The organism is Peribacillus sp. NPDC097675, from assembly GCF_050277655.1.
Classification (GTDB): Bacteria; Bacillota; Bacilli; order Bacillales; family DSM-1321; genus Peribacillus.
On the sequence record NZ_JBNNSK010000005.1, the window covers coordinates 36,333 to 94,003 of the forward strand.

Sequence of the window (57,671 nt, forward strand, 5' to 3'; positions counted from 1 at the left end):
CCTGCGGGAAATGCGTGTCTACGGGAGACCCCGCTGGCGGAAGCCGAGGAGGCTCACGGACCGCCCGCGGAAAGCGAGTGCCTGGAGTGGAAATCATCGTCCTCCTATTCAACACTCAACATTTTAGGAAAAGGGTTCAATCTGGGAGTTAACACATAATTGATTGGAACGGAAAGTACCAGACTCCTGCGGGAAATGCGTGTCTACGGGAGACCCCGCTGGCGGAAGCCGAGGAGGCTCACGGACCGCCCGCGGAAAGCGAGTGCCTGGAGTGGAAATCACCGTCCTCCTATTCAACACTCAACACTTTTGGAAAAGGGTTCAATCTGGGAGTTAAACCATAGGTGATTGAAACGGAAGGGACGAGACTCCTGCGGGAAATGCGTGTCTACGTGAGACCCCACAGGCCTAAGCCGAGGAGGCTCATGGACCGCCCGCGGAAAGCGAGTGCCCGGAGTGGAAATCATCGTCCTCCTATTCAACACTCAACATTTTAGGAAAAGGGTTCAATCTAGGAGTTAAACCATAGGTGATTGAAACGGAAGGGACGAGACTCCTGCGGGAAATGCGTGTCTACGCGAGACCCCGCAGGTGGAAGCCGAGGAGGCTCACGGACCGCCCGCGGAAAGCGAGTGCCTGGAGTGGAAATCACCGTCCTATAGCACAAGCCAAAAAAAAGTAGACAAACCGATTTTCAAGTTTGTCTACTTTCTGCATACCAAAGCTATGAGATGTGGTTTGCATTCTTTTCTTCTTTTTTCAAATGGATGAACATTCCTTTCGATACAATCAAGCCGAATACCGAAAATACAATTAGAATGTACATAGTCACTGAGTAATGAATTTGTAGGCTGATAATGACCGATGCGGCTATTGAACCGAAATAACGAAACATGGAATAAATGCCGGAAGCTACCCCTGTTAATTCCTTTGCCACGGATTCAAGAGATGCCGCTTGCATAGAAGGGACGCCCAATCCCGACCCTATCCCACCTAGAAATAAAATCAAACCGGCAAAGACCAGTGCATCAATCGTTGGAATGATAACATATAATCCCAATGCCAGAACTAATAGGCCAAAAGAGAGTCTAACCGTCCTACCTTTTCCCATCTTGCCTTCTACATATCCACCTAACCATGATGCAATCGAAATAGCTAACGAGAAAATGAACAAAAGAAGTCCAATCGAACCGATAGAGTACCCGGCGTCTCTTTCAAACATCATCGGCATTATTAAAATGGTACAATACATGATTGCATTATTCAGTAGAATTGATAGATTTGCACTTGTAAAACTCGCGTCTTTAAAGAGTGAAAAATCAATGATAGGATGCCCACATCGCTTCTCTCTATATATGAATAGAACAAAAGAAAATAGGAAGACCAACCAAAGCCACCCATTCGTGTACCATTCATTTGTCACGATCAGGACAAGAACCGTTAAGAATGTACCTAAAAGAAATGACCCTTGAATATCTAATCGAGTATGGCTTTTCGGTTCGATATTCGGCAGGAATTTATAGGCAATAAGGAAGGACAAAACCGTAAAGGGAATGTTTATCCAAAAGGTGGACTGCCAACCCCAAGTACCAATCAGGAAAGCTCCAAGAAGTGGTCCGAGTGCGGCCCCAATGGACATCGCAAAACCAAACACACCGAATGCCTTGGTTAACTTTGACTTAGGTGTGATGAAACGAATAATTGCCGTCCCATTAGGGGTAATAAAAGCCCCACCCAAAGCTTGAATGGCTCTACCAATGATCAATACAGGTAAATTTGGCGCAAAGACACATACTAAAGAAGCTCCTAAAAATAAAAGCAAGCCAAGTAAGAACAACTTGCGTGTTCCATACATATCCCCGAGTTTCCCCGCTATTGGTTGGGCTACGACCATGATAATGAGATACACCGTCACAATCCAGGAGACATTGGCTACATTCGTCTGAAAGTAGTCCATGATGGTAGATAAACCAATGGTAATCATGGTTGAATTCAACGGGACTAGAAAAGCCCCCGTTAAAATCGCCAGCAAAGAAATAGTATTATTCTGCTTTAACAATGTACACGACTCCGTTTGTTCCATCCACACGTACCGTATCACCATCTTGTAACATTTGCGTTGCCACTCTTGTACCTAAAACAGCTGGTAGTTTGTATTCACGTGCAACGGTTCCGGCATGAGACAGGATTCCTCCTGCGTCAGTAATCACAGCTCCCGATATTGAAAATAGTACGGTCCATGGTGGAAGTGTTGTTTTACATACGAGTACGTCACCCTTCTGAACTTTAGAGAAATCATTCTGATCACGAACGATTCTTACCGTACCAGTATGTACTCCTTTTGAGGCTGCATATCCTTTAAAGCTTTGTTCTTGTTCATCCACTTCCGCGGTTCTTGTTCCAAAGATTCTTTCGATAACAGGTGCTGTTTCCTCTTGTGGTGCCACGCCATATGTTTGAGGAACATTTTTCTTCGAATCTCGCTCATGTACAATCTTACGTTCCACAATTTTGGTGGTTATATCTATTGGATTACTCACTAATTCGACTAATTCATCAAGGTATAAAAAGAAGATATCACTATTCTCTTTGATTGCTTTTGCTTCAACTAAGCGTGTTCCTATTTCCAGTAGTACCATTCGAGCTTTTGCAGGAAGCATGGCATCGATATAGAAATGATGGTCTTCATCCACACCCCAATACGCTAACGCCCATTCGTGGATTTGCTTGAATCTTGCTTTTGCATCACTCTCCGGATACTTCTCTAAAAGAGCTGTTACCTTATGTTCACGTTCCTCTACAACCTGTGCATATTCTTTGTCGAAATTAAAGTCTTTCTTAATATATTCCGCAATAACAGCTAAGGCATATTCAGGATTCTCAACCCATGTTTCTTCAGAAAATTCATGAGAATTTGCGATACGCCAACCATAAGTTTCTAGAATATCTTGTATTAATAAAAGGAAGGATTGACCATCGGGAGATGATTGAAGCTCTGATACTAACCCTTCATTAGGGACTGAAGCGAAACAGTTCGATAAAACCGTAGATTCATTAGCGACCTTCGAAAGCATCCATAAAGCTCGATCCGTTTCTAATGATTTGTTCATCACTCCTTCAAGGAGATCATACACGTAGGTTGTATTCTTATCACCCGTTAAATTCTTATAGGCATCTTCCAAAACTAAACCGACAGAGCCTCTAGGCATCACGACTTCGAAATGAATTTCCCACGCACGTTTGAAAAATTCAAATAGCTCTATAAGAATTCCCTTGGCCTCTGTCAAAGCAATGCCATCTTTACGATATTGATCGAGTGTATGGAAGTACGGCATTAATTCTTGATTCATATAATTCCAGAATATATCACTTAAGTTCGGCAACAACGCTTCTATCTTTTCGGCGTTTTCTTCCAACCGTTTCGCGATATCCCCTTTATATGAAACGTTATTCTGATAATAGTGAGACTCAGAAATTTTAATATGGAATTGATGGATAGGGAGTTTTAACGTTTCATAAGCCTTTTTTGACCCTTCTGTTACAGCGGGTGCCATATAAGACGCAAACAGGGGGGTTAAAGCACCGGGTAGATGCAATTCATCTAGAAACCAAAATCCATTTTGTTTATCTTCTTCGTTTAGCAATAATTCATTTTGAAATTTTTCAACATTCAACATATAGCTGTACCTCTTCCTTGTTTCTAAGATGTAATGGGTCTGGATTGAAGAACAAAAATTGTGTCATCTTTAATGGCAAATTCTATATCAACGGGAAATTCGTAAAATTCCTCTAAATTACTTGTTACAGACTCCAAAGCTAAAATGCCGTCTTCATTAAGACAGAAGGAGTCACTTTCTTCTGGTGTCGTTTCCACTTCAATGATTTGATTATTAAGAGGCAATATCTTCACCTCTTTTAAACCTAAGTCTTTCATAATGGACTTTGTTTCTTTATTCACAATGAAAGTATCGGGGGTCACAATCCCTGAAACGATCGATTCACCCAAGCCGTAACTTGCGTTAATGATGATTTCATTCGGATCTTGAGTAATCGGATTCAAACTAAAGATCACTCCGGACACATCCGGGAACACCATCTGCTGAATTAAAATCCCCATGGGAAATGCATCTAAAGAAATATCCTTTTGTGCTGCATATTCACGAACACGATCAGAGAACAGGGATGCCCAGCATTGTTTGACTGCATAAAGCAATTGTTCTTCATCACAAACGTTCAAGATTGTCTCATATTGACCGGCGAAGGAAGCATCTTCTAAATCTTCAGCAGAAGACGAAGACCTAACAGCGACCGACAAATCAACGGATCCTGTCAGTTCCTTCAATTTTTCATAAGATGCTAAAACTTCCTTTTCTAAATCTTTTGGAAGAGGAGCTTCCATGAACACGTCAATAAATTCCTCTTTATGTACTTGGGCATGTAAAGAATGCTCGTTCATGAAAGTCTTCAAAGCATTTGCTTTAAGAACAAATCCATTGGGGATATTAACTCCCTCGTTTATTACATTTGCCAAGTGTAATGCTTTAGACCCAACTTCTAGTAGTGATTCTTGGTTAGCATCTTTTAGGAACACTGTAAACACTGAAAAACAAACCCCTTTTCTTTATTAACACTGTAATGATAGTTCAAAATACACAGTAATATATAACCACTTTTCTATTAAACTCTAATATAGTATACTTTGCAATCCGCAAAAGAATAAATGCTCATAAAATACTATCTTTACCAATATAACCATTTAATTAAAAAAATCGCTACAAATACTTTATTTTCTAATAGTGATATATCTAGACACATCGTTTTTCAATATCCGCTTTCTTTTTTCATCACAACCGCAGGAATCGGTATTATAGGGATCTAGTCATTTACCTGCTGTCCATTTTCCAACCAGTGCGTGAACAAAACAACTAAAGCACGAAAAAGCCAACCTAATGTGGTTCAGACTGTAGACAAATTCGATGAAAATCGACTTTGCCTACAGTTTTTTTGTTTTAAAATAGAAGTATTAAAACTTGAGGTGATGACAATGCTTACGAAACATAATTCTATTCAGCGAGATCAACTTGAAATGATTACTTTGGATCAATTGGTGCCAGCGAACCATTTGGTTCGTAAAATTGAGTCCGCCATTGATTTCTCCTTCATTTATGATTTGGTGAAAGATATGTATTCTGAGGTAGGTCGCCCAAGTATCGATCCAGTTATTTTGGTTAAACTTGCATTCATTCAATATACCTTCGGTATTCGTTCCATGCGTAAAACAATTGAGGAAGTTGAAACAAATATGGCTTACCGTTGGTTCTTAGGGTACGGTTTCCACGATAAAGTACCTCACTTCTCTACCTTCGGAAAAAATTATGAGCGACGCTTTAAAGATAGTGACCTGTTTGAACAGATTTTCTATCGCATTTTAATGACAGCTGCCCAAAGAAAGTTAATAAGTGCAGAGCATGTATTCGTTGATTCCACTCATGTGAAAGCCAGTGCAAATAAACGAAAGTTTGCAAAGAAAGTCGTTCGCAAGGAAACACGAGCATATCAAGAACGCCTCCAAGAAGAAATAAATCAGGATCGTGAAGATCACGGAAAGAAACCTTTTCCGCCAGATAAGTTTGATAAGGAAGAAACTAAAGAGATTAAAGAAAGTACAACAGATCCTGAAAGTGGTTACTACGTGAAAGATGAACGGACAAAACAGTTTGCCTATTCATTTCACACGGCTGCAGACCGTAATGGTTTTGTATTAGGGACAATTGTAACACCTGGAAATACACATGATAGCCATATGTTAGAGCCACTAGTTGAACAAGTGATTGAGAAAGTTGGAAAACCTGAAGCCGTTGCTGCAGATGCAGCTTACAAAACCCCAGCCATTACAAGCTATCTTTTTGGCAAAGAAATCACGCCAGCTTTACCCTATACACGACCACGGACAAAAGAAGAATTCTTCCGCAAACATGAGTATGTTTACGATGAACATTTTGACTGGTACCTTTGCCCATCGGGCGAGGTTTTAAAGTACTCAACAACAAATAAAGAGGGATATCGCGAGTATAAATCGCCTAAACACAAGTATAAGACATGCTCATTTTTATCACAGTGTACAGAAAGCAAAGACCATCAAAAAGTTTTGACGCGACATATCTGGCAAGAAAATATGGAAGAAGCAGATCACCTGCGTCATCATCAAGATGTAAAACCTATCTATACGAAACGCAAGGAAACGATTGAGCGTGTATTCGCATATGCAAAAGAAAAGCATGGTATGCGTTGGACTACTTTAAGGGGACTTAAAAAATTGTCCATGCAGGAGATGCTTACTTTCGCTGCCATGAATTTAAAGAAGATGGCCAATTGGACATGGCAAGGTCCAAAAATGGCCTAACAAAGTGGGCTCGTAGAGACCCTATACTTAAATCTCGAGCAAAATTTCAAGAAAATATCAAAAGGGGCCCGGAATGAAACCATTCCGGACCCCTTTTGTCGACAAACTGACAGAGAGCAATAATTCTGCTCTCTGTTTCTTTAACTACTTTAAAAATTAACTAAATTCTCATCACCAATTTAGTAACTTATTTAAAAAACTCATTCAATGCTTTTCGGTTTGCCTCTTCATCAATTTCTAGAACATCTTTAAAGACTGGTACCCTTGCATTTGTATAGGATCCTTTAATTGGAAGGGATAATGTTTGATTAATTTTTGGTCGGTTTAAAATGATATCTTTAATATAACCAAGAGCATCTGTTTCACTCAAATTCGTCGTTACATAAGGTTGTATAGTTCCTAAAAGTTTAGGAGCCTTTAATATACCGTTAGCACTCAGTACCTCATCCGCTACAATTTCTATTACCTTTTGTTGCCGTTTAACACGACCAAAATCTGATTCACTATCATGCCTAAAGCGTGAATATCCTAATAACTCTTTACCATTAAGTTTTTGCACACCAGGTTGCAGTGAAACACCAATATTTTGACTCATTGATTTTTCCACATTTACCTCGATCCCTTTAGGCGCTAAGGCATCTATTACTTTTTCAAATCCCTTAAAGTCAATCATGACATAATATTCAACATCAATACCAAAATCTTGTTTAATTGTTTGTCTAACTAATTCTGGCCCGCCAAGTAAAAAAGAAGAATTCATTTTTTTCTTCCCACTATAACCAGGTATGTTGACATACATATCCCTCATGAATGAAACTATTTTAATGTTATTATTACTAGAATCATATTGCGCAACTATCATAGTATCAGAATTAGAATCCTTTATATTACCACGTGCGTCAACACCCAGCAGAAGTACATTTGTTTTACCGGTTTTTGATTCATGCCCATTAAAATCGATTTCTTCCTGCTTAATATGATTATCCTTCGCAGCTGTTTGCTTTGCTTTTTGATAACTATACGTCTCAATACCAATTACAATCATTAACATAATTAACAGGGTAAAACAAAGTGAGAGGAGCCTTCTTCTCAATTTTAATTTTTTTGTTTTCTTTAATCTGCCCGCCATAAAATCCCTCATTTTCTCATAATTTCCCAATAACTCCATTTTATCTATTATTTACTTTAAATCTATATTTGTCATTAAAATTTTCGCTAATATTTGCTATTTATCACCAAGCATTTAAACCCTTTTATAAACTCTTATTCCAAATTAATACATATATTTTTTAATATTAGGATTTATGATTTTTAAGTAAATAAAAGGAGGAAATAAAATGAAAAAAATTTTAAAAAAATTGTGTTAAGCGCACTTGTAACTGGTGGAATAGCTGCAGGAGCATTTGCAACAGAGTCCTCTGCAGCTAACACCTCAAACACTACATTTAGATACGACTTTGCCGGTAGTGGAACTTATGATTATTACGGAATACTTCTCCGTATTTGTCTAAATAATGTTATGGAAGCACTCGTAATCAAACTACTTTAACTAAACTTACTTTACTCTTGTTTCCAGACTTATCCTTAGCGAATACTGTTAAGGTAACGCCTTTCTTTTGCTTCGCAATTGTGATATTAATATTGCCCTTTGTATCAACAATACCTTTTTTTACATACTTGTCGCCATTGTAAATATAGACAGTTGCTCCTTTTTCGGCTTTCCCTGTCAGGACTTTTGTATTCGCTGTAACTTTATTGATCTTTGGTGTCGTTGGTGCCGTTTTATCAATGACTGTAACCGTCTTTGTTTTACTTATATTGTTTAAGGGATCTTTTGCGTATACCGTAATTTTTGTACCCGCTTTTTGTTTTGGAATTTTAATACTATAGTTCCCTTTACTGGAATCCTTCGCCGAGTTAATGATCGTTTGGCCCTTTTTGACATAAACTGTCGTATTCGGTGTCGCTTTTCCCTTCACTACTTCATGCGAATCCGAGACAATATTAACTGTTGATATCTCTGGATTGCCTTTAAATATATTATTGATAGTAATAGATTTTGTCGTCAAATTACCAGCAGTATCTTCTACTGTGAATTTGTATTCACCTGATTTACTCACGACATAGATTGCACTTGAGCCATTTATACGCTTGCCATCAGGTAATTGGATGCTTTTCACGTGCATGTTATCGGCTGTATTCGCTACGATCGTGACATCTTTCTTCGTAGGTTCCGTTGTACTCGTAGATAATACGATGGTTGGTTTTACTTGATCAATATTGCTGATTTGGATTGATTTTTTACTAGTATTCCCCATTAAATCTTCAATCTCAAATGTATACGTTCCGTTTCGACCGACTGTATACAGCGCTTTGTCGTTATAAACAATATCGTTATTCGGCAGTGTAATGGAGCGAATTCCCAAATTATCGTGCCCGTGGATGGAAATATCGACAGGTTTACTCGTTGGTGAGGTGGTACTTGGCATGAATGTCATAGTTGGCAACTCTTCATCTACCACCGCCACCTCCATCCTATATACTTTATCTAATACCGTTGCGGATTCTTTGCTCTTCGCCGATACCTTCACCGTATACGTTCCTTGATGGCTTGGACGCCACAAAAAATCTGGCGACGGACTGTAGGTCTGTAGGACTCGACCTTGACTGGAGTATCCTTCAAACACTTCGAATTGATACAGTGGATCACGGCCACCCGAGGCATTCGCTGTGAACGTATAGGCTAATGGCGCTTTATTGCTATTCATGGCCATTGTTAGCTCTGCTACTGGGGCGACGGCTGTGGTAAATTGAATCGTATGGTCTTTCGGCAGTGACTTTCCTGCATAATCAGCCAAAGCCCCTTTCCCAATCGTCAACGTATAGGTTGTATAATCGACTAAATATTCTGGGGTAATCGTCAATTGATTCTTATTTACCGCAACCATCACATTCATATTCCCAGTAGGGCTTTTAAGCGTTATTTTCCCTTTATCTTGTAGGGTCATTTTATGGTTAAACAACAGCTTGAATTCGCTCGATGTCGGGATATTTTTTGTTTGATTGACTAAGTCTTTCCCTCGTAATGTATCGCTTTTATCATAGGCCGTAAAAGATTGCTCATCCACAGAAAACTGACCGGCACTATAGTCTTTCATATACTCTAGGAAATGGTTCCCCTTACCATCTGAATAAAAAGCTAATAAACCATTTTTAAACAATAATTTATCTACCGTGACGTTACGCTTTAGCGTATATACATATTCATTCGTATCATATGTATACACATGAATCCCGCCATCCCGACTTGCGGCAAATGTGAGATTATCTTTCAAGCTAAACTCAAAATCTTTATATACTTCATCAAATGTATATTGAATGATTAAGTCCTGTTCTTCCTCTTTCGCCAAACTGAACACCGACGAAGCACTATATATTCGCTTATCATCCGGAGAGATCTTCGCCACCTTACTCATTTGGAAATCTCCATGATAAGGCGAGTCGTGAACACTCGATATCACCCCTTGATTGACATCGTAAGCGTCAATGTCTCTTGGCGATATGGTCGTATCCGTCGTATAGAGTCTAGAAAGAGTCTGATTATACGTAATGGTTGAACTATCATAGATGCGCGCAAGAGAACTATTTTTCACCTCTGTTTTATCCGCTAGTGAGTAGACCCTTATATCCGAATGCTGGCCCGATCCCGGTGTAATATATAAATAACCGTCCTTATCCACAATCAGGTCATACGGGTCAATCGACACCGGCAACATCTCTTGAAACGAGAAGTCACGCGTCGAAACCATGGCCACACTGCCATTATACGGACCGAATTTTGTCATACTATGCTTAAACTTAAGCTGTGTCACATAAAGCGTGCCATCATATATCGCTAACCTTTCCGCAATATAAGGCAATTCCAATGTCTTGATGACACCCGTTTCATAATTGACACCATAGATCACCCTACTACCACTTTGAGTCATGTACACAACAGGCTCATGCGGATCTAATACTGTATCAAATGGCTCAAAGCCAAGATTAATAGATTTACTGGCTGCGTTTGCACGGTCACTAAAATCCCCAGTAATTAAAAAGCAAAAAACTAAAAACGAGAATACTATTATACGTCTGCTATTCTTCAAAAAAACCCTCCTCATGTTGTACCTCGAATATTATAACATCTACCAAATTTAATAATCATTCTCAAAAAAATTTTGCGTTCATTTTATGCAAAAGAAAAAAACTGCACCTATTTATGGTACAGTTCTCCCTAGAGCATCTAAATGAGGTTTCCTATATGAACAATTAGCCATTCCCCTCAAGTGTTTACATTCTTGCTGGACCTGTTTTTGTTTCGCTTGCCCCAACCTTTGCTCTCGATAGTCCTGATCTGCTGTCATCTCAATGCAACAGAGCCATTCCTGAGTTATCTGCGGGTGAATAAGTGCAAAAGGCTTGTAAGTGGGCAACCTGTTTCTTTCCCTATATATAACTAACGAAAGTAAAACAAAAGGACAGTTCTCGATTCAAGAAATGAGAACGTCTCCCTGTTTGCCAACATAGCTTATCATTTTATGGTCTTAATAAAATTTTCCCCATGCTTTTGCGGCTTTCCAAAAAAACATGCGCTTTGCTGCCATCTCGCAGTGCAAATACCGTAGGCTCAGATACCGTTACTTTTCCCTCTTCTATCCATTGGAATAACTCGGATGAACGGGCTACGCGTTCTTCTGGGGAAGTAAGAACATTCCAAAGATCCCCACCAGTCAAAGTCTTTGACGTATCCATCAACATTCTTGGGTCAACCGGAGTAGGGTCTCCACCTGCCATCCCATAAAATACGACCGTTCCCCCAATACGAGTTGACGCAAAACTATCTTCGAGCGTGGAGCCTACTGAATCATAGACTACATCCACGCCTTTTGCATTCGTTGCCTCTAAGACTTTTTCTATCCAACCATCTGAGTATAAGAAAACCTGATCTGCCCCAGCTTTCTTAGCTGCGGAAGCCTTCTCCACAGAGGAAGTTAAACCAATAACCCTTGCACCAAGTAGTTTTGCAATTTGGACGAGCATCTGTCCAACGCCCCCTGCCGCTGCATGAACTAGAATTACATCATTTTCCTTAACCGCATAACTATCTTTTGTTAAATAGTGAGCAGTCAAACCTTGTAGCAAAACGGAAGCCGCATCTTCAAAGGAAATGGTCTCTGGAAGTGGAATTGCCTTGTCCATCGGAACGGCCACTTGTTCCGCGTTAGAATGTGGGACATCAGCAAATGCAACATGGTCGCCGACACTTATTCCTTGGACATTAGCTCCCGTCTTTTCAACGACTCCCGCCCCTTCATAACCTAAAATAAACGGGGAATTTCCAGTAAGATGATAATTCCCTTTTCTTCTATAAATATCTGCAAAATTCAATCCAATTGCTTTCATCCTTACTAATATTTCATCAGGCCCCATAACCGGTTCTGCAATTTCAAGATATTCTAGTACTTCCGGTCCTCCGAATTCATTAAATACAAGTGCTTTCAAATGAACGACTCCCTCTTATATATTTTTCGATACAATTAAATTAAATTAAATTATGATTGGAAATGCAAATCAGTTTTTCTTCTTTTTGAATGATAGGGTGATTAATATAAACCGCACTTACTTGTGATAAGGTTCACCGTGATTTGTAAATGAGGTTTCATAGCATTCTCAAGGTATACGCACTAGCTATTTTCTTGCTTTTTCCCATGCATTCACAAGCTCTCGTTTACCATCGGATACTAGTAACGTACCCTCAGCTTTTGGAAAGGATAAGATTTTACTAAAAGTTATGCATAATATCGAATTGGCTCTCTTTGTTCCCCAGTTAGTCCCTCGTATATCTCAGAAAACATCCAATTTATCGAATATGCTAAAATAATAGAAAAAACCTGTTTCAGCTTACGATGAGAAAGGAACCTCTTGATGGAAACTTCTTTAGATATGTTATTGCAACTGTATGAACGTGCGGCCTTACTTTTAATTTGTTTGTTTTTTATTATTAGAATACCTCGATTTAAGGAAACACTTCAAAGTGACAAACATTCCCCATCGGAGCTTACACTTCTTACAATTATTTTTAGCCTGTTCGCTATTTTTGGAACATACTCTGGGATTGAAGTAAATGGCTCTCTCGTAAATATTCGAATTATTGCCGTCGCTTCTGGAGGGATATTGTTTGGTCCTTGGGTAGGTATAATTACTGGGATTATCTCAGGTTTACATAGATATCTAATTGATATGGATGGAATCACCGCTATCCCCTGTCTCATTACAAGTATCATAGCGGGTATTATTTCAGGATATATTAATAGAAAGGTTAAAAAGTCATTGCATTGGATTTATGGCATCATTGCTGGAATGCTATGTGAGGTGTTAACGATGTTATTAATTCTTGTAATGGCTGAACCTTTGGAGCTTGGATTAAACATCGTTTCGAAAATTGCCTTTCCTATGATTGCAGGGGAAATCAGTATTGGCTTCATCGTATTACTTGTTATGAGTGTGGAGAGCGAAAAAGAAAAGATTGCTGCGCAACAAGCGCAAATGGCACTGGAAATTGCTAATAAAACCTTACCTTATTTTCGTTCTATTAATAATGAATCGTTAAAAATCATCTGTACCATCATTAAAGATGAAATTAAAGCAGATGCTGTTGCCATAACGGACACCGAAAATGTACTCGCCTATGTAGGGTTTGGGGAAGAACAATATATAATTGGCGAGGGGATTATGAATAACTTAACAAAATCAGCAATTGAGAGTGGGGAAATTATCATCTCTGATCATGTGGCTGAGCATAATATCCCTCAATTTCAGTACTACCTTATTATGCCGCTAAAAGAGGGTGGTATTGTTACGGGGACCCTCAAAGTGTACTTTTTGAAATCATATAAGATAACTTACCCTATTCAGACAATGGCAATTGGTTTGTCTCAAATTATTTCCACTTTAATGGAAGTTTCAAGGGTTGAACAAATTAGAGAAGCTGCAAATAAAGCAGAATTAAAGGCATTGCAAACGAAAATCAATCCCCACTTTCTATTTAATGCCTTAAATGCCATCGCTTCTACCTCTCGGAAAAACCCCGAGAAGTCTCGTGAATTGATTATTAATCTAGCCAGCTATATGCGCTTCAATTTAGAATTAAGTGGCGAATTGATAGATATTCAAAAGGAACTTCAACAAGTGAAAGATTATGTTGAAATTGAAAAGGCTCGTTTTGGCTCTCGTCTCCAAATAGAGTATATTATTGATGATGTTTCCTTAATGATACCCAGTCTACTCATTCAGCCGCTTGTAGAGAATGCCATAAACCATGGGATATTAAAAACAAAGGGCCCCGGAGTCGTTACCATCTCAGTGAAGGATTTCGATGAAAAAGTAAGAATCAGCGTGAAAGATACTGGTCCAGGGATTGAGGAAGAGGTCATTCGAAACCTCTCAAGTGATAATGTTTCAGCCAAAAAAATTGGTTTATATAACGTACATCAGAGGGTTAAACTCATTTATGGCAAGGGACTTGTTATTCAACATCTATCTCCTGGAACAGAAATTTACTTTGATATAGAGAAGGTGACCTAATGAAGGCTATCATTGTCGAAGATGAAATACCTGCACGTGAAGAACTAGAATATTTAATTGAAACCTACAGTGAAATCGAAGTTACCGAATGCTTTGAAGACGGTTTAGATGTATTGAAGTTTCTGCAGGAACATGAAACAGATGCGATTTTTCTGGATATTAATATCCCTTCATTAGATGGAATGTTATTAGCAGGTAACATCAATAAATTTAAGAAAAAACCTTATATCATTTTTACGACAGCTTATAAAGAACATGCTGCGCATGCCTTTGAATTAGAAGCATTTGATTATATCCTAAAACCATATGATGAAAAACGGATTGCAGCGATGTTAAATAAGCTCGAAAATTCAATTATACGCGAGCAATCAAACAAGGATAAAACCGTTAACCCTCCCATATCAATGAATCAAGGAGAAGGATCAATAGGAACGAACAACCGCATCAATCTACGTAAGAATAATTCTATTATCGTAACTGATGTGAATGATATTTTTTATGCTGTAGCAAATGAAAAGGTTACGTTAGTGTATACACTCGATGAAGAATATACAATGCCAATGAGTATATCCGAATTCTATTCGCGTCTTCCTCAAAACTTATTTTTCCATTGTCACCGGTCATATACAGTTAACTTATCCAAAATCTCTGAAATCGTTCCCTGGTTTAACCAGACCTATATCCTGCGCTTAAAGAATCTTAAAACGGAGATTCCAGTTAGTCGAAGTAAAGTAAAGGCATTCCGAAAAATAATGGATCTATAATAGCACTTTTATCCACGTCCTTAATAGTAAATAGCTATATTTAACTCTGATTTTTTTATTGAAAAAGTCAGAGTTTCTCTCTATATTCCATGATGTGAATCCCCCTTCAATACCCTATGCTGAAAACGCTTGCAACAGATCATGTATCTACCGCAACCGTTCATTCCCTATTCACGTCATTTCATTCCAAAAATGATCTATTCTCTTTTTCTGGTGGTATTATTCTTTTAAAGACAGCATCAGAACAGATAGCTAACATCGTTTAACCATCGAGAGAAAAGAGGAGAACATTATGAAAGAAAATAAAAATAACCGAATTTCTATAATAGTGGGAACCATCCTCGTCATGCTCGGACTAGGAACTATCTATACTTGGAGTTTATATAATCAGCCTTTAGCAGATCTTTACGGGTGGGATGTAAGCGCTGTATCCACAACCTTCTCTATCATGAGTTTTGCGCTTGCGTTCTCAACATTATTTTCCGGTAAGATTCAAGAAAAAATAGGATTACGTCGTTTAATCGCTACTTCAGGGATTACGCTAGGGGCCGGATTGATGATTAGCTCCCAAGCTACATCGATCGCATTACTGTATATATTCGCTGGTGTTGTGGTAGGAGCCGCAAATGGCGTTGCCTATATGACAACCCTGTCCAATATCATCAAATGGTTCCCCGAAAAGAAAGGACTCATATCAGGTATTGCGGTTGGTGCATACGGTAGTGGGAGTTTAGTATTTAAATATATTAATAGTTTCATAATTGAATCAGCAGGTGTTAAAGCGGGATTTTTCTATTGGGGTTTGATTGCTCTAATCATGATTGTCGCTGGATCCTTATTAGTGAAGGAAGCAAAAGTTAGTGGTAACACTAAAACAGCTACTGCAGCCTTGCAAAGGGATTACTCATTAAAAGAAATGCTGAAAACAAAAGAAGCTTACCTATTATTTGTGATTTTATTTACAGCTTGTATGAGTGGATTATATCTCATCGGAAGCGTCAAAGATATTGGTGTTAGTATGGCTGGATTGGATATTACATCTGCAGCGAACGCAGTTGCCTTAGTTGCAATCTTCAATACACTCGGCCGAATTATTCTTGGTGCCCTATCTGATAAAGTCGGTCGATTAAATGTGGTAGCTGGAGCCCTCCTGGTGACAGCTATTGCGGTCATAGTGCTTAGCACAGTTGAATTAAACTATGGCATATTCTTTGTTTGTGTAGCTGGAATTGCCTTCTGCTTTGGCGGTAATATCACAGTATTTCCAACAATTGTTGCAGAATTCTTTGGTTTAAAAAATCAAAATCAAAACTATGGAATTGTCTATCAGGGCTTCGGATTAGGGGCACTATCAGCATCCTTTATCTCGGTTATCCTGGGAGGCTTTCAACCAACTTTTAAATTTATAGCGGTCTTGTGTTTTATCTCTTTCATCATTTCCATGACACTAAAAGCTCCAGGTTTAAAAACAAAAAACAAAAAAAATTGGACAATGGAATCCTATCAAGAAAAGCATGCAAACTAATGTTTTTTCAAAAGACTGGAGCCATATAAAAGATTACTCAATGCAGAGCAACTTTTTATAGAAGCACATCTTAAAGGAGTGAAACAAACATATTCACAATATTATACCTAACACCAAGAGAAGCTGAGATATAATTATCTTTATCTTATGAATAAAGTGAAATGGATTTTCTCCATTTCGCTTTTCTCTGTTATTATCTATTTTTTAACTGGAGCACTACATCCTAACGTTGTAGCAGAGCATATTTGGGTTACAAAAAGAAACATACCAGTAAATTTTAAACAGTTCCCCGAAACTATCTAAAATCGATTATATCGATTCATTATCCCCATATCGATTTTGCTTGCCCATCCAATCGTTTGCTTCTCTCCACATAAGCTTTTTTGCTGCAACCCAATTCACGCTATTTTCCATTCCTTTTGCAGGGTGAAAATCAGAGTCATCTGCCCAATAAAAATTGCCGTTGTTTTTTAAAATAATGGCATCCAGGATAATTGAATCATAATTTTCTGGGGTAGGAATAATATGAATACCCGTTACACCTTCAAAAAGCAATTCTATTGCAGATGGATCGCTATATTGACGTTGAAATAACATTTTAACATTCGTATCTAATTCTCCCGGAACAGACATGGAAAGATCTTCATCTACATAAGTTTCTGTCCCCACATATGCATTTCCCTTAAGCATCCATCATGAAAATAACCGAACCGCTCCAGCAAATCCTTGATATCCGATTCCTCTTTCAATTCATGCCAATTCATCTCTGCTGTCCTCCGATACATTTTGTCTTCTTATTAAGAATTCGTCGCTAACGATACCACTCCTTTTCATAATACATTTAAAAGCAACCTGAAATAAAACTCTTAAATCCGACTAATAAAAAAGCGACTGCTCATCATTCAGCAATCGCTCTCTCGTTGAATTCTTTATCATGGTTTAATTTTCATTTCTTTCGGTAACTGAGATGGAGCCTTGGGAACTTTTTTCTGTTCATTATTAATCACATCAGAGGAGTAAAGTGTAACGATCATACTTCCTCCGTATCGTTTAGCCCGAATCAATACCGGTTGGTTATATTTGTTTTGAAAGCGAAAGTCAGGTCCGTACCAGCTTACCGTAGCGTCACGCCCGGGTGGAACATAAGGTACGCGCCTACTATGGGAATAGCGCTGGTCAATTCGGAGTCCGGCACGATCGACAGCATTAAACAAGGTGGATGACACCTGACAAATCCCTCCACCAACCCCTTCCGACAATTCACCTCTTACGATGACGGGAGCACTCATATACCCCTTGTCCTTTGTTCTCTTCCCAACAACTTGGTTAAATGAGAAAGTCTCATTAGGAAAGACAACGTGATTATCAATGGCTTTTGCCGCAAGTGAGATATTATGTGAACGACTTTTATTGTTAGAATTAAAATAAGTCACGTATTGACCAATCTTCTGGTGCCGAATGTGAGCAAGTATTTCACTATCCACTTTAGGGTATACGTCCATTTCTGGCACCTCTATCTTGGAAGGTCCTTTACCAAAGAAATAGGCATAAAACTGTTCCTTGAACGCCTGTCGGTACAGTTTATAGCCTACCTGTCCTGGAACGATTCCTCCCTGATCGTTAAGCCTCGCATTTATAGGAGCTCTGTATACTTGCTGATCAAGTTTATCAATGAATGTACGCAATTTTTCATCATCAATCATCGGAGTACCGGGAAGGGGCAGTGAAAAGTTTTCACGGTCAAGACTAGCTATGGGTTGCCCTTGTTGGGTCACCGTTAAGCTGTCAGAAAGCTCGACGGGTTGAGCAAATAATAAAAGACCAGTTATCCAGATATGTATCATATGTCGGTATACCTCCCTACATTAGTATGAACGGGAGGTTGCCTTTTAATGTAATTCTTCCTTTTATATTGTCGTACGTATATAAAAAGCTATACACAAAAAGGCTCGAGCATAAGGATTTCTCCTTATCACTCAAGCCTTCATCCACAGCTTATGCACAATTTGAAGCAATTGGGTGCATTTTACTAATTTTCAGATTTCAAAGTTAACCCTTTTATGAACTTTATTTCAACGATTTAGGTGGTTATATTATAAACCCCATTCACTTATAATATGGTTCACCGTGATGGCTAAATTCGTTGCTCTTCTTAGTCTACATATATTGAAGAAATACTATATTGATTACTAATTAGTAATCTACTAACGTTGAATAGAATATCACAAAAGAATTACGTTCCATATTAAATCCATAACCATGCCGAGTCTTACCGAATAATTATCATCAACTAAATTATCTCTATACTGAGAATTTTCTTCATTATAAATATATAGTTTTCACCTACATGAAAAACTATATCAAATTTTTTATTTTCTAGTCCATTTAAGTACTTTAATGTATCAACAGTTGATTGGGCTGATCGCAATTTTCACACTTTTGTGCTGATCTTAATGGACTTGGACGCGTAACTCGGAACGATATGGCTTGCTTTCATTTCATACGTTTTGTCTTCAACTACCTGCTAAAATGCCCTTTCCGCTTTTTCCCTATTCACATCTTTTACGCCGCTCGCCTTCAACACACGTTCAATCTCTTTAGTATCCAAAGTAGGCGTCCTCTCTTCTTCCACCATTATTTTCAGTAAATCGTTATCCAACTTAAACTGTTTTCGAATCTCTGCTATATCTTTGTTATTCATCTCTAATTTTAACTCCCTAGCTAGTAAGATTCGTGCTTTGGACAAAAAAAGAGCATCAAAAGCTACAGTTAGCTTTTGATACTTCTTTATTATTACAATCTTTAAGATGAAGAAGGCCTATCTATTATGGATTGCCTTTGTTCCTCTTGGGTCGTTATGCACCTCTACGTGTTTTGTATATTTTAAAATTAAATTGCTAATAATGTATGAATATGGAGTTTTCAAGTACGACTAGAAATGTTTTTTCTCAAAAAGAGGGGTGGGATGTACTTGGTTTGGAAAAAAAAACAAAGTGAAAGTAAGCTTGTTGCTCAATCAATAGCTGAATCAGAATTATCGATAGAAGCTCTGAAAAAAAGCCTCGTTCAAATGGATGATGCAGAATTTGTAGAAATTGACATTTCCGAAATTCAAAAAATTCATCTTGTTTATATACGAACTCTCATTGACCAAGAAAAATTAAATGAAAATATTATAAAACCTTTAACTAATTGTTCCAAACCGTCTATTCAAGATTGCATTGTGAATTCCTCAATTATTCCCATTACTATTTTTATAGAGGCAAAAAAACAGTTGTTTTCAGGGTCCGTTTTGTTATTTGATTCTTCGCAAAACCTTTGGTTAGCTGTGCCATTAAAAAATCCTATTGGACGTGCCATTGAAACTTCTGAAACAGAAACCATCCTGTTCGGAGCAAAAGACAGCTTTAGTGAACAAGTAGAACACAATATTACGCTTATTCGAAGACGACTCCCCATACATGAACTGAAAGCAGAGAAGTTTTCTGTCGGTTCTATGAGTGAGACAAGTGTTGTTTTAATGTACATAGAGGGGCTGACTAATCCAGATTTTGTTTCAACAGTCAAAGAGAAGATTTCTGAAATTAATTTTGATCTCTTCTTTGACTCCTCACAAGTTGCGGCATTCATGGAGGAACATCAAAACAGTATTTTTCCACAGTTTCAGCAAACTGACCGGCCTGATGTAGTTTCTTATTCTCTGGGATTAGGAAAGATCACCCTTCTGGTAGACAATACACCATTTGCTCTTGTTGCACCCATTACTTTTTTCCATTTGTTCCAATCACCCGAGGACTATATTAATCGATGGGTAGTTGCCAGTTTTTTGCGCATCATCCGATATGTCTGTTTTATTCTGTCAATCACATTGATTCCTTTCTATGTGGCATTGACAACCCATCACTATCAAATGATTCCTATACAAACACTTCTGATCTTGGTCGACTCAAGGAGCAAGCTTCCTTTCACTCCTTTTTGGGAAGCATTTATCATGTTAATTTTTATTGAAATCATAAAAGAAGCAAGTTTAAGAATGCCTACAAAAACAGGTCAAACACTTGGGGTTATAGGTGGTATTGTGATTGGTCAAGGGGCTGTTGAGGCTGGATTCGCTAGCAACGTATTAATTGTCATGGTTGGGATCTCGACGATAGCTTCCTTTCTTATTCCCAACTACCTTATGACAAAAGCAAATTCATTAATTCAATTGATGCTTCTTGTTTTTTCTTCTTTACTTGGTTTAATTGGGATTGCACTAGGATGCATTGCTATTTTAGCCCATCTTAATAGCTTGTCTTCAATCAAGCAACCCTATTTTTCACCAGTTTCCCCTTTCTTTAGAAAGGATTGGATTGACTTATTCATTCGAGGGCCATTAGTTAAAATGTTGGAGCGTCCAGAGCATCTTAAACCTCTAAAACTGAAGAGATATAAAACTAGGAGATGACTTGATGGAAACCCACCAATTATTTAAAAAGAATGAAACCTATAATGGGTTTTATGCCATGGTGTTGGTAAATCGCCTCCAAATGCTATACTTTTTTCTGATTATGCCAAATATCTTGATCAATCCATATATGATTTGGGTGCTTATAGCTGTAGGGATATTATCCCAACTAAACCTTCTTCTTTTATCGAAGTGGCTTTTAACCCGTTTATCTAGCAATGGACATAATGGATTTGTCCAATTGTTTGGAAAAAAATTGGTGCGATTTCTCTCTTTCATCGGGTTGTTCTTTATTCTACTTAAACTTTCCGTCATAACGTTAGGATTCAGCGAAATTGTTCAAATATTTATGCTTCCAGCAACAGATACAAATTTTCTTGTCTTTTTTATTTTGTTGTTCTGTTTTTATGTCGCAAGTAAGGGCGTTGAACATACCATTCGTTTTGTGTTGATTTCTTTTTTCTGTACATTTTGGATAATCACATTTTTCGTTTTTTTCTTCCTTCCTCCAATAGCTCAACTCAGTGATTTGTATCCACTTATTCCAATGGAGTGGGAAGTGAAAAATTGGAAAGCTTTTTTTTTAATTTTGTCTTCCTATTCTGGTCCGGAATTTCTGGTATTTTTGGGACCATGGCTTAAAACAAACAATAAAACCTTTCGCTATTTGTCTTATGGCAACACTCTCACCGTTGTAGAGTATGTATTCCTATTTATAGCATCCCTATTTTATTTCGGTTCCAATTATTTAGGTAAAAGTCAATATCCAATTATTAATATGGCCCGTTATTTTCAAAATCCAGTGTTTGAACGAATTGATATGATCATGCTTTCCTTTGAATTATTTAACTTAGTTTTTGCAGTTTCTCTATTTCTACTATTGTTTTATGGAGCATCTAAAATAGCTTTTGGTAAAATGAGCAAGCCTTCCAGTGGAAAAGGTTTGTTATTCAGTGTAATCCTTATTTTTATCGGAATGGTTCTTGTGAATGAATTATTTTGGAAGTCTGGAGAGAAGCAGAACTTTTTACTTAATCTTCAAATTATAGCTGGAAGCATAAGCTATTTTCTTGTTCCACTTGTTATTGTTTTAGTAATGAAAAAAAGAGGGGGTTAAAAAACATGCGTCTACATAAAAAGATATGTAAAAGATTGATACTCCTTTTTATGACTTTTTGGTTATCTGGTTGTGCCCCTCTTACCGAAAATAACCTTATTGAAGAAATTTCTCCCATTACCTTTTTGTCAATTAGTAAGGGGGGTAAAGGGAAATTAAAAGTCAGTACAATTTTGCCTCCTCTAAGTAAAGAAAATAAGATTGTTATGTCGCATGAAGTCAGCTTATTAAAGGAGGATGTACAGAAGTACAACTTAAACTTCTACCAGGAAATTAAATCCGGACAAATGCGGATGCTGGTAATTAGTGATGAACTTGGAAAAGACGGGATTATGTCCATTATAAATGCATTATTGACTGACCCGGATATTTCTTCGAGAATCTATTTAGTTATCGTAAAAGGAAATTTTGAAGAATATTTGGAAAGTCAATTGGACAAAGATGAAAACTTTGATTACTCGTTTTACCGAATGCTGAAGCATTATGAGGAAAAAAACCAAGGAGAATTAACTGTCGTTAATCTTCATCAATTTAAAAATTTGCTCTATACTCCTTATTCAGATCCTTTCTTGCCTGTATTCAAAATACAAGAGGATGGGGGCAACTATGAAGGTACAGCCTTGTTTCAAGATGACAAGCTAGTTGAAACTATTACATCTTTAGATGATCGTATCTTCCAGCTGATAAACAACGATCACTACTTAGAAGTTTTACCGATTCAAGAATTTGAAGTTGTACTGGGTCATGTTAGATCTAAAATAAAAGTAGCTATCGATAGCAGCTATTCTACAATGACCTATACCGTGAATATAGACACTAGGATTGAGGAATACCAGGGAGAGAAGCAATTATTTGACCCAAAGGAGTTAGAATATATGAAAAAAGATATCGAAACCCATCTTGAAAAGCAAACACATGAACTAGTTAAAAAGATGCAAGAATTGAAAGTGGATCCATTACAGCTTGGCATACAAACAAAAAGACCATTCTCAAAACCAATAGAAGAAAAAAAATGGATTGAAATGTTTGAGAAGATGGACATTAAAATAAAATACAATATTAATATCGATCCTTTGACGGATGAAAATTCAAAAAGGCAAAACCTTTAATTTTTTCTATCGAATAACTCATAACGTAAACAAAAGGCCCTAGAATCTATATTTTTATGAAATTTATGTAATTATTATACAATAACACAAGCGAACGTTGTGGTCGAAAACTTGGGAAATGACCATGATTTCATCACATTCGCCTGGCTTTCCTCCAAAATGTCTGCGGCTTTTCTTTTACCGTTTGTTTGCTACCAATAATCCACTCCATATGTTGTATTACTATAACAGCAGCTTCTTCTTCATTAAACTCCGCCAAATAATTTTTTTCAAAAGGAACTGTAAATCTTTCTTCAGTTAAAGAGAAATTCCAACCATTATCTTTTTGTTCTATATGGGTATCATAATATTTTTCTGACGTATATTCATAAAATACTTTTTTCCCTGTAAAATAATTTTTTTGAAGATTTGTCGAATAGTTAATATAATAATTTCTCCTGAACTTTATCTAAAAACCTCATTTACTTATGATACGGTTCCCCTTATTGAATTCCAAGCGTCCATCACTCATAAGCCTCCAGGTCCTCAGCCACACTCGTATTTCCTTCGAAAAACTCATTAGGTTGGTACTGTACTTGGATTTCTCTAAGCCGCTCTAGTAAATAGTTTTCCAAATCCTTATCTGTACAGTAAACAAAACACCCTTTTTGTCCTCTAGTTAAAAGTGTCCTATAGGTGTTCCGGATAATCTCATCAGCCAGCTGCATCGCCTTCTCCGGTTCTTCTTTCGATAGCTTTTTAATGCCTTTTAAAGAACTGTCGGTTTTGGCTCTCTTTGAAAAATCCGTTTGAATTCTTTCTTCACTGAAGTACATGTCATCTCCAATGATCACGCCTACATAATCGAATTCCAGCCCTTGAGATGTGTGGATACACCCTACTTCTTGAACGGAGTTTTCATCTATTGCCCAACTGTCTGAATTACCGAGATTCCAGCTCATGCTGAATTGATCTGACAGTTCAATATCATGGATCTGTGAATTGTTCTTGCCTTCCTTCTTCCAATCCCAGCAATAACCGGCTAATAATCGGGCTTTGTTATTCACCTTATTCATCCTGAAAATTTCATCCCTCATCTCGACTGGATCACTATATACACGAAAATCATAGTTGCTGCCGATATAGCTTTCATTTGCCGTTTTCCGTATTTGAAGCACATCATCAATCCATGCAAGATAGCCATCCGAGCCATTGCACCGGAACTGTGAATCCAATAAGGCAGTCGATACACTGGCATTATATTGGTCTGCAAATTGTTGAATCGTCTCAATGCTCCCGGCATCCTTTAGCGTTACACGCTGACGCTCGTCAATAAAAAAGATGGAGAATTTAGAAGCAGAAATGATTTCCTTCATCTGGTTCTCACCAAGATGATTAAACATCCCGGACTTTTCATTTAGACGATGCGCTTCGTCCACAATCAAGACATCAAACGTATCTTCAGGAACATCAATATAACTCCCAGACCCTTTAAAGAGGTTATCAATATGGCCCTTACGGAAATCTTTTTTTAGCTTTTTAGCGTAAATGGCCCGTGGAGCGGCATTCTTGGTCACATACTGACAAACCATATTTTGAGCCGTCAACTCCACTAACAGGTTGATGGCCAACACGGATTTTCCTGTTCCCGGTCCGCCTTTAACGATTAACACTTGCTTTTTATTCGTTCTCTGCGCTTCTTTTGCCAGCATCTTTGCTGCTTCGTACACAACCTTCTGGTCATCAATCATGACGAATTCTTGATTTCCCTTCAACATATTAAGGAGGGAATCCTGCAATGATTTAGATGGACGAATTCTGCCATTCTCAATTTTGTACAAGTTTTCCTTATTGTCCCCAAACTTAATATGAGTCTTGATGAATTCTCTAAGCTTAGCCGCATCACCTTTTCGAAAAACGGGAGCTTTCTCCACATAATATTGATAGCCCTCATCAATAATTGGATCATCATCCACTTTGATATAGTTATGCAAATAAGCACATGGGTACAACTCCATCTGATTATCCTGGACATTTTCATTGTAGTCCTCAATTAGCGCCGCATACGACCATGCCTGATAAGATGGATGAGTGGTTTCCCTCACTCCACCACCAAGGAATGTCTTAACAATCGCTTCTTTGCCATCCACTTTCTCAATATCCTGCCATTGCTTAAGCTCAACGATTACAATAGATTGATTCGTATTATTACTGCCGGATATCAAGAAATCGACCCGCTTTGATGTATAAGGAATCTTGAACTCTATTGCGACACCAGCATCATCAGGTATTTCCTTATCTAACAGAACAAGATGCATGTACTTCATTGAATTATCCCAAGATCTTAATTCACTTTTATTAATCCGGCCCACTTTCTCCGTGTAATTATTTACGATATTATCTATTAATTTATCTTCAAAAACATCTTGAAGAAATTCACTTTTAATCGCCTCATATATAATCATCCCTGGCTCACCTTTTCCATTGTAGTTCTACAATCTATTGTCTACTTTATATTATTGTACACTAAGGTTCCAATACAGAACTTATATGGAAATAAAAAAAGGCAGAGCCCTTTATTTATCGGGCTGGTTGCCTTGTTACTTGTTTAAATTTGACCTCATTATCTGTTGTTTGCACAGATAAGTTTTTATGCCTAACACATTTAATAGAGAAAAATTATACACAAAAAGACTCAAGCAATAAGAATTTCTCCTCATCACTCAAGCCTTCATCCACACGTTATACACAATTTAAAACAATCGGGCGCGTTTTGCTTATCCCCTATATTTCAAAGTTAATCCTTTTAAGAAGTTACGAGCATAGCGGTCGCCGCACTGTTTATAATTCCGGTGCCCTTCTTTTCTTAGAATGGCGCCTAATTCCCCTTTGGTTATATTGACTCCTGCGTCTCCTAGGATATCAATCATATCCTCGCTTGTTAGCGTGAGCGCGATTTTCAATTTCTTCAGCAGGACGTTGTTCACACTTTCCTTGCCAGTTGGTGCCGGGCTCTCTGGTTGTCCCGGTTTTGGCTCTTGTTTGCCTCTTTTGAAAATGATCAGGCCATTCAAGAAGGACTCCATCATCTTGTTATTGCATTTGATTGTATCATCTTCATATTCGTAAAAATCGACATCATCGTCTTCGTATTCGTCATAGTCGTCTTCTTTTGGCTTGGTCAGCATCTCCATCACTTCTTCTTGTGTCACGTTCACGCCGCCCAGTTTGAAAATCTCTACCATATCTTTATTTTTTATATCGAGAGCATATCGTACTCTGATTAAAATATCATGATTATGCATCCATAAACCTCCTATATTCGTACCTATTTCAGTAGCTTCCTCATTATCATTACCCGAGTAAATTCTTCCAATACCATAAACGAAGGCAACTGAAAATCCGGGAATCGTTTACAGATTCCCGGATGCTGTAAGTGTACTGTATGTTTTATTATACCTAAAAAAGATGGATCCGACATTAAGTTTGGGTGAATCCGCTCAAAGGCTTATGATTCCTCGCCGCCCTCTGCTTCCCATCTCGCTATTTCCTCCCGAACCATAGGGGCCACCTCTTTGCCCAGTATTTCGATGGCTTTCATCACATCTTCATGCGGCATTGATCCCACCGGTACGTGCAGCATGAAACGGGTAATGCCCACATTTTTACGAAGGTGAATGATTTTTTTCGCCACGGTCTCTGCATCACCGACATATAGGGCGCCTTCTAAACTACGCGCCGAATCAAACGTTTCACGGGTGTATTGCCCCCATCCGCGCTCTCTTCCTAACACGTTCATCGCTTGCTGGGTGGACGGGAAAAATTTCTCTGCTGCAACATCGGTACTCTCGGCAATGAATCCGTGTGAATGGGAGGCAACCGGCAACTTGCTTACATCATGCCCCGCCTCTTTGGCCGCTCTTTTATACAGTTGAACGAGCCCTGCAAATTGCCTTGGGCTTCCCCCAATAATTGCGAGAACGAGTGGCAATCCTAGCATGCCTGCCCGAACAACAGATTGGGGAGTTCCCCCGCTTGCAATCCAGACAGGTAAAGAATCCTGAACAGGAATCGGGTAAATCCCACGATTTTGAATGGCTGGACGATGCTTGCCACTCCACGTCACTTTCTCGGATTGCTGGATTTTCAATAGCAGGTCCAACTTCTCATCGAACAAATCATTATAATCGTCCAAATCATACCCGAATAACGGAAACGACTCGATGAAAGAGCCCCGGCCCGCCATGATTTCCGCACGTCCATTCGAAATCGCGTCAAGTGTCGAAAACTGCTGAAACACTCTTACCGGGTCATCGGAAGACAATACCGTAACCGCACTAGTAAGACGGATTCGTTTTGTCCGTGAAGCAGCCGCGGCCAACACGACAGCTGGTGAGGAAGCCGCATAATCCCTCCGATGATGCTCGCCTACACCATAAACATCCAGCCCCACCTCATCCGCTAATACAATCTCCTCCACTACTTCACGTATACGTTCAGCATGGCTAAGTACCTTACCCGTCTCTACATCAGGTGTCGTTTCTACAAAAGTAGTCAACCCAATTTCCATGTTCATTTCCCCCTCTATGTATGCTTTATATCATGTTTTTGATTCTATCATTCATCATACAATATCACGCTATTATTTCTCAATTTTCAAAGAAGCTTAAATAGAAGCTTAAATTCAATCCACAGTCATCCTAACAAAGAACAACACTAATAGGCAGTGTCCCGTTTAGTGGGAACTGCCATTTTAAGATACTAGTTAAATCACCTGATAAAACAAACCATGCTGCGTGCAGTACCAGAGCAACATGCCATGTTTACGCTTCGGTATGCGGGCTTGCAGCCCCCATTCTGGATACTGTTTGATGACCTGCACCTGGTCTCCGGTAGCAAAAGCAATGAATGAAATATAGTGATCCTTGCTCATAGGATGATTGCTTGATATGAACCAATCCTCTTCAACCTGTGTAACTTCCAGCTTTTCTTCGTCCGTCCCCTTTTTCGGTACAAGTGCCTCCAACTTTCTTCCACAACAAGAAACAACTGCGTTCCCTGTACTTAAGGTGATATTTCCACAAGTCGGGCACACAAAATAGTTTGATCGTTTCATATTTCCTCCTACAAAATCATTGGAAGCGAGTTCACCCTCCAGAATATGTTCAATGTTTACACCAAGGAGAGCAGACAATTCCGGTAACAGGGAAATATCCGGACACCCTTGGCCACGCTCCCATTTGGATATAGTCCGGTCGGAAATGTTCATCTTGTCGGCCAAATCCTTCTGCGTGAACCCTTTTTCCCTCCGCAACCGTAAAATCAAATGGCCCACTTTGCTACTGTCCATTGATTCACCCCCTACTACATCCATCATAAAAGGTATGACCCGATCCAGCAACAAACGCTCCGTGGAGTTTTGGAGTGCTGCCTTATAAATAAGTGCATACAAAAAACCTGTCCCAATCGGAACAGGCTTTTTGCTTATCTATTATTATTTTGTGTTAGTAAATCCGCCATCAATGCGAATCACTTCACCATTAATATATTCTGCTTTAGAAGTGAATAGGAAGGTAGCAAGTTCCGCAACCTCTTCCGGAGTTCCCAAACGTTTTTGAGGAATCCCACTCGTTGCGTTCTCTTTCATGGCCGGGTTAGCTTCGTAGAAAGCTTTGACCATAGGTGTCTCAGTTGGTCCTGGGGCAATTGCATTCACACGCAGACCTTCTTTTGCGTATTCAGCCACCATGGACTTCGTTAACCCTGCAATAGCATGTTTCGTAGCGGAATAGGTCACTACTGAATCTTGTCCAATCACACCAGCACTTGATGCCGTATTAACGATTGATCCACCGCCATTTTTCAGCATAACCTCTGCAACATAACGAACGCCATACAAAGCGCCCATTAAATTGATTTGGACAATCTTCTCAATTTCTTCAATATCTGTATCCAAGAAGTACTTACCGCTTCCAGAAATTCCTGCATTGTTAAAGAAATAATCGATCTTTCCGAATTTCTCTACTGTTTGATCCACATAGTTCTTAACTTCTTCTGCTTTGGAAACATCAGTTTTGATGAAAAAAGAATCTACTCCTAATTTTTTCACCTTTTCCACCGTTTCGTTCCCGCCCTTTTCATTAACGTCCACTACAACGATATTGACTCCTTCTTCAGCCAATCGAACTGCTGTAGCTTGTCCTAAACCACTTCCGGCTCCTGTAATTATCGCTACTTTATTCTCAGTTGTCATAATAAAACCTCCAATTAAATGAATGAGGACCGGGTAACCGGTACTATTCTAGTATATATTTTATCGTGCCAAAATACCCAAAATATGCTCAACCCCATGAGTAACCATAGTTTACTTTACCCTGTAGATATGATTCAAAACTGGATATATATGGGTTAGAAGTTCACTGAAGTTCTATTAAAACCACTTTTTTTAAAATTAAAAAACCCTGACAGCAGTACTTGTCAGGGTTGAGTGAAGGTGATACTTTGTTAAACAATGATACTCTAAATGTCATAATTTAAGTGGAGATTTCAATTTTCCTTAGCTCACTATATATAAATCAAATTGGATTTCTGCTTGAATTATGCTAGAAAACTCTACATGATAGTTCTTTTTGAGTTGATTTAATTCTTCCGTTTTCCCTTCAAGGGATTTTAGAATAGGATTCAACTGATCATTAATATCGTACGATTCTTGGTATCCAGTGCTTAAAATCCAATCGGTTTGCTTTCTTCTTTTACTAGTAGTCGATGCTAGATTAGAGTGATTGATGATATCTCCCTTATTAAAGGTTTTCGTGGGCTTAATTCCAAGGACTTCCGTTACTATCTCCAAAGGGAAATCCTCCCCGTATGCACTAAAATAAGCCTTTACTCTCGTTTTATCCAGAATGTTTCATCCTCTTTTTAGTATTGATTTAAGCATTTTAGCCATCACAAGATCGGTTTGTTTTTCATCTCCCATGTGAAAGGAATGCGTTCCAGTCTGAGTAAAACCCATTTTCCGATAAAACTGGATTGCCGCCTCATTCTTTTCCCATACACCTAACCAGATTTTCTTTTTATGCTGTTCTTTCGCCATTTCCATTCCTCTATTTATAAGGTGATGACCCAATCCCTGCCCTTGAAATTTCTTTCTTATATAAATCCTCTCAATTTCAAGTGCCTCATCACCCTCCTTTTCCGTCTGGGCTTCACTCACATTCACCTTTAAATACCCGGCGACTTCTCTATTACAATAGATAAAAAAGAATTCCGAAGAGAGATTGGATATTTCCGTTCGTAATTGGGTTAAATTAAAGGCCCCTTCCAAATAAACTTTCATATTTTCAGGGGAATTCTGATCCTTAAAGGTCTCATTAAATGTTTCGGAACCAATCATTTGGAGTAGTGGCAAATCTTCAAGGATACATTTTCGTATACGTATCGTCATTTTACGATATTGCTCCTTTAATTCAACACTAAAATATTTTTTTTAGTGAATATCTGGTCTATTTAGAAGTATTTTAGTTTAAATTCCTAAGTTTGAATACTCTCCACGAGATGTTTTAGTTTCGTATCTTCTTGAAAACGGAAGACTTGTTCTTTGAGAGTTTATCTACAGTATGAAAGTCCGATTTCTCCAATTATTTATACCGTTTCAAAATTTCAACAAAAAGGCGAATCGCTTCAGGGAACACGTCCTCATCAAGGTCGAACCTCGGATGGTGATGGGGATACTGGCTTTTTTCACCGTTCATGCCGACAAAGATGAACGCCCCTGGTTTTTTCGTCAGATAATACGAGAAATCCTCCGATACCATGATTGGTTCGACAGGCTCAAATACGTCCTCACCAAAACTATCGCAAATGAGGTCTTCCATGAAGGCCGCCTCTTTCTGATCATTGACGAGTGGAGGCGTTCCAACGATGAATCGCACATCTCCTGTGGCCCCAAAGGATTGGCTGATGCCTTTCGACAGCTGGACAATCTTATTTTGGATCAAGTCAACCGCTCCTGGAGACAGCGCACGGATCGTGCCAATGATTTTAGCTGAATCGGGAATAATGTTATAGGTGGTGCCGGCTTCGATTTTCCCTACGGTTATCACGCCAGCCTCCATCGGATTCAAGGACCGGCTGATTATGCTTTGTAGTGCCTGGATGATGTGGGTCGAGATATAAATCGGATCGACCGTCTCATGCGGCATCGATCCATGGCCTCCAGAGCCTTTGATGGTAATCTCAAAATCATCAACGGAAGCCATCATCGGCCCTCGCCGCAAGCCAATTTTCCCTTTCGCCAGCCCCTGCCACAAATGGATCCCGAAAATGGCATCAACCTCATCGAGGACACCCTGCTTGATCAGTTGATCGGCTCCGCTCGGTGAAATCTCTTCGGCCGATTGGAAAATCAGCATGATATTTGGCTCGATTTCTTCACGATGCTTCGTGATCCATTCTGCAACAGCAAGCAAAACCGCCGTATGCCCGTCATGGCCGCACATGTGGGCGACCCCGGGATTTTTTGAAAGATACGGCTTATCTCCTTCTTCTATGATTGGCAGGGCATCGATATCTGCCCTGAGAGCAATCGTTTTGGTACCTTTCGTTCCTTTGACAAATCCCACTGTACCGGGCGGCTGATAATTAAGAATTTCAATTCCGAGCGTTTCCAGGCGGTGGCGAATGAAAGCCGTCGTTTCATATTCTTTTCCTGAAAGCTCAGGGTGCTGATGCAGATGGCGGCGGTCCTCGATCGCCTGATTGATTAAATACTGATCGATCATGCTTAAATTTCCTCATTCTTTCATTTTGTATTTTGCACATGCCAAGACTGATTCCCTGACTTTTATGTCTCTAAATTATATCAGAAGCAGTTAAATAGCAAAAAGACTTCCAGGCAGTACATGAAAGTCTTCACTCAATTATTTCTTCTTTCTCTTTCTTTTCATAATCAAGACAACAGCTCCGATAATCAAGACAACCAAAATTCCGGCCGTGATGCTGATCGTTTTAACCTTCGGAACAATCACCTCAAACTCAACTGGCGTTTCAGTCGCTGTCGAGATATCCCAGGACAGGATTTTACCGTTCTCCTCATCGGCATTATTCGAGCCAAATAGCTTATACGGAAGCGCAACCTCCAGTTTCAGATCCGATTGGTCCAGCTTTTGAAGAATGATGGATTGGATGAAGGAGTTACCTGATACATTCTCAATATACCTGCCGATTTGGCTTTGTAAATCAACGGACCCTTTCACATCATAGGCCGTATAAAAGAATGAGTCCTTCTCATCTACAGAAATCTTACTCTCACCTGTTCCACCCTGGATATTGGACAGCGTTTCAAGAGAAGGGTAATGTTTAAACACCTTGATGCCATTCTCGCTCTGTTCCAGCTTGTATTCCGTCCCCTCCAAGGCCTTTTCAATGTATGGACCCGTCAGCGCATACATATCACCATCCATGGATGCCTCAAGCGAGAGATCCGCACTTTTATCTTTGTTTATTTCAACCCGTGCTGTGGAATCCACACATCCTGAAAGGATCAATCCCAATAAAGGAATCACGAGCCATTTAATTAGCTTCATTCTTGTTCCTCCTAATTACAATAAAAATGATAAAACGTTTATTTTTCTATACATAATGTATCACGCATCAGCTTTTTAAAGGAAATAAAACTATGACCTCTTTGCATGATCTATTTTTGTGATTAGAAAGATAAGTGAAAAATATGTAAAAAACAGGTAAATGTTTAGATGGAACTACTTATTTTTTATATTAAAGAGGATAATTTCACCCTTCTTTTATCCCTTTTTCATCCAAAAACAAACCGTAAAATATGAGTACTATGCGCGATTGATATAGTTTTTTCATAAATATACACTTACCTAACAGGAATGAACAATCATTCCGTATCTTGTAAAAAAGGGGTGAATCTTACTGATGACGACTGTAAATAAGCGAAATGATATAGTCTCCAGCGCTTTAATGTTATTTGCAGAAAGAGGATTTGACGCGACTACAATCCCTATGATAGCTACATCTGCCGGAGTAGGGGCAGGAACCATTTATCGTTATTTTGAGAGTAAGGAGTTGCTGGGCAACAAGATTTTTCAAGAGTACTTGGATCTTTTTGCTGAAACGGTACAGAATGGGTTTCCTCATGATGATCCAATTCGCCATCAGTTCCGTCATATATTTAATTCAATGGTGCATTTTACTACCGAGCATGGCCAAGCTCTTTATTTTATTAAATTACATAGTGGGGCCTATTTTTTAAATAAAGATAGTCATGCTAGCTTTCAAGGACTATTGAATATATTTATACATTTCTTTGAGGTTGGAAAAGAGAAACAAGTCATTAAGAAACTCCCTACCTCTGCCTTGATAGCCATTATTTACGGAGCATTTCTGGAGCTTGAACGCCTTGTCCGTATCGGAGAATTGAATCCTGATACGAAACTTTTGGCCGAAGTGGAAGCCAGCTTTTGGGATGCCATCCATTTACATACTTGAATCTTTTTAGTTCACACGAGGAATGAATGTTCCTTCATTCTTTTAACCTATTGAAAGAGGTGCTCATTATATGGAAACCAAAAATCAAATTCCACAGCCCAAGACATATGGCCCCCTAGGCAGCCTGCCAATCATCGATAAAGATAAGTCGATTCAGTCATTCATGAAGCTGTCGCGAGAATTGGGACCAATCTTTCAGTTTCAGTTTCCTGGTAGAATCGCTACATTCGTCTCCAGCGCTTCTCTTGCTGAAGAAATTTGTGATGAAACACGGTTCGATAAGAAAATCGGCCCATCCCTACAAAAGGTACGAGCATTTGGCGGCGATGGTCTCTTCACGAGCGAAACGACCGAACCCAATTGGAAGAAAGCCCATAACATCCTGCTGCCTAGCTTCAGCCAGCAGGCGATGAAAGGCTATCATGCTAAAATGGTTGATCTCGCTACTCAACTCATCCAAAAATGGGCTCGTTTGAATCCAACCGATGAGATAGATGTTCCTGAAGATATGACACGATTGACCCTGGATACGATTGGGCTATGCGGATTCAATTTCCGATTTAACAGCTTTTATCGGGAGGACCCGCATCCTTTCGTCACCAGTATGGTACGTGCACTTAATGAAGCGATGAGCCAAACGCAACGACTTGGCATCCAGGAAAAATTGATGATTAAATCAAAAAAACAATTCAGGGAAGACATTCAATGTATGTTCTCCCTTGTGGATGAATTGATCGCTGAACGAAAACAAAATGGCGACCATGGAGAAGAGGATCTTCTATCCCATATGTTAAAAGGAATCGATCCGGATACAGGGGCTTCACTGGATGATGATAACATCCGTTATCAAATCATAACGTTCTTAATAGCAGGACATGAAACGACAAGCGGTCTCCTGTCCTTCGCCATCTATTTCCTCATGAACAATCGTGACAAGTTACTAAAAGCGCAACAAGAGGTCGATGAAGTATTGGGTGATGGCATCCCAGATTATACACAAGTGAAAAAGCTGAAATATGTCCGGATGGTGCTGAATGAAGCACTTCGTCTATGGCCAACGGCTCCATCATTTACCGTGTATGCAAAAGAGGATACCACGCTGGGTGGAAAATATACCGTGAAGAAAGGGGATCTATTTTCCTTGTTGATTCCCGAGCTTCACCGTGACCGTTCCGTTTGGGGCGATGAAGTGGATGCATTCATTCCGGAGCGATTCGAGGACGCGGATTCTATTCCCCATCATGCTTTTAAACCGTTTGGAAACGGACAGCGCGCCTGTATCGGACAGCAGTTTTCCCTACATGAAGCCACACTTGTACTCGGCATGATTTTACAACATTTCGACTTGATTGATCATGGTGGATATCAATTGGATATCAAAGAAACGTTGACTCTAAAACCGGACGGATTGAAGATGCGCGTTTCACCGAGAAAGAAAATGATAGATTTTGCCACCGTTTCGCGTCCAGAATCGAATCCTGCCGAAAAACAATCCAAGGCTACCATTCAATCTACACATGGCACTCCATTGCTCGTCCTATATGGATCAAACATGGGAACGGCAGAAGGAATAGCCAGGGACCTTGCCGAAACAGGGAAACGACTAGGCTTTGATACTAACCTGGCTACTTTAAATGAATACGCCAACCAGCTTCCAAACAAAGGAGCAGTTCTCATTGTCTCGGCATCTTATAATGGAAATCCCCCAGATAATGCAGGTGACTTCGTTTCCTGGCTAAAGGAAGACAAGGCTGATACATTGGATGGCGTTCACTATGCAATATTCGGTTGCGGAGACCGAAATTGGGCCACTACATACCAACGGATTCCAAACTTCATTAATGAACAGCTGGAACAAAAAGGAGCTGTCCGATTCTCGGATACAGGATATGGAGATGCAAGCAATGATTTCGAAGGGGCTTACGAGAAATGGACCGAAACACTTTGGCAGAATCTTTCAGAAACCCTAAACATTGAAATGGATGCCAGTGATCAGGAAAGCAGCTCTATCACGATGAACTTCGTGAGCGATGTGAGCGGTACACCTCTTGCCCGTAGCCATCATGCATGCACCTCTATTATTAAAAGAAATGTCGAATTACAACATGTAGAGAGCGGAAGAAGTACACGCCATATAGAATTGACATTGCCTGAAGGGATGAAGTACCAGGAAGGCGATCACCTAGGGGTACTTCCGCAAAATCCCACGGAGCTTGTCAAGCGGGTGCTCCGTCGTTTCAAACTGAACAGCCAAGATTACGTACAACTGACTGGAGAATCCGGAAAAGCAGCCCATCTTCCTACAGAAAAACCTGTAAAAATCGAGGAGTTGCTGTCAAACTATGTGGAACTACAAGAACCTGCCACCCGGTCCCAAATTCGGATGCTTGCCGCCTATACGGTATGTCCTCCACATGTAAAGGAACTTGAAGATTTACTTTTGGACACTACCTATAAACAAGAAATCCTGAATAAGCGTATAACCATGCTTGACCTAATAGAAAAATACCTTGCATGCGAGATTCCGTTTGAACGTTTCTTGGCTTTACTGCCACCATTAAAAGCAAGATACTACTCCATCTCTAGCTCACCTTTCCACCATGAAGGAGAAGCAAGCATTACAGTCAGCGTAGTTCGTGGGGAAGCTTTGAGCGGAAACGGAAAATATAAAGGCATTGCATCGAATTATTTGGCAGGACGCTCCAAAGGAGACAAAATCGCCTGCTTTATCCATACGCCGCAATCCCATTTCCAACTTCCGAAAACACCTGAAAAACCGATCATCATGATTGGCCCTGGAACGGGAATTGCACCATTTAGGGGATTCATACAGGCCCGTCACGCTTTAAAGGAAAAAGGTGCAGCATTAGGCCCTGCCCATCTTTACTTTGGATGCCGTAACCCAGAACACGATTTTCTTTATCAAGAAGAACTTGTGCAAGCCGAACAGGATGGTCTTGTCACTCTAAACACCGCCTACTCAAGATGTCCTGGCCAAGAAAAAACATATGTCCAGAACCGCTTGGCAGAAAACGCCCATGAAATCCTTGCTTTATTAAAAGAAGGAGGACATCTATACATCTGCGGAGACGGAAGCAAAATGGCCCCTGATGTTGAACGAACCTTAATCGACAGCTATATGCAAATCTATCAAACACCAAAAGAACAAGCCACCGAATGGCTACAATCATTAGAGGAAAATGGTAGATATGCAAAAGACGTCTGGGCAGGAGCATAAATAGAACAAAGCAGCGGTTCTACGATCGCTGCTTCAGTTTGTTTACAAAAGGGTATTGCCCTTTTTTAAAAAATTCGCTTAGATTAATCATCCAACCTATACTCATTTGTCCGCGAAACACTTCAAATATATAGATTTTACTTGATCCTAGAATCGTTGTTTTAGACTGTAGACAAACTCGGGTGAAAAATGCGTTTGTCCATGTGAACGTTGATTTCCACTTCAGGCACTCGCTTTCCGCGGGCGGTCGGTGAGCCTCCTCGGCTTCGCCAAGGTGTCTCCCCTAGACGCGCATTTCCCGCAGGAGTCTCGTACCTTCCGTTCCAATCAACTTTGCGTAATCAACCTGCTTTGTTTATTAATATACTTACCTTAAGAACTTGCAATACACCTCCATCAAGTTAGGAAACTAATTACATACATTTTTCATACTTAAATAACAAAAGCTTTTCAGTTAGCTGAACTTCTCCTATTTTTTTATAACCGAATTTTTCATAAAAATATTGATTTCTTTTATTTAAATATGGAGTATATAAACGCCAAATTTTTATTGATGGAAATTCAGTCTCAATTAATTTCATGATCTTTGTTCCGATACCTTTATTTTGATATTCATTTGCTATGAATAGTTTGTCTAATAAGAGAATATTTTCTTTTTTACGGATATCTATTCCACCGATCACGTTATCATTTGACCATATTGTGTAATGAATAGAGTGTGCTATATTTTCGATTAGTTTTTCATGTGTTTCATTTACAGGAGATGTATCATGGTCTTGGTATAAGTTATAGTCTTCTGCAAAAGCCTTTTTCTGAATAGTCAACAACATGTCTACCTCAGTTAAACTTGTTCTTTTGATGATAATTTCCATCTGTGATTCACACCCCTTTTTTGAGCCTCTTAATTATCTACAATTCTATATAAATTATGAATATACTTATTGAAAGTCCCCATTGTGCTTCATAGCGATTATTGCATTATATTAGTGGCCTCTTTACTTTTTCGAAAATTAGCATACTCTTCTTCAAAAGACATAAACCAGTAGCCGGAATCGTCCTGGTCACAGATAGCCTTCCTCACTTCCTTAAAACCATTGGGAGTAAAGCTATATGCATAAACTCTTTGTACATCAAATAGAGCGTCATAATAACGATAGACCATTAGAACATTCGAGTTTTGCACTGCGTTCTTTTGAATGATTAATTCGTTAAGATAATCCATTCTTTCTTCCGATTCTATGTATTGGATCCCTATCACATTATGAGGAATGAACCCTTCTTCTGTATCCGAAAAGAGTTTTTCGATAGTATCCATATCCTTATCCCAAATAGATTCCCTTTCTAGATGCAGGGCAAGATATAAGAAATTTTCTTCATCCTTTCTCCCATCATATTTCCACCATGATAAATCCATCGGTCTTGAACGCCCCATGGTTTTATCAAACTTGGAATCTTCGATAAAAGAATCAAATCCCAACATCTCACCTAGATTGGCGAAATAATCTATTTCGCGTTTCGTGAACATGGAACGGTTATGTAGTTTGGCCAGGTTCATTCTTCGGTAATTTCGTACATACCCATCAAAAAATTGCATCAGATTAAAGTATTGCTTTTCCATAAATATCTTCCTTCCTGATAAAAACCGACAAGTAATTTGTTACTATTTTACCATTACATGTAATTTATTGTAACAAAATTAAACCTTTGAAATTACTCACGAAGTTGAATTTAAACAATAATACTTATCCAATGCCAGTTACTAGACGTGAGTGAGGACAAACTATATATAAAAAAAGACCCGGATTCGGAAATGTTACTTTACCGAATTCCAGGTCTGATTAAATTTCTACTGCTCCTCCACCACTTCAGGATGTTCAAAGGTATCAAGCAATGCGCGCACTTCATCCGTTGATTTTGTGTTCATCAATTGATTTCTCAGCTCACTTGCCCCTCTGAATCCACGGACATAGATTTTGAAAAAGCGAGGAGGCTGAAAGAACGTTTAAGATTAAAGGAAGTACAGGTTCGATTTTCACTACTATGAAACATATAACAATCTTGAACAAAAACAGGACAAAGTCTTAATCCAAATTTCCTAATTAGTATTTTTTTCCGCTTGTAAACATACAACTTTGATTGCATAATAAGGTCTTTGTAAAGCCAATACAACCGAGGGCGGTAAAACACAGATGAGAAACAAATTAATACTAATGTCGGCACTATCTTTAGCACTTATATCAGGGTGCACATCCGATAAAGAACCTGTTACAGTTGGAGGCATTACTAAAGCCTTTGCTGATGCAAAACTTCCAATAGGAGATATTGAATCATTCAACAAAGATACTGATCCAAACAAACAGCTTGGCAAACCTGGATATTATACCGAAAAAGCAGATTTTGCCGATAATAGGTTGGAGCAGGTTGATAATGAATATTCCGATGAAAAAGATCTTACCGGTGGAAAAATAGAAATTTTTGAAAGTGAAGAGGATGCTCAAAAACGGTTTAATTATTTAGAAAAAATGAACGATCCCGAATTAGGACCCCTTGCATTAGACGAATATGTGTACTTGCAGGACAATGTTCTATTAAGAATCACCTATGATTTGAGTGAAAAACAAGCAAAAGAATATAATGAAACATTGGAAAATTATTTGAAATAAGTAACTACATAACAGAAAAACAGGTGCGGAAAAATAATTAATTTTTCCGCACCTGTTTTAATTTAATTACTAAACAAATGACCTTACCTTTTAAGGAACATTAGTACAATGGTCACACTTTTACCTTGAAAGGTTTCTTCTACTGCTCCTCCACCACTTCAGGATGTTCAAAGGTATCAAGCAATGCGCGCACTTCATCAGTTGATTTTGTGTTCATCAATTGGTTTCTCAGTTCACTTGCCCCTCTGAATCCACGGACATAGATTTTGAAAAAGCGAGGTAGGGGCTTGAACGAACGTGGTACGATTTCTGAATATTTATCATGAAGATCCATATGCAACCTTAAGAGATCAAGCAATTCCCTACTGCTATGCTCTTTCGGCTCTTTTTCGAAGGCAAAAGGATTGTGGAAAATGCCACGTCCAATCATGACTCCATCCACACCGTATTTTTCAGCAAGTTCCAAGCCCGTTTCGCGGTCAGGGATATCCCCATTGATCGTCAGAAGGGTATCTGGTGCCACTTCATCACGAAGTTTCTTGATTTCCGGTATCAGTTCCCAATGAGCGTCGACTTTGCTCATTTCCTTCCTTGTACGCAGATGGATGGAAAGGTTGGCAATATCTTGTTTCAAGATGTGTGTGAGCCAGTCGCGCCATTCCTCGACTTCCGTGTAGCCAAGTCTTGTCTTCACGCTTACGGGCAAGCCGCCTGCCTTTGCGGCTTGGATTAATTCAGCTGCGACTTCAGGACGACAGATCAGGCCACTCCCTTTCCCATTCCCGGCTACATTAGGGACGGGACAGCCCATATTGATATCAATGCCCTTGAACCCTTGTTCAGCCATACCAATGCTCATTTCCCTGAAGTTTTCAGGCCTATCTCCCCATATATGGGCAACAATCGGTTGTTCGTCCTCTGTAAAAGTCAAACGACCACGGACACTTTGTTTCCCCTCAGGGTGACAATAACTTTCCGAGTTTGTAAACTCTGTAAAAAACACATCAGGTCTACCTGCTTCAGCCACTACATGGCGAAACACAACATCCGTCACTTCTTCCATTGGAGCCAGTACAAAAAATGGTCGTGGCAAATCACGCCAAAAATTATCTTTCATCTTCAGATTCAAGTCCTCTCATTAGGGGCTATTCCCTCAATTTTTACTGCATATGCTATAAACATCTTCGAAAAGGAAAAGACAGTCCCGCCAAGGGTTGCCATGAAAAAGGCCCGGATTTCGGTCATGTTATGAACCGAAAACCGAGACTGAATGGGACATGTTTTTTATGTGAATTACTTTTTCAACGACAATTTCGTTACAACTTCAACATGACTTGTCTGCGGGAACATATCCACAGGCTGCATGGTTTCTACGTTATATAGAGCACTCAATTCATGTAGGTCTTTTGCCAATGTGGATGGGTTACACGATACGTATACCATGGTTTTTGGTTTGACCTTCAGGATGGTTTGCAGTAACGATTGGTCCAGGCCGGTTCTTGGTGGATCGACGACTAGTACGTCTGGTTTCCAGCCTTCTCTGATCCAGCGTGGCAGGATGTTTTCGGCTTTTCCTGTTTCGTAGTGCATGTTGGTACGTTTATGTTTGATGGCATTTTTTTTGGCGTCTTCGATTGATTCTTTGATGACGTCCATGCCACGTACTTCTTTTGCATCTTCCGATAACCAAAGTCCGATCGTCCCTACGCCGCAATAAGCGTCGACGACTTTTTCCGTACCGGTTAGGGCTGCCGCTTTTTTCACTTCTTCATACATGCGAACCGTTTGGACCGGGTTCAATTGGAAGAATGTGCGCGCTGATAGTTCATACGATAGGTCACCCAATGTTTCGTTGATGACTTTTTCGCCAGCAAGGTGGATCGTTTTTTCACCGAAGATCAGCGATGTGTTTTGGTTATTGACGTTTTGAACAACCGATTTCACTTCCGGCAGTTGGTCGCGGATTTGTTTGAGCAATTGATCTTTTTGTGGAATTTCTTCCGCTCCGGTTACTAAGACCACTTGCACTTCGCCCGTTTCGAATCCGACGCGTGTGATGATCGTACGGATGACGCCTTTTCTTTTTCTTTCATTATAAACTGAGATATTCAGGTTCTTCAGGATCTTTTTCACCGTACGCGTAATTTTATTCGTAGCCTTATGTTGCACTAGGCAGTTCGGGATATCGATCAATGTATGGGAATTCAAGCCGTAAAGTCCGGCAATCAGCTTGCCATCTTTCAAGCCGACTTGGTATTGGCTTTTGTTGCGGTAGTTCCAAGGATTTTCCATGCCGATGGTTTCTTGGATATCCAATGAATCAATCGGGAAATCCGTATGACGTTCCATCGCTTGGATGACCATATCACGTTTTTCGACCAATTGTTGGTCATAGCTTAAATGTTGCAGCTGGCAGCCACCACATTGTTCGTAGACAGGACATGGTGCGGCAATGCGGTGCGGTGATTCTTTCCGGATCGTTTTGATTTTCGCTTCGGAAAAATTCGGCTGCACCTTCGTGATCATGGCAACGATTTCTTCACCAGGAAGAGCACCTGGGACGAACACGACTTTCTTCTTGAAATAGCCGACTCCCTCTCCGTTGATGCCAAGGCGTTTAATGGTTAAGGGCAAGGTTTGATTTACTTCTAGGGTTGTATCTTGAAAGTTTGTCATTTCTTTTCACTCCGTTTTTCGATGCTTCTCCACAAATAGAGGGAAGCGTAGCTTAGATATGGGGCCCACTTTATACTGTAGGTCTCCATTTCTTCTTGGGTCGGCTTTTGCGGTAAGCCATATAGTTGTTTCAAGGCATTTTGGATGCCAATATCGGCTTTTGGGAAAAGGTTCGGTCGCCCTAAGCCAAACAGCAGGAAGTTTTCCGCCGTCCATCTGCCGATTCCGCGTATTTTTATAAGTGTATCCATAACCTCTTGATCGGATAGCTTGTCCAGCTGATCCACATCAAGAGTCCCCTGGACGATTTGCTGAGATAAACCGATGACGTACTCCGCTTTTCGGCCGCTGAATTGAATCGCCCTCAGTTGTTCGACCTGAAGCTGTGCAGTCGTTTCCGGTGTTGGGTAAAACCAGGCCCCATCGATTTGGTAGCCAAATGTTTTAACGAATCGTTCTGTGAGCGTATGAGCAAAAGCCAGGTTCAATTGCTGGTGAATGATGCATTTGACGAGGCAGCTGTAATAATCAAAGTCCAAAACAATGGCCGTGCCGCGATGCTCTTCAAATATGTCCTGTAAATCAGACTCCAGGAAGTGCTGAGAAACCGCTTCTAATGGCTCATGCCAGTGGAAAACTTTTTTTAAGCGTTGCAGCGCTTTTGGCTTGTTGTCCACCGATTGTCCTTTGATGATGAAAACCGGATCTTCGGTATCACCGATTGCCTGTACCTGCAAAACAATTGGTTCTTTTTCTATATATAATGGAACTTTTACCGTCCTGTTCGTAAAATCAACTACTTGAAGTGGGTCCAACGATAATCGTTCGAGTACAAGATCAAAATTATAGGGTCCTTGGACCTCTAATTTTTCCGTCCACACAAGTGATCCATCCTTTAGCAGTTTTCCAGGTATTATAGCATGTTTCCGGAAATATTACTTGTAAATGAGGATAATGGAAAAAAGCGGAACCTGATTTTCCTAGTCAGGTTCCGCCTTTCATATTAATATAACATCCGGTTCGGCAGTTGTTTTTCCACCATTAAATCATCCAGGCTTTTAAATGAGTAACCTTGTTTTTCAAGATCCGTGAGAATCGAATCGAGTGCTACGGCATTATCTTTCGAAACGGTATGCAGCAGTAAAATCGCACCCGGATGGATTTGCCTCATCACTTCATCATGCGCGAAAGCCGCTCCACGCTGTTGATCCACGACCCAGTCCTTATAAGCAAGCGACCAGAAAATATGATAGTAGCCTTCTTGTTGGGCAATCTTCATGGTTCTTTCATTAAAAACCCCACGCGGTGGCCGCAAATAATTCATTCCCTTTTGCCCCGTCAACTTTTCCGTCGCATCCTTGACCCTTAGTAATTCGGTACGGATGACACCGTCTGTCACGCTTGTCATGTCCGGGTGGTTCCAGGAATGGTTCCCGACGATATGTCCTTCATTGGCCATCCGGACGACAAGTTCAGGCGCCGTTTTTAAATAGTGGCCGGTGACGAAAAAAGCTCCCGGTGCCTTATGTTTTTTTAGCACATCTAAAATCTGTGCCGTATAGCCATTTTCATAGCCATTATCAAATGTTAAGTAGATATCCTTTTTGGATGGATCTCCTTTATAAATCGCTTCATATTTAGGCAGCATCTCATTAAAATTCTGACCCGCATCCGCCGGAGTTCCGTTTTTCCCTTTATTGAAGCCCCAGTTATAGGACTCCCCAAAAGCCGGACTCGCAAAAGACAAGAGTAAACAGAGAATAGCCGACATCATCACCATTTTTTTCATTGAATTTGTCCCCCATATTCCTTTTTCTTAGTGTTTGAAACAGAGGGATTTATATGCATGATTTTGCTTGTGCTCGAATTTCGGTTTTATTGGCTAGCTTATAGAGCTGGGCGTTGAATTATCGCTATGAATGTTGAATTATTGCCCTGAATGTTGAATTAATCCCCTGAATGTTGAATTATCATCATCTGTGCTCGAATATCGACTTTGCTGGCCAGCTTAAACACACTATTTTCCTCGAATGTTGAATTATTGCCCTGAATGTTGAATTAATCCTTTGAATGTTGAATTATCATCATCTCTGATCGAATATCAACTTTGCTGGCCACCTTAAACATACTATTTTCACCGAATGTTGAATTATCGCTGTGAATGTTGAATTATCACCATCTGTAACCGAATTTGACTTTACTGGCCACCTTAAATATACTTTTTTCCTCGAATGTTGAATTATCGCTGTGAATGTTGAATTAATCCCCTGAATGTTGAATTATCGCCCCCAATGTCGAATTATCCACAATCACCGTCGAATTAGAATCAGAACTCCGCAAAAAAAAAGAGCCTGTCCCATAAATGAGATAGGCCCCCCGAATTCAGTTTATCCTTTGAATAACGTCTGTGCGGCCTGCCAAATGATGGCGATGGCAAATACAAGTACGATTATGATCCCGAAAAATGCTAGAAATGTTCCTAGGCCGGAGAAAATCGTGCCTGCCACAGGAAGTAGGATAAAAGCAAACCCTGTTAACATTGCGATAAAGTATAGGAAGTAATTATTCTGCATAAAAACCCCCTCCTTTCACTTATAATTTATGCATTAAAATTCTGATAGATTGTACTGCTTTCAGGTAATAATGGCCTTTTTTTTCATATACATTAGAAAAGGGGGCGTATGTCATGCTTGATTGGTTGATTGTGATGGGGTTTATCGGTTGTCTTGCGCTTGGAGCTGGGGTGTTTATCTATTTTGTGAGGAGCGGTTTTGATTCGAGTGATATTTCACGAATCGATCCGTTTCCAGAACCAGAATCAGTGTCGGAACCGGACCCTGAATCTATACCGGATATGGAGTCACCTGAAACAAGTTCGGAATCTTACTCTGAACCAGACCTTGAATCGGAATCTTTCCCCAATAAGGAAAACTAACATAAAGAGGACGCTCGACCGATTCGGTGAGCGTCCTTTTTATATGATTTATTTGAAAACAGGTTCTTTGAATTGAGCCAGTTTGTCCAATGATGATTGTTGAACATCTTTGTGCAGGCTGTTTCCGTGTGAATCCATTGTGACGACGGCTGTGAAGCCTTCGACGTTCAGGTGCCACATCGCTTCTGGAATACCGAATTCGGTGAAGTTCACGCCTTCTACCGATTTAATGCAGTCTGCATAGTATTGAGCGGCTCCGCCAATTGCGTTAAGGTACACGCCGCCATGTTCGCTCAAGGCTTCTAGCGTTTTTGGACCCATTCCGCCTTTACCGATGACCGCACGAATACCGAAACGTTTCATGATATCGCCTTGATAAGGTTCTTCACGGATGCTTGTTGTCGGTCCAGCTGCCTTCACATGCCATTTGCCTTCTTCATCCTTTAACATAACCGGTCCGCAATGGTAGATGATCTGTCCATCCAGGTCGATGGGAGAAGGATTTTCGGACAAGTGTTTATGGATGGCGTCACGGCCAGTGTACATTCTGCCGTTGATATGCACGACATCACCGACCTGAAGCGCGCGGATTTGCTCTTCCGTGATTGGTGCTTGAAGCGTAATTTCACGCGGTGCTTCCACTTCTTCTTCTATAGATGCGGCCACTTCTTCTTTCGCTGCTTTTTCAGCTTCACGAGCGAAGTCGATTTTCTCGCCTTCTTGATACAACCATTCGTTGATCGCGCCCGTTTCTGGGTTCACTTTCACGCCTAGGCGGCGGAAAGCCCAACAGTTGTAAGCAACGGATACGAAGAAACTTGCAGGGATACGGTGCATGACGCCGACCTTACAGCCCAGCAAAGTCGTTTCGCCGCCGAAGCCCATTGTCCCTATTCCCAGCTCATTAGCTTTTTCCATAATGTACTCTTCCAGCTTACGAAGATCTTCATTCGGATTCACATCTTCATTGCTGCGGAAAAGTTGTGCTTTAGCCAAGTCATATCCGGATGAACGGTCTCCCCCGATACCGACACCGATGAACCCGGCACTACAGCCTTGACCTTGCGCTTGGTAAACAGAATGAAGGATGCATTTACGGATTCCGTCCAAATCACGGCCCGCTTTCCCTAATCCTTCAAGCTCCATTGGTAGGCTGTATTGAATATTTTTGTTTTCGCAGCCGCCACCTTTAAGGATCAAGCGCACATCAATGTAATCTTCTTCCCATTGATCGAATTTCATGACAGGAAGACCTTCCCCAAGGTTATCTCCGCTGTTTTTGCCTGTCAAAGAATCGACGGCGTTCGGACGAAGTTTGCCGCCCTTTGTCGCTAAAATCATGGCATTGCGAATTGCTTCTTTTATTTCAAGTTGGTTTACGCCAACAGGAGTTTTAATTTTGAAAGTAGGCAGACCTGTATCTTGGCAAATCGGTGATACATTGTCGTCAGCCATTGTAATATTATTCGTGATGGTCGCTAGGCTCAAAGCTGAACGCGTACCTGCATTCTCACGTTGTTTCGCGCTCTTGACCGCACGACGAACATCCTTTGGAAGATTCGTTGAAGTTTCAACGATAAGACTGTACATGTTTTCTTGGAATTTTTGAATATCCAAATTTCTCTTCCCCCTCTTAATCCCCTTGATATAATTACGACAAAAGTTGTCATGATTTGACACCCGTCTTATTATACATCTTCCATAATCTTTCGAAAACAAGTAATTCATTATCTTCATAAATAATGACATATAAAAAGGGATGACGTCTTATCGCCATCCCTTTTGAGCATATTCATATTTAAAAAATCATAGTATTGTACAGGTATTAGTCTTCTGAACGAGTTTTGAATTGTACTACTTTATCTTCCAGATCATCTAGCATGCCGATTAGACGGTCGATGTCTTCCAGTTCTGTACTTTCAGGTTCTATATGATCAAGAACCTCCATGAACATCGTCAGGCGTTCCTTAAGATAGGATAATTGGTCGCTTTTATCTGTAATGGATTTTCCCATGAGGCACTCTCCTTCTGTTCTTCCTTCCATCGTAACCAAAATTGCTTCAAAGTGCAATGGCAAGCTATTGCCTAGGTTAGCCATTTGACAATTTTTGTCCCCATTGTTCATAATGGGTTAGTGCATTATTACGTAAGGAGTTTTAAACATGTCCATAATGAAGCAAGACCTCTTAACACCCATTACGCCCAAGCATGATCCTTGGGAAGCATATATGGACGTTGATCAATACGGGAAGCTCACTCTGACCAATGTGGAATTCACAACCACTACCCTATGCAACATGCGTTGTGAACATTGTGCAGTCGGTTACACGCTGCAGCCGAAAGACCCCGATGCCCTTCCTTTGGAATTGTTGATTCAGCGCCTTGACGAGATCCCATCGCTCCGCTCGCTAAGCATAACAGGCGGCGAACCGATGCTTTCAAAAAAACAAGTGAAAAATTATGTGTTGCCTCTATTGAAATATGCACGCACCCGGGGAGTCCGCACCCAGATAAATTCCAACTTGACGCTGGACCTGGAAAGGTATGAGGAAATCATCCCTTATCTGGATGTTCTTCATATTTCCCATAACTGGGGAACGATCGATGAGTTCATCGATGTCGGCTTTGCCATGATGGACCGAAAGCCTACCCGTGAGCAACGGAAGAAGTTATTTGATAAAATGATCGAAAATTCCCGTGCCCTGACAAAAGCGGGCGTGCTGGTTTCGGCTGAAACGATGCTGAACAAAAGCACCTTGCCGCATCTTGAGCATATCCACAGACAAATCGTGGAGGAAATGGGCTGTCAGCGCCATGAGATCCATCCGATGTATCCTAGTGATTTTGCTTCGGCCCTTGAAACGTTACCATTGAATAAAATGCGTGAAGCCATCCATCATCTACTTGATATCCGGGATGAAAACGTTTGGATGTTATTCGGTACGTTGCCTTTCTATCCTTGTAATACAAATCCTGAAGACATTGAACTTCTGCAACGCCTTTACAGTACAAAAAAAGTGACAGTTCGTAATGACCCGGATGGACGCTCACGCCTGAACGTCAACATTTTTACCGGGGAAGTCATCGTCACCGATTTCGGGGACGCTCCGACACTCGGTAACATCCAGGATCAGCCCCTGACTGAATCCTATGACACATGGATGAATTCCAAACTGGCCAATGAACTGAATTGCCACTGCTCAAGCGTTAAATGCCTAGGACCCAACGTCCTTGTCAAAAATGCTTACTATCCACAAGATGACTTCAAAACAAGAAAATCTATTATATAAAAATAAAACTCGCCAAATCCGGCGAGTTTTATTTTTATCTTGGCTGCTGTGTAACTGTAAAGCTAAAGGAAATATGGTCTTGTACAGGAATCCAAGCTCCGATGCCTTGCGAGGTGATATTTTTAATTGCAATCTCTCGCTTATTTCCCTTCAGGTTCAAATATACTTCCCCATAGGTGACTTTCCCTTTTTCATTGACGGCTGAGGCATAACTGGATAAATAACCAATCCGGTTGGAAGCAATATTGTATACTTCGTCCTTTTTCGTTCCTGCTCCGATGATTGTCTTAAATGCCAGTGGCAAATTGGTTTTCTCCGTTGCTTTTAACAGCATCATTTTTTGGACATCTTCCGACTTTGGAATTTTTGCGGTCAAGCCCCCGCTCACTTCCTTCTGACTTTCTTGAACATAACGGATCCGATATGGAGCGTCTCCACCGCGGTTATCATAGTAATTCGTGTTGATCTTTTGATACTCCCAATTGGGGGACGTCTCTAAGGACTCATAATTCAACGCCCAATGACCAAGGTAAATGGTCGCTCTATATCCAAAAGCAAGTGGCGCTTTTGCAATCGCTGATTCATTCAGCATATGAATGAGTTCTGGATTTTCAATTTTTGTATCGGATGAATCAATCAATTGTTGGGCAAATTTGCTAGCTTGCAGCATAGGTAGATCTTGAGTCGGGTTTGGATAGGTATTTTCCTTGGCAACATTTAAAACGGAAGGTGGGATATTCACTTTGTTCCGGTTTTGTTTGTCTTCTGCATCCACATTTACATTCGTCTGAATGAAAGCAGCTAATGCAATCATTGTGATAATCATAAGTCGTCTCATGCTGTCGTCTCCTTTAAAGGGTTCCATCTTTTGTTTATAGATTTTGTATCTATTCGACATTCTATACATGTCGGGTAGAAGTGAATTTTGTAACATATTTGTAAAGTTCAGAATATTTACTTTTCTTTAAAGATGGAGTATACTTAATTTACCTTATAAAAAGGAGGCGAAAACGTTCATACCTAATACCCTTCAGGAGGTATGCTTATCGATCAATCTACGACACCCTTTCAAAGGATGACAGAAAACGTATTCGCCACTACTTACATTTCAAAAAAGGAAAGGGCGGTGTAACCCTCTAGAATATTTCACTACTTTAACAGAAGTATCTTTTTACTTTAACAGAAGCATGATGAAAAATTTTGGATGAATTTATGGATTGTACTACTATACCTTTATAAAAATGACTCTGCTACGTCTTAATCACAGCAGAGTCATTTTTGTATGCATTTATAATGTAAAGACCTTCCACATTCGGAAGGCCCCCCTTTTATAATAAATAAAAACCGATTCCCATTATGAAATAGGCAGCCAATAGCGTAAGCCCTTCAAACCAGTTCGTCTCTCCATCATTCGAGATCATGATCATCAATAGAACAGCCGTGACCATGGAAATCAATTCTGGCAGTGTGAAGACAAGTGGCATATCCGTTGAGAACATCAATGAGACCAACACAAGAACCGGTGCGACGAACATCGCTACTTGCAAGGTGGAACCGACGGCGATTTCGACGGCGACGTCCATCTTGTTTTTGTAGGCCATCATGATGGCGGAAGCATGCTCAGCCGCATTTCCTACAATGGCCACGATAATGACCCCGATGAACAATTGGGACCATCCGAAGGTTTCACCAACTTCACTGAACGTATGTACCAGTTTCTCCGATACGAAAGCAACAGCAAGTGTAGCCAAGGCAAGTACCAAGATTGATCTTCTCTTGCTCCATTCTGGGATTTCCTCTTCTTGCTCCTCTTCTCCAACCCCTTTTTCCGAAGGTTGGTATACCCCGCGGTGCGTCACTAATTTAAAGAACAAGGCAGCTAGGTATAATAAGATTAAGATAACGGAAATTCCGACACTTAACGACATCGTGCTTGTCTCGTTCATATTCTGCGAGAAGACTTCAGGAATAACAAAGGCAACAACGATGGCAAAAATCAATAATCCAGCGTTATGTCTTGCATCATAAACATTGAATTTCTGGCGCTTATATTTAGTCCCCCCGATAAAGAAAGATAATCCAGCGACCAGCAATAAATTCCCTATAACCGATCCTGTCAAAGAGGCTAATACGACACCAATCAATCCAGCTTTTATGGAGAAAATCGAAATGATCAGCTCAACGGCATTACCAAAGGTAGCATTCAGTAATCCACCAATCCTCGGGCCCATCATGATGGCTAGGCTTTCCGTGGCCCGCCCCATAAATCCCGCAAGCGCTATGATGGTTAAACAATAAATGATAAACATCGCGACACTCGGCCAATGAAGAAAAGACCCAATGAACGATAAAGGAACCCCTAATACGACGAGTCCCAAAAATATTTTATCCAAAAAACTTCCCCTCACTTCTATAAATCCTTTTATATGTAGCAAAAATAATCATACCCATTTTTGTTGAAATGAAAAAGAAAATTTTAAAATAGTTTCCTCCATGTCAATATTTACCCAATATTCTATTGCTTAATCCTCCTGCTTGCATGTAACATCAACTAGGTATACAAAAAATAGGAGACATAAATCATGAATCAAAAATTGCTTATCCCTATATTAATCTTCATGGTCGGCATTTCCGGTTTTTCTCAGGGTATGCTACTTCCAATCATCGCCGTCATTTTTGAAAATGATGGACTTAGTTCATCACTAAACGGCATGCATGCCGCTTCCCTTTATCTGGGCATTCTTTTAATTTCTCCTTTTATGGAAGCGCCTCTCCGTAAATTTGGTTATAAACCTTTGATTTTGTTTGGCGGATTGACGGTAATTCTTTCGCTCGCTTTGTTCCCGCTTTGGAAATCGTTCTGGTTTTGGTTTGTGTTGCGCTTTTTCATCGGAATTGGTGACCATACGCTACACTTCGCAACCCAGACTTGGATTACGGCCATTTCCCCCTTGGCAAAAAGGGGCAGGAACATTGCCATATATGGCTTGTTTTTCAGTTTAGGTTTCATGATTGGACCACTTATGACGAAGCTGCTTGATGTGAATCAAGCTCTACCCTTCATCATCACTTCCATTCTCAGCCTACTTACTTGGCTGACTGTTTTCCTGATTAAAAACGAGATCCCTGAACAAGATAATTCTGAAAGCACGTCTTTTCTAGACACGCTAAAGCGATTCGCTAAAGTGAGCCGTCTCGCCTGGGTTGCCTTTTTATTACCATTCACCTTTGGCGTGCTTGAAGCATCTCTTAATAGCAACTTTCCAGTTTTTGCGTTGCGTTCCGGCATAGACCTGACCGCCGTAGCGATCATCATACCCGCATTCTCAGCTGGCACGTTGCTTACACAAATCCCGATAGGAATGCTTAGCGACCGTTTCGGCCGGAGGAACATCTTGCTGATCATCATATTTTCTGGATTCATCATCTTTACAGCGGCGGGATTCCTTTCTCCCTTAGTGAGTGGCCTATTTATCTGCTTTTTGCTCGGCGGAATGATGGTAGGATCGACCTTTTCCCTTGGCATCAGCTATATGGCTGATATCCTGCCTCGAAATCTTATGCCGGCTGGGAATTTATTATGCAGCATTTTCTATAGTGTTGGCAGCATAGCCGGTCCCTATTTTGGTGGATTGGCCATTGAACACCTACAAGGCGGAAGCTTTTTCTATCTGATCAGCAGCATGCTGTTGATTATCTTCTTTGCCCTGATGTTTTTCAAAGAAAATAAGCCCGCTGTCGGAATCTAATTGTATTGTAGTATATTTATTCTTCTATATATTATTCAAGGTTCCTCCCGTTACATATCCTATAAATTACTTTTCTGGTGATTTATATTTTTTCCTAGATTAGAATCATTCTTCTTTATTTCTCATTAATAGTTGTGTTAATATAAAACTACCATATGAAAAAGATTATAAAAAAACCTTGAAAAACGTTGATTTTATCGCACTTTTAATTTTTGATTCTAAAGACCCATCAGAGAAATGACGCTGATTATCTTTCTCAATTATCCATCTGACAAATGATAATTAATATCAGTTACGATTAAAAAGAGAAAAATACGGGAGGAACATAATGACAACTGACACTAAACAATTAGCACAACAACCAGCTGAATGCAGTACCTCATGGTTCGAGCGAATAAAGCCACATCTAGAACTTATTGCCGCTCTATTCAGTGGTGTATTAATAGTAGTAGGTTGGCTACTAGCCAAAAATGGAATGGATACACCCTCCATTATTATCTATCTAGCCGCCTTTGTTATCGGGGGATATGCCAAAGCAAAAGAAGGCATTCAAGATACCATTGCGGATAAAGAACTGAATGTTGAAATGTTGATGATTTTTGCTGCGATTGGCTCAGCCATTATTGGTTACTGGACAGAAGGTGCGATATTAATCTTTATCTTTGCATTAAGCGGAGCACTTGAAACCTACACCATGAATAAAAGTCATAAAGAAATCTCGGCCCTCATGGACTTGCAACCGGAAGAAGCGCTTCGTATCACCAATGGATATGAAGAGGTCGTCTCCGTTTCCAATTTGATTGTCGGTGACACGATACTGGTCAAACCAGGTGAGAGAGTCCCATCGGACGGAAAAATCACAGAGGGACGTACCAATATCGATGAAGCCGCCATTACCGGCGAATCGTTTCCTGTCAGTAAATCCATCGATGATGAAGTATTCGCGGGTACAGTCAACCTGCGTGGGACAATCAATGTGGAAATTACCAAGCCAACAAGTGAAACTCTTTTTCAAAAAATCATCACGCTTGTTCAATCGGCCCAAAGTGAAAAATCTCCTTCCCAGCTATTCATTGAACAATTTGAAGGAAAATATGTGAAAATCGTATTGACAGTCGTAGCCTTGATGATGTTCGTTCCACATTTTGCATTGAGTTGGAGCTGGACCGAAACTTTTTATCGGGCCATGATCTTACTTGTTGTCGCTTCCCCTTGTGCCTTGGTTGCCTCCATCATGCCGGCCACGCTTTCCGCCATTTCGAATGGCGCACGTCATGGCATCCTGTTTAAAGGTGGCGTTCACCTTGAAAACCTTGGTAACCTGAAGGCCATTGCCTTGGATAAAACGGGAACCTTAACAAAAGGGAAACCGGAAGTAACCGATGTCATCATCCGGGAAGATTTGAACGAAGAAGATTTCCTCTTCCATATTGCATCGGTTGAAAATTATTCGAACCATCCGCTGGCAACTTCCATTGTCCGCTACGCTAAAACGAAAATGGATAGAGAAATCATAAAACCTGAGGACATGGAAGACATCTCGGGTAACGGGGTGCAAGCATATTTCAATGGAGTCCTTTGGCAAGTCGGTAAAGCTGATTTCGTCGGCCGCAGTGAAGCCGAACGATTCCAAAATGGAATGGCGCTTACACTGGCAGAACAGGGAAAAACGGTTGTCTATGCAAGAGACGATAAAGGAATTGCCGGCATTCTGACACTAAAAGATGTAGTCCGTGAAGAAACCATAAAAGCAATCGAAGACTTAAAACATGAAGGTATCCATACCGTTATGCTGACGGGGGATAGTCATAATACGGCAAAAGCCATTGCATCCGAAAGCCATATTGATGCGTATATTGCTGAATGTCTGCCTGAAACAAAAGTGGATGAAGTGAAAAAACTAAAAGAACAATACGGAACAGTAGCAATGGTAGGCGATGGAATTAACGATGCACCTGCCCTGGCAACAGCCTCTGTCGGTATTGCCATGGGTGAAGGCACGGACGTTGCCTTGGAAACAGCGGATGTCGTCTTAATGAAGAACGATCTTCCACGTATTGCCGAAGCCGTGAAGTTATCCAAGAAAATGAATCAAATCATCAAACAGAACGTCATTTTCTCGATCTCGGTAATCATGGTTTTGATTTTATCCAACTTCCTGCAATTCCTTGACCTTCCATTCGGTGTCATCGGTCATGAAGGAAGTACGATACTCGTCATTCTAAACAGTTTACGATTACTAAGGAACTAACAAAAAAGGGAGCCCGACAAAGGCTCCCTTTTTCTATATGGTTGTACTCATTAATGATAACCATTCTTTCCATTAGCGGAACCTGACGTTTTATGGTCCCCTTTTTTGCCTTTGTGCTTCCCTTTCTTACTCATGAAAGAACCCCTCCCCACTTGCAAGAATGATTGTTCTTGAATAGTGTGTGTCGAAGGGGCTTTTGCTAGTACGGTAAGTATTGCCGTATAAGGATACGTCGAATTATCGAGTTGAATGTTGAAATATTCGTGTTCACGGTCGAATTATCCGACTCAAAGTTGAATACTCTTTTCGCGTGACGGTCAACCACATGCTGGATCCTTATTGCTCAGGAAAGCATTGATTTCCCCGCCGATGATGATGATGAGTCCAGATAAGTAAAACCAGATCATTAATGCGATAATGCCACCTAGACTGCCATATGTAGCGGTATAATTGCCAAAGTTGTCCACATAGTAAGAAAATAATAAAGAAACGAGCGCCCAGCCAAAGGTGGTGAAAATGGCCCCCGGAAGAACCGTCAGGCATTTCAATCGCTTGTTCGGAGCTAGCCAATATAACATGGTGAACACAATGAATAATACAATCGTACTGATCACCCAGCGCAGATTATTCCAAATCGACAAAAACTCCTCGAACAACCCCATTTCGTCAAATAAGAAGACGCCGATTTGTTTTCCGAATACAGGGAGCAATAATGCGACAATAAAAACAAATATCATGGCAAAAGTGAGAATAATCGACATTCCCCGGGCAATATAAAAGGGACGGTTTTCCTTCACCCTATAGGCATGATTAAAGGCTTTAATAATGGCATTCATCCCATTTGACGCCGACCATATCGTCCCGATGATACCAAACGACAGCAAAGTGCCATTTGTCTGCATCACATCGCCCAAGGTATCCTCGATAATCGCCATGGAATCGTCGGGCGTGTAGGAACGCACCAGATTCAGGATGTCCGCTTGAGTAAATGGGAGATAGGCCAATAAAGTAAAAAGGAAAATCAGTAGCGGAAACAGGGAAAGCAAAAAGTAAAAGGACAGCTGTGCAGCAAGCCCCGTTACCTCATCTATCTGAAGTTGTTTAATAAACTTGCTGTAAAAAGACCATGTTAGCCATTCCTTTTTATTGGCCATCCCTTCACCTCAAATCCTAATTTAGGGGATTGTGTTTCTCTGAACCTTTATCATCAACCGTCGTTGGCATGACTTCTGAAGAGAAGGCTTCTTTCGTTTCCATGACCACGTTTGCAACCTGAGTGGGAATATTCTTCATCTCTTCCACCCTTTTAGAAATGAAAGAAACATCATTGGAAATCTTCTCAAAAGTGGAACGGAACCCAGAAGATGTTTCCTGTACTTGCTCTAATACGGTAGTCGGGTTTTGTATTAGGTCCTTCATGCACATCCATCCGTCTTTACCATTGGCAATCACTGTTTTTCTTGTATTTTTATCGAAAAGGCTTACAGCTGCTCCTGTCAAAGCGCCAATCAGCACAGCCTTCATGAATTTACTTTTCTTTTCACCATTCTTTTCACTTCTATATTCTTCTCGAACATTACTCATATATTCTCCTCCTCGGTATATTTTATTGATTGTGTATTTTCATTATACTATTTAACTACTTAGTTTTTTTATCTTTTCCCAAACGGGAGCCCTTTAAAACGTTCTAAAACAGGATGGCACCCATTTTGTCCGAATCAATTACCATTGACTTCTAAGTGCAATCATGCAAAGATAAAAATAATTTAGAAATGTATGAGAGGATGAGAGAATTGGATTTATCACAGAATACAGCAGAGAGCGTCGAGTATATGGTCGAAGCGATCAAAGATAAATTAAAAGTAATGAACTTCGGTGCAATCAAATCGACCCATTTCGATATTGAAATGTATGAAGAACTGCATGACATCTATAATCTGGTCATGAAGAAAACGAATTTCAGTGTTCGTGAAATGGAAGCCATTGCAGAAGAACTTGGAAAATTACGCAATAAATAATTCCTGAAATCCTCCCTACCACGTGAGGATTTTTTTGTTTTTTTGCTATACTGTTTAAAAAAGAGTACATAGTAATATTCAGATAGGAGTTGTAGGCATGGTAGAAAGAAGAACACCCATCAAGCTGGGTGAAGCTCTAGACAAAATAATGAAGCATGCATTAAAAGGACAAGTAGAAATGGTCCCTCTGGAGGACTGTCACTATCGCTTTTTAGCAAAAGATATCATCGCGACCAACGATGTCCCCCACTTCAATCGCTCACCGTACGATGGATTTGCACTCAGATCCGAGGATACAACCGAAGGCTCCCTTGATAATCCATTGGAGTTCGAAGTCATTGAAGAATTGGCTGCCGGAATGGTCTCGACCCGTCCGGTCCAGAAAAACCAAGTGGCGCGCATCATGACTGGCGCTCAGATGCCAAAAGAATGTGATGCCGTCATCATGCTTGAGTTAACGAAAGAATTCGAAAAGGACGGTAAGAAATACATCTCCTTCAAACGGTCCCTTAAGCAAGGAGAAAATGTATCCGTCAAAGGAGAAGACGCCAAAAAAGGCGACATTCTCGTAAAAAAAGGGACAATGATCAATCCTGGCATCATTGGTTTACTTGCTACATTTGGGTATGCCGAAGTTCCTGTCGCTAAAAAACCCATCGTGGGTCTATTTGCAACAGGATCTGAACTTCTTGATGTCAATGAACCACTGCAACCGGGCAAGATCCGGAATAGCAACTCTCATGCCATCTCCGCTCAAATCCAAAGAGCTGGTGGGGACGTTCGATTTTACGGGAAGCTCAAGGATGAGTTTGATGTCAGCTATAATGCCATATCTGCTGCATTGGAAGAGGTCGATCTTCTTATCACTACAGGCGGTGTGTCTGTCGGTGACTTTGATCTTCTTCCTGACATCTACCAAAAACTCGGTGCTGACGTCCTGTTCAATAAAGTGGCCATGCGTCCTGGCAGCGTGACGACAGTCGCCGTTCATGAGAACAAGTTTTTATTCGGTTTATCTGGTAATCCTTCCGCTAGCTATGTTGGTTTTGAATTGTTTGCACGGCCTATCATTCGTACCATGCTGTTTTCAGAACAGCCGCATCTACGAAAAGAACAAGCCGTCCTTGCTGAAGATTTCTTAAAACCCAACCCGTTCACCCGGCTACTGCGCACACGGTTGTTTTTTGAATCCGGGCAGCTCCGTGTCGTTCCTAGCGGCGTTGACAAATCCAATATCACTACAAGCTTGGCAGGCGCGAATTCGCTTACAGTACTCCCTGGGGGAACACGTGGATTCAAAGCTGGCGATACCGTGGACGTTTTTCTTCTGGATGATCAAGAAGGATCCATTTGGCCTTGGTGACAC

General features: G+C 40.2%; 48 protein-coding genes and 2 pseudogenes (1 of these 50 only partly in view). 18 read left to right on the forward strand and 32 right to left on the reverse strand.

The window, feature by feature from the left end; translation table 11 throughout:
• Positions 1–724: 724 nt before the first annotated feature.
• The 3 genes from ACQKL5_RS09070 to ACQKL5_RS09080 are packed head-to-tail and all read right to left on the reverse strand — an operon-like array spanning position 725 to position 4,600.
• Positions 725–2,059, reverse strand: a complete 1,335-nt coding sequence (locus ACQKL5_RS09070) for an MFS transporter (RefSeq protein WP_427608134.1) — start codon at positions 2,057–2,059, stop codon at positions 725–727.
• Positions 2,043–3,677, reverse strand: a complete 1,635-nt coding sequence (locus ACQKL5_RS09075) for a PEP-utilizing enzyme (protein ID WP_427608135.1) — start codon at positions 3,675–3,677, stop codon at positions 2,043–2,045. Before ACQKL5_RS09075 ends, ACQKL5_RS09070 begins: the two co-directional genes overlap by 17 nt.
• A 23-nt stretch (positions 3,678–3,700) precedes the next feature.
• Positions 3,701–4,600 (reverse strand): PEP/pyruvate-binding domain-containing protein, encoded by a 900-nt coding sequence (locus ACQKL5_RS09080; RefSeq protein ID WP_427608136.1) that lies wholly within the window; start codon positions 4,598–4,600, stop codon positions 3,701–3,703.
• Positions 4,601–5,044: 444 nt separating this feature from the next.
• On the opposite strand from ACQKL5_RS09080, the gene ACQKL5_RS09085 reads away from it, so the two are divergent.
• Positions 5,045–6,403, forward strand: coding sequence for an IS1182 family transposase (locus ACQKL5_RS09085; RefSeq protein WP_427608137.1), 1,359 nt, complete (start codon positions 5,045–5,047; stop codon positions 6,401–6,403).
• A 187-nt stretch (positions 6,404–6,590) separates the two neighbouring features.
• Here ACQKL5_RS09085 and ACQKL5_RS09090 read toward each other — a convergent pair whose 3' ends face one another.
• Entirely contained in the window at positions 6,591–7,532 is a 942-nt protein-coding gene (locus ACQKL5_RS09090) for an LCP family protein (RefSeq protein WP_427608138.1), read from the reverse strand.
• Between the two features lie 231 nt (positions 7,533–7,763).
• Here ACQKL5_RS09090 and ACQKL5_RS09095 point away from each other — a divergent pair, with 231 nt between their 5' ends.
• Positions 7,764–7,952 (forward strand): hypothetical protein, encoded by a 189-nt coding sequence (locus tag ACQKL5_RS09095; protein ID WP_427608140.1) that lies wholly within the window; start codon positions 7,764–7,766, stop codon positions 7,950–7,952.
• Here the strand turns inward: ACQKL5_RS09095 and ACQKL5_RS09100 are convergent.
• Positions 7,939–10,551 carry an Ig-like domain-containing protein gene (locus ACQKL5_RS09100; RefSeq protein WP_427608141.1) on the reverse strand — a complete coding sequence of 871 codons (2,613 nt, stop codon included), beginning with the start codon at positions 10,549–10,551 and terminating at the stop codon, positions 7,939–7,941. The two genes, ACQKL5_RS09095 and ACQKL5_RS09100, sit on opposite strands and share 14 nt — an antisense overlap.
• A 430-nt stretch (positions 10,552–10,981) precedes the next feature.
• Positions 10,982–11,947: a quinone oxidoreductase family protein gene (locus tag ACQKL5_RS09105; RefSeq protein ID WP_427608143.1), complete on the reverse strand. Its 966-nt coding sequence runs from the start codon at positions 11,945–11,947 to the stop codon at positions 10,982–10,984.
• A 423-nt stretch (positions 11,948–12,370) separates the two neighbouring features.
• Here ACQKL5_RS09105 and ACQKL5_RS09110 point away from each other — a divergent pair, with 423 nt between their 5' ends.
• The 3 genes from ACQKL5_RS09110 to ACQKL5_RS09120 all read left to right on the forward strand — a co-directional run bounded on the left by ACQKL5_RS09110 (position 12,371) and on the right by ACQKL5_RS09120 (position 16,318).
• A complete protein-coding gene (locus tag ACQKL5_RS09110) occupies positions 12,371–14,029 on the forward strand; it encodes a LytS/YhcK type 5TM receptor domain-containing protein (protein ID WP_427608145.1) in 1,659 nt (552 codons plus the stop codon).
• Positions 14,029–14,793: a LytR/AlgR family response regulator transcription factor gene (locus tag ACQKL5_RS09115; RefSeq protein ID WP_427608146.1), complete on the forward strand. Its 765-nt coding sequence runs from the start codon at positions 14,029–14,031 to the stop codon at positions 14,791–14,793. Before ACQKL5_RS09110 ends, ACQKL5_RS09115 begins: the two co-directional genes overlap by 1 nt.
• 292 nt (positions 14,794–15,085) lie before the next feature.
• Positions 15,086–16,318, forward strand: a complete 1,233-nt coding sequence (locus ACQKL5_RS09120) for an L-lactate MFS transporter (protein ID WP_427608148.1) — start codon at positions 15,086–15,088, stop codon at positions 16,316–16,318.
• A gap of 309 nt (positions 16,319–16,627) precedes the next feature.
• Here ACQKL5_RS09120 and ACQKL5_RS09125 read toward each other — a convergent pair whose 3' ends face one another.
• From ACQKL5_RS09125 to ACQKL5_RS09135, 3 genes and pseudogenes are all read right to left on the reverse strand, one after another.
• On the reverse strand, positions 16,628–16,987 hold the full coding sequence (locus ACQKL5_RS09125) for a hypothetical protein (protein ID WP_427608149.1): 360 nt from the start codon (positions 16,985–16,987) through the stop codon (positions 16,628–16,630).
• A gap of 263 nt (positions 16,988–17,250) precedes the next feature.
• The gene (locus ACQKL5_RS09130; protein ID WP_427608151.1) at positions 17,251–18,162 is read right to left on the reverse strand and encodes a VanW family protein; all 912 of its coding nucleotides are present in this window, start codon (positions 18,160–18,162) and stop codon (positions 17,251–17,253) included.
• Positions 18,163–18,752: 590 nt separating this feature from the next.
• Positions 18,753–18,944: pseudogene (locus ACQKL5_RS09135) on the reverse strand (DUF4317 family protein); the annotation flags it as partial.
• A 339-nt stretch (positions 18,945–19,283) separates the two neighbouring features.
• On the opposite strand from ACQKL5_RS09135, the gene ACQKL5_RS09140 reads away from it, so the two are divergent.
• The 3 genes from ACQKL5_RS09140 (at position 19,284) to ACQKL5_RS09150 (ending at position 22,991) form a co-directional block, all read left to right on the forward strand.
• Positions 19,284–20,765, forward strand: coding sequence for a spore germination protein (locus ACQKL5_RS09140; protein ID WP_427608476.1), 1,482 nt, complete (start codon positions 19,284–19,286; stop codon positions 20,763–20,765).
• 130 nt (positions 20,766–20,895) lie between these two features.
• Entirely contained in the window at positions 20,896–21,882 is a 987-nt protein-coding gene (locus ACQKL5_RS09145) for a GerAB/ArcD/ProY family transporter (protein WP_427608478.1), read from the forward strand.
• Between the two features lie 5 nt (positions 21,883–21,887).
• On the forward strand, positions 21,888–22,991 hold the full coding sequence (locus ACQKL5_RS09150; protein ID WP_427608153.1) for a Ger(x)C family spore germination protein: 1,104 nt from the start codon (positions 21,888–21,890) through the stop codon (positions 22,989–22,991).
• Between the two features lie 503 nt (positions 22,992–23,494).
• Here ACQKL5_RS09150 and ACQKL5_RS09155 read toward each other — a convergent pair.
• From ACQKL5_RS09155 to ACQKL5_RS09195, 9 genes are all read right to left on the reverse strand, one after another.
• The gene (locus ACQKL5_RS09155) at positions 23,495–25,435 is read right to left on the reverse strand and encodes a DNA/RNA helicase domain-containing protein (protein ID WP_427608155.1); all 1,941 of its coding nucleotides are present in this window, start codon (positions 25,433–25,435) and stop codon (positions 23,495–23,497) included.
• A gap of 312 nt (positions 25,436–25,747) precedes the next feature.
• The gene (locus ACQKL5_RS09160; protein WP_427608157.1) at positions 25,748–26,275 is read right to left on the reverse strand and encodes a DUF1456 family protein; all 528 of its coding nucleotides are present in this window, start codon (positions 26,273–26,275) and stop codon (positions 25,748–25,750) included.
• 203 nt (positions 26,276–26,478) lie between these two features.
• Entirely contained in the window at positions 26,479–27,540 is a 1,062-nt protein-coding gene (locus tag ACQKL5_RS09165) for an LLM class flavin-dependent oxidoreductase (RefSeq protein WP_427608159.1), read from the reverse strand.
• Between the two features lie 195 nt (positions 27,541–27,735).
• Positions 27,736–28,320, reverse strand: coding sequence for a helix-turn-helix domain-containing protein (locus tag ACQKL5_RS09170; protein ID WP_427608160.1), 585 nt, complete (start codon positions 28,318–28,320; stop codon positions 27,736–27,738).
• 144 nt (positions 28,321–28,464) lie between these two features.
• Positions 28,465–29,223, reverse strand: a complete 759-nt coding sequence (locus ACQKL5_RS09175; RefSeq protein ID WP_427608161.1) for an SDR family NAD(P)-dependent oxidoreductase — start codon at positions 29,221–29,223, stop codon at positions 28,465–28,467.
• 303 nt (positions 29,224–29,526) lie between these two features.
• Positions 29,527–29,874: a DUF4279 domain-containing protein gene (locus tag ACQKL5_RS09180; protein WP_427608480.1), complete on the reverse strand. Its 348-nt coding sequence runs from the start codon at positions 29,872–29,874 to the stop codon at positions 29,527–29,529.
• A 6-nt stretch (positions 29,875–29,880) separates the two neighbouring features.
• On the reverse strand, positions 29,881–30,417 hold the full coding sequence (locus ACQKL5_RS09185; protein ID WP_427608163.1) for a GNAT family N-acetyltransferase: 537 nt from the start codon (positions 30,415–30,417) through the stop codon (positions 29,881–29,883).
• Between the two features lie 193 nt (positions 30,418–30,610).
• Positions 30,611–31,753, reverse strand: coding sequence for a M20 metallopeptidase family protein (locus ACQKL5_RS09190; protein ID WP_427608165.1), 1,143 nt, complete (start codon positions 31,751–31,753; stop codon positions 30,611–30,613).
• A gap of 138 nt (positions 31,754–31,891) precedes the next feature.
• Positions 31,892–32,557 (reverse strand): hypothetical protein, encoded by a 666-nt coding sequence (locus ACQKL5_RS09195; protein WP_427608167.1) that lies wholly within the window; start codon positions 32,555–32,557, stop codon positions 31,892–31,894.
• Positions 32,558–32,912: 355 nt separating this feature from the next.
• Between ACQKL5_RS09195 and ACQKL5_RS09200 the strand changes: the two genes are divergently transcribed.
• Entirely contained in the window at positions 32,913–33,485 is a 573-nt protein-coding gene (locus ACQKL5_RS09200; protein ID WP_427608169.1) for a TetR/AcrR family transcriptional regulator, read from the forward strand.
• Between the two features lie 70 nt (positions 33,486–33,555).
• The gene (locus ACQKL5_RS09205) at positions 33,556–36,723 is read left to right on the forward strand and encodes a bifunctional cytochrome P450/NADPH--P450 reductase (RefSeq protein ID WP_427608171.1); all 3,168 of its coding nucleotides are present in this window, start codon (positions 33,556–33,558) and stop codon (positions 36,721–36,723) included.
• A 413-nt stretch (positions 36,724–37,136) separates the two neighbouring features.
• Here the strand turns inward: ACQKL5_RS09205 and ACQKL5_RS09210 are convergent, their stop codons facing one another.
• From ACQKL5_RS09210 to ACQKL5_RS09220, 3 genes and pseudogenes are all read right to left on the reverse strand, one after another.
• Positions 37,137–37,595 carry a GNAT family N-acetyltransferase gene (locus ACQKL5_RS09210; protein ID WP_427608172.1) on the reverse strand — a complete coding sequence of 153 codons (459 nt, stop codon included), beginning with the start codon at positions 37,593–37,595 and terminating at the stop codon, positions 37,137–37,139.
• Between the two features lie 98 nt (positions 37,596–37,693).
• Entirely contained in the window at positions 37,694–38,317 is a 624-nt protein-coding gene (locus ACQKL5_RS09215; protein ID WP_427608173.1) for a hypothetical protein, read from the reverse strand.
• A gap of 252 nt (positions 38,318–38,569) precedes the next feature.
• A pseudogene (locus ACQKL5_RS09220) lies at positions 38,570–38,710 on the reverse strand (tRNA-dihydrouridine synthase); the annotation flags it as partial.
• 202 nt (positions 38,711–38,912) lie between these two features.
• Here ACQKL5_RS09220 and ACQKL5_RS09225 point away from each other — a divergent pair.
• Positions 38,913–39,386, forward strand: a complete 474-nt coding sequence (locus ACQKL5_RS09225; protein WP_427608175.1) for a hypothetical protein — start codon at positions 38,913–38,915, stop codon at positions 39,384–39,386.
• Positions 39,387–39,525: 139 nt separating this feature from the next.
• On the opposite strand, the gene ACQKL5_RS09230 is transcribed toward ACQKL5_RS09225, so the two are convergent.
• The 5 genes from ACQKL5_RS09230 to ACQKL5_RS09250 all read right to left on the reverse strand — a co-directional run bounded on the left by ACQKL5_RS09230 (position 39,526) and on the right by ACQKL5_RS09250 (position 44,635).
• Positions 39,526–40,503, reverse strand: a complete 978-nt coding sequence (locus ACQKL5_RS09230; protein WP_427608177.1) for a tRNA dihydrouridine synthase — start codon at positions 40,501–40,503, stop codon at positions 39,526–39,528.
• Between the two features lie 176 nt (positions 40,504–40,679).
• A complete protein-coding gene (gene rlmD, locus ACQKL5_RS09235; RefSeq protein WP_427608178.1) occupies positions 40,680–42,062 on the reverse strand; it encodes a 23S rRNA (uracil(1939)-C(5))-methyltransferase RlmD in 1,383 nt (460 codons plus the stop codon).
• Positions 42,059–42,943, reverse strand: a complete 885-nt coding sequence (locus tag ACQKL5_RS09240; RefSeq protein ID WP_427608180.1) for a DNA-3-methyladenine glycosylase family protein — start codon at positions 42,941–42,943, stop codon at positions 42,059–42,061. The genes rlmD and ACQKL5_RS09240 overlap by 4 nt, the downstream gene beginning before the upstream one ends.
• Positions 42,944–43,065: 122 nt before the next feature.
• On the reverse strand, positions 43,066–43,851 hold the full coding sequence (gene pdaA / locus ACQKL5_RS09245; protein WP_427608181.1) for a delta-lactam-biosynthetic de-N-acetylase: 786 nt from the start codon (positions 43,849–43,851) through the stop codon (positions 43,066–43,068).
• A gap of 598 nt (positions 43,852–44,449) precedes the next feature.
• Positions 44,450–44,635: a hypothetical protein gene (locus tag ACQKL5_RS09250; protein WP_427608183.1), complete on the reverse strand. Its 186-nt coding sequence runs from the start codon at positions 44,633–44,635 to the stop codon at positions 44,450–44,452.
• Between the two features lie 113 nt (positions 44,636–44,748).
• On the opposite strand from ACQKL5_RS09250, the gene ACQKL5_RS09255 reads away from it, so the two are divergent.
• A complete protein-coding gene (locus ACQKL5_RS09255; protein WP_427608185.1) occupies positions 44,749–44,997 on the forward strand; it encodes a hypothetical protein in 249 nt (82 codons plus the stop codon).
• Positions 44,998–45,045: 48 nt separating this feature from the next.
• Here the strand turns inward: ACQKL5_RS09255 and ACQKL5_RS09260 are convergent, their stop codons facing one another.
• Both ACQKL5_RS09260 and ACQKL5_RS09265 read right to left on the reverse strand, forming a co-directional pair.
• Positions 45,046–46,614, reverse strand: a complete 1,569-nt coding sequence (locus ACQKL5_RS09260; RefSeq protein WP_427608186.1) for a fumarate hydratase — start codon at positions 46,612–46,614, stop codon at positions 45,046–45,048.
• Positions 46,615–46,822: 208 nt separating this feature from the next.
• On the reverse strand, positions 46,823–47,011 hold the full coding sequence (locus ACQKL5_RS09265; RefSeq protein WP_427608481.1) for an SE1561 family protein: 189 nt from the start codon (positions 47,009–47,011) through the stop codon (positions 46,823–46,825).
• A gap of 157 nt (positions 47,012–47,168) precedes the next feature.
• Here ACQKL5_RS09265 and yfkAB point away from each other — a divergent pair, with 157 nt between their 5' ends.
• Entirely contained in the window at positions 47,169–48,287 is a 1,119-nt protein-coding gene (gene yfkAB, locus ACQKL5_RS09270; protein WP_427608482.1) for a radical SAM/CxCxxxxC motif protein YfkAB, read from the forward strand.
• 34 nt (positions 48,288–48,321) lie between these two features.
• Here yfkAB and ACQKL5_RS09275 read toward each other — a convergent pair whose 3' ends face one another.
• Both ACQKL5_RS09275 and cax read right to left on the reverse strand, forming a co-directional pair.
• Positions 48,322–49,125, reverse strand: coding sequence for a YfkD family protein (locus tag ACQKL5_RS09275; protein WP_427608188.1), 804 nt, complete (start codon positions 49,123–49,125; stop codon positions 48,322–48,324).
• Positions 49,126–49,615: 490 nt separating this feature from the next.
• Positions 49,616–50,680: a calcium/proton exchanger gene (gene cax / locus ACQKL5_RS09280; RefSeq protein ID WP_427608190.1), complete on the reverse strand. Its 1,065-nt coding sequence runs from the start codon at positions 50,678–50,680 to the stop codon at positions 49,616–49,618.
• 189 nt (positions 50,681–50,869) lie between these two features.
• Here cax and ACQKL5_RS09285 point away from each other — a divergent pair, with 189 nt between their 5' ends.
• Both ACQKL5_RS09285 and ACQKL5_RS09290 read left to right on the forward strand, forming a co-directional pair.
• On the forward strand, positions 50,870–52,036 hold the full coding sequence (locus ACQKL5_RS09285; protein WP_427608192.1) for an MFS transporter: 1,167 nt from the start codon (positions 50,870–50,872) through the stop codon (positions 52,034–52,036).
• A 328-nt stretch (positions 52,037–52,364) separates the two neighbouring features.
• Complete coding sequence (locus ACQKL5_RS09290) at positions 52,365–54,287, forward strand: heavy metal translocating P-type ATPase (protein ID WP_427608194.1); 1,923 nt, start codon at positions 52,365–52,367, stop codon at positions 54,285–54,287.
• Between the two features lie 317 nt (positions 54,288–54,604).
• On the opposite strand, the gene ACQKL5_RS09295 is transcribed toward ACQKL5_RS09290, so the two are convergent.
• Positions 54,605–55,441 carry a YihY/virulence factor BrkB family protein gene (locus ACQKL5_RS09295; RefSeq protein ID WP_427608196.1) on the reverse strand — a complete coding sequence of 279 codons (837 nt, stop codon included), beginning with the start codon at positions 55,439–55,441 and terminating at the stop codon, positions 54,605–54,607.
• Positions 55,442–55,457: 16 nt separating this feature from the next.
• A complete protein-coding gene (locus tag ACQKL5_RS09300) occupies positions 55,458–55,871 on the reverse strand; it encodes a YtxH domain-containing protein (protein ID WP_427608198.1) in 414 nt (137 codons plus the stop codon).
• Between the two features lie 209 nt (positions 55,872–56,080).
• On the opposite strand from ACQKL5_RS09300, the gene ACQKL5_RS09305 reads away from it, so the two are divergent.
• The 3 genes from ACQKL5_RS09305 to mobB all read left to right on the forward strand — a co-directional run.
• Positions 56,081–56,305 (forward strand): DUF1128 domain-containing protein, encoded by a 225-nt coding sequence (locus tag ACQKL5_RS09305; protein ID WP_427608200.1) that lies wholly within the window; start codon positions 56,081–56,083, stop codon positions 56,303–56,305.
• 97 nt (positions 56,306–56,402) lie between these two features.
• Positions 56,403–57,668: a molybdopterin molybdotransferase MoeA gene (locus ACQKL5_RS09310; RefSeq protein ID WP_427608201.1), complete on the forward strand. Its 1,266-nt coding sequence runs from the start codon at positions 56,403–56,405 to the stop codon at positions 57,666–57,668.
• A protein-coding gene (mobB, locus tag ACQKL5_RS09315; RefSeq protein WP_427608483.1) for a molybdopterin-guanine dinucleotide biosynthesis protein B crosses the window boundary here: on the forward strand, positions 57,665–57,671 show its 5' portion. The gene runs 521 nt beyond the window's last position; 7 of the gene's 528 nt are visible here — the first part of the coding sequence; its start codon is at positions 57,665–57,667; its stop codon lies off the right edge, out of view. The genes ACQKL5_RS09310 and mobB overlap by 4 nt, the downstream gene beginning before the upstream one ends.

Excerpts from the sequence above, each read along its gene's own strand:
- pdaA (WP_427608181.1), bottom strand. The coding sequence starts at position 43,851 with ATGAAAAAAATGGTGATGATGTCGGCTATTCTCTGTTTACTCTTGTCT.
- ACQKL5_RS09255 (WP_427608185.1), top strand. The coding sequence starts at position 44,749 with ATGCTTGATTGGTTGATTGTGATGGGGTTTATCGGTTGTCTTGCGCTT.
- ACQKL5_RS09120 (WP_427608148.1), top strand. The coding sequence starts at position 15,086 with ATGAAAGAAAATAAAAATAACCGAATTTCTATAATAGTGGGAACCATC.
- rlmD (WP_427608178.1), bottom strand. The coding sequence starts at position 42,062 with ATGACAAACTTTCAAGATACAACCCTAGAAGTAAATCAAACCTTGCCC.
- ACQKL5_RS09290 (WP_427608194.1), top strand. The coding sequence starts at position 52,365 with ATGACAACTGACACTAAACAATTAGCACAACAACCAGCTGAATGCAGT.
- ACQKL5_RS09110 (WP_427608145.1), top strand. The coding sequence starts at position 12,371 with ATGGAAACTTCTTTAGATATGTTATTGCAACTGTATGAACGTGCGGCC.
- ACQKL5_RS09075 (WP_427608135.1), bottom strand. The coding sequence starts at position 3,677 with ATGTTGAATGTTGAAAAATTTCAAAATGAATTATTGCTAAACGAAGAA.
- ACQKL5_RS09195 (WP_427608167.1), bottom strand. The coding sequence starts at position 32,557 with ATGAAGCTAATTAAATGGCTCGTGATTCCTTTATTGGGATTGATCCTT.
- ACQKL5_RS09165 (WP_427608159.1), bottom strand. The coding sequence starts at position 27,540 with ATGGAAATTGGGTTGACTACTTTTGTAGAAACGACACCTGATGTAGAG.
- ACQKL5_RS09275 (WP_427608188.1), bottom strand. The coding sequence starts at position 49,125 with ATGAGACGACTTATGATTATCACAATGATTGCATTAGCTGCTTTCATT.
- ACQKL5_RS09175 (WP_427608161.1), bottom strand. The coding sequence starts at position 29,223 with ATGACAACTGAGAATAAAGTAGCGATAATTACAGGAGCCGGAAGTGGT.
- ACQKL5_RS09150 (WP_427608153.1), top strand. The coding sequence starts at position 21,888 with ATGCGTCTACATAAAAAGATATGTAAAAGATTGATACTCCTTTTTATG.
- ACQKL5_RS09185 (WP_427608163.1), bottom strand. The coding sequence starts at position 30,417 with ATGACGATACGTATACGAAAATGTATCCTTGAAGATTTGCCACTACTC.
- ACQKL5_RS09300 (WP_427608198.1), bottom strand. The coding sequence starts at position 55,871 with ATGAGTAATGTTCGAGAAGAATATAGAAGTGAAAAGAATGGTGAAAAG.
- ACQKL5_RS09160 (WP_427608157.1), bottom strand. The coding sequence starts at position 26,275 with ATGCATAATCATGATATTTTAATCAGAGTACGATATGCTCTCGATATA.
- ACQKL5_RS09130 (WP_427608151.1), bottom strand. The coding sequence starts at position 18,162 with ATGATACATATCTGGATAACTGGTCTTTTATTATTTGCTCAACCCGTC.
- ACQKL5_RS09210 (WP_427608172.1), bottom strand. The coding sequence starts at position 37,595 with ATGGAAATTATCATCAAAAGAACAAGTTTAACTGAGGTAGACATGTTG.
- ACQKL5_RS09265 (WP_427608481.1), bottom strand. The coding sequence starts at position 47,011 with ATGGGAAAATCCATTACAGATAAAAGCGACCAATTATCCTATCTTAAG.
- ACQKL5_RS09085 (WP_427608137.1), top strand. The coding sequence starts at position 5,045 with ATGCTTACGAAACATAATTCTATTCAGCGAGATCAACTTGAAATGATT.
- ACQKL5_RS09295 (WP_427608196.1), bottom strand. The coding sequence starts at position 55,441 with ATGGCCAATAAAAAGGAATGGCTAACATGGTCTTTTTACAGCAAGTTT.
- ACQKL5_RS09155 (WP_427608155.1), bottom strand. The coding sequence starts at position 25,435 with ATGATTATATATGAGGCGATTAAAAGTGAATTTCTTCAAGATGTTTTT.
- ACQKL5_RS09090 (WP_427608138.1), bottom strand. The coding sequence starts at position 7,532 with ATGGCGGGCAGATTAAAGAAAACAAAAAAATTAAAATTGAGAAGAAGG.
- ACQKL5_RS09170 (WP_427608160.1), bottom strand. The coding sequence starts at position 28,320 with ATGGACAGTAGCAAAGTGGGCCATTTGATTTTACGGTTGCGGAGGGAA.
- ACQKL5_RS09250 (WP_427608183.1), bottom strand. The coding sequence starts at position 44,635 with ATGCAGAATAATTACTTCCTATACTTTATCGCAATGTTAACAGGGTTT.
- ACQKL5_RS09205 (WP_427608171.1), top strand. The coding sequence starts at position 33,556 with ATGGAAACCAAAAATCAAATTCCACAGCCCAAGACATATGGCCCCCTA.
- ACQKL5_RS09230 (WP_427608177.1), bottom strand. The coding sequence starts at position 40,503 with ATGAAAGATAATTTTTGGCGTGATTTGCCACGACCATTTTTTGTACTG.
- yfkAB (WP_427608482.1), top strand. The coding sequence starts at position 47,169 with ATGAAGCAAGACCTCTTAACACCCATTACGCCCAAGCATGATCCTTGG.
- ACQKL5_RS09200 (WP_427608169.1), top strand. The coding sequence starts at position 32,913 with ATGACGACTGTAAATAAGCGAAATGATATAGTCTCCAGCGCTTTAATG.
- ACQKL5_RS09310 (WP_427608201.1), top strand. The coding sequence starts at position 56,403 with ATGGTAGAAAGAAGAACACCCATCAAGCTGGGTGAAGCTCTAGACAAA.
- ACQKL5_RS09145 (WP_427608478.1), top strand. The coding sequence starts at position 20,896 with ATGATTTGGGTGCTTATAGCTGTAGGGATATTATCCCAACTAAACCTT.
- ACQKL5_RS09115 (WP_427608146.1), top strand. The coding sequence starts at position 14,029 with ATGAAGGCTATCATTGTCGAAGATGAAATACCTGCACGTGAAGAACTA.
- ACQKL5_RS09225 (WP_427608175.1), top strand. The coding sequence starts at position 38,913 with ATGAGAAACAAATTAATACTAATGTCGGCACTATCTTTAGCACTTATA.
- ACQKL5_RS09190 (WP_427608165.1), bottom strand. The coding sequence starts at position 31,753 with ATGATCGATCAGTATTTAATCAATCAGGCGATCGAGGACCGCCGCCAT.
- ACQKL5_RS09215 (WP_427608173.1), bottom strand. The coding sequence starts at position 38,317 with ATGCAATTTTTTGATGGGTATGTACGAAATTACCGAAGAATGAACCTG.
- ACQKL5_RS09285 (WP_427608192.1), top strand. The coding sequence starts at position 50,870 with ATGAATCAAAAATTGCTTATCCCTATATTAATCTTCATGGTCGGCATT.
- ACQKL5_RS09140 (WP_427608476.1), top strand. The coding sequence starts at position 19,284 with ATGTACTTGGTTTGGAAAAAAAAACAAAGTGAAAGTAAGCTTGTTGCT.